The 57671-nt window shown below is 48.9% G+C and carries 54 protein-coding genes, 4 tRNA genes and 1 pseudogene (1 of these 59 running past the window's edge); 27 read left to right on the top strand and 32 right to left on the bottom strand.

What is annotated here, in order from left to right; all coding sequences use genetic code 11:
• Together HMPREF1508_RS01060 and HMPREF1508_RS10615 are read right to left on the bottom strand one after the other, a co-directional pair.
• On the bottom strand, window positions 1–1174 hold the 5' portion of the coding sequence (locus HMPREF1508_RS01060; protein ID WP_044958636.1) for an ATP-binding protein. The gene continues 80 nt to the left of window position 1, outside the view; only the first 1174 of its 1254 coding nucleotides appear in the window; its start codon is at window positions 1172–1174; the stop codon falls past the left edge of the window.
• 4 nt (window positions 1175–1178) lie between these two features.
• On the bottom strand, window positions 1179–1304 hold the full coding sequence (locus HMPREF1508_RS10615; protein WP_278244570.1) for a hypothetical protein: 126 nt from the start codon (window positions 1302–1304) through the stop codon (window positions 1179–1181).
• Window positions 1305–1592: 288 nt separating this feature from the next.
• On the opposite strand from HMPREF1508_RS10615, the gene HMPREF1508_RS01055 reads away from it, so the two are divergent.
• On the top strand, window positions 1593–2174 hold the full coding sequence (locus HMPREF1508_RS01055; protein WP_156923151.1) for a hypothetical protein: 582 nt from the start codon (window positions 1593–1595) through the stop codon (window positions 2172–2174).
• Here HMPREF1508_RS01055 and HMPREF1508_RS01050 read toward each other — a convergent pair.
• The 9 genes and pseudogenes from HMPREF1508_RS01050 to HMPREF1508_RS09555 form a co-directional block, all read right to left on the bottom strand.
• Window positions 2171–2395: a DUF951 domain-containing protein gene (locus HMPREF1508_RS01050; RefSeq protein WP_006906561.1), complete on the bottom strand. Its 225-nt coding sequence runs from the start codon at window positions 2393–2395 to the stop codon at window positions 2171–2173. The two genes, HMPREF1508_RS01055 and HMPREF1508_RS01050, sit on opposite strands and share 4 nt — an antisense overlap.
• A gap of 75 nt (window positions 2396–2470) precedes the next feature.
• A complete protein-coding gene (locus HMPREF1508_RS01045; protein ID WP_198015536.1) occupies window positions 2471–3301 on the bottom strand; it encodes an NAD-dependent deacylase in 831 nt (276 codons plus the stop codon).
• Between the two features lie 73 nt (window positions 3302–3374).
• Entirely contained in the window at window positions 3375–4223 is an 849-nt protein-coding gene (rsmI, locus tag HMPREF1508_RS01040; RefSeq protein ID WP_044958630.1) for a 16S rRNA (cytidine(1402)-2'-O)-methyltransferase, read from the bottom strand.
• On the bottom strand, window positions 4199–5053 hold the full coding sequence (locus tag HMPREF1508_RS01035; RefSeq protein ID WP_242834471.1) for a tRNA1(Val) (adenine(37)-N6)-methyltransferase: 855 nt from the start codon (window positions 5051–5053) through the stop codon (window positions 4199–4201). Before HMPREF1508_RS01035 ends, rsmI begins: the two co-directional genes overlap by 25 nt.
• A 585-nt stretch (window positions 5054–5638) precedes the next feature.
• A pseudogene (locus tag HMPREF1508_RS10775) lies at window positions 5639–6538 on the bottom strand (PSP1 domain-containing protein); the annotation flags it as partial.
• Window positions 6539–6541: 3 nt separating this feature from the next.
• Window positions 6542–7534 carry a DNA polymerase III subunit delta' gene (gene holB, locus HMPREF1508_RS01025; protein ID WP_044958629.1) on the bottom strand — a complete coding sequence of 331 codons (993 nt, stop codon included), beginning with the start codon at window positions 7532–7534 and terminating at the stop codon, window positions 6542–6544.
• Window positions 7498–8142, bottom strand: coding sequence for a guanylate kinase (locus HMPREF1508_RS01020; protein WP_044958627.1), 645 nt, complete (start codon window positions 8140–8142; stop codon window positions 7498–7500). The genes holB and HMPREF1508_RS01020 overlap by 37 nt, the downstream gene beginning before the upstream one ends.
• Before the next feature lie 267 nt (window positions 8143–8409).
• The gene (locus tag HMPREF1508_RS01015; protein ID WP_044958626.1) at window positions 8410–10002 is read right to left on the bottom strand and encodes an aminotransferase class I/II-fold pyridoxal phosphate-dependent enzyme; all 1593 of its coding nucleotides are present in this window, start codon (window positions 10000–10002) and stop codon (window positions 8410–8412) included.
• Window positions 9999–11519 (bottom strand): D-alanyl-D-alanine carboxypeptidase family protein, encoded by a 1521-nt coding sequence (locus HMPREF1508_RS09555; protein WP_242834470.1) that lies wholly within the window; start codon window positions 11517–11519, stop codon window positions 9999–10001. The genes HMPREF1508_RS01015 and HMPREF1508_RS09555 overlap by 4 nt, the downstream gene beginning before the upstream one ends.
• 239 nt (window positions 11520–11758) lie before the next feature.
• Here HMPREF1508_RS09555 and HMPREF1508_RS01005 point away from each other — a divergent pair.
• Window positions 11759–11831 (top strand) — tRNA-Lys (locus HMPREF1508_RS01005).
• 55 nt (window positions 11832–11886) lie between these two features.
• Here the strand turns inward: HMPREF1508_RS01005 and trmB are convergent.
• From trmB to HMPREF1508_RS10110, 5 genes are all read right to left on the bottom strand, one after another.
• Window positions 11887–12552: a tRNA (guanosine(46)-N7)-methyltransferase TrmB gene (gene trmB / locus HMPREF1508_RS01000; protein ID WP_044958625.1), complete on the bottom strand. Its 666-nt coding sequence runs from the start codon at window positions 12550–12552 to the stop codon at window positions 11887–11889.
• A gap of 95 nt (window positions 12553–12647) precedes the next feature.
• Entirely contained in the window at window positions 12648–13010 is a 363-nt protein-coding gene (locus HMPREF1508_RS00995; protein WP_044958624.1) for a VOC family protein, read from the bottom strand.
• A gap of 119 nt (window positions 13011–13129) precedes the next feature.
• A complete protein-coding gene (locus HMPREF1508_RS00990; protein ID WP_044958623.1) occupies window positions 13130–13891 on the bottom strand; it encodes a formate/nitrite transporter family protein in 762 nt (253 codons plus the stop codon).
• 305 nt (window positions 13892–14196) lie between these two features.
• A complete protein-coding gene (locus HMPREF1508_RS09825; protein ID WP_278244571.1) occupies window positions 14197–15153 on the bottom strand; it encodes a nucleotidyl transferase AbiEii/AbiGii toxin family protein in 957 nt (318 codons plus the stop codon).
• A gap of 57 nt (window positions 15154–15210) precedes the next feature.
• The gene (locus HMPREF1508_RS10110; RefSeq protein ID WP_044958622.1) at window positions 15211–15930 is read right to left on the bottom strand and encodes a DUF6577 family protein; all 720 of its coding nucleotides are present in this window, start codon (window positions 15928–15930) and stop codon (window positions 15211–15213) included.
• A 247-nt stretch (window positions 15931–16177) separates the two neighbouring features.
• On the opposite strand from HMPREF1508_RS10110, the gene HMPREF1508_RS10325 reads away from it, so the two are divergent.
• The 11 genes from HMPREF1508_RS10325 to HMPREF1508_RS00930 all read left to right on the top strand — a co-directional run bounded on the left by HMPREF1508_RS10325 (window position 16178) and on the right by HMPREF1508_RS00930 (window position 27702).
• On the top strand, window positions 16178–16480 hold the full coding sequence (locus HMPREF1508_RS10325) for a hypothetical protein (protein WP_198015533.1): 303 nt from the start codon (window positions 16178–16180) through the stop codon (window positions 16478–16480).
• Window positions 16464–16745: a TetR/AcrR family transcriptional regulator gene (locus HMPREF1508_RS10670; protein ID WP_330365228.1), complete on the top strand. Its 282-nt coding sequence runs from the start codon at window positions 16464–16466 to the stop codon at window positions 16743–16745. The genes HMPREF1508_RS10325 and HMPREF1508_RS10670 overlap by 17 nt, the downstream gene beginning before the upstream one ends.
• A gap of 41 nt (window positions 16746–16786) precedes the next feature.
• Entirely contained in the window at window positions 16787–17116 is a 330-nt protein-coding gene (locus HMPREF1508_RS10490) for a hypothetical protein (RefSeq protein ID WP_242834469.1), read from the top strand.
• Window positions 17113–17712 carry an MptD family putative ECF transporter S component gene (locus tag HMPREF1508_RS00970; RefSeq protein WP_044958621.1) on the top strand — a complete coding sequence of 200 codons (600 nt, stop codon included), beginning with the start codon at window positions 17113–17115 and terminating at the stop codon, window positions 17710–17712. The genes HMPREF1508_RS10490 and HMPREF1508_RS00970 overlap by 4 nt, the downstream gene beginning before the upstream one ends.
• Window positions 17709–18407 carry an energy-coupling factor transporter transmembrane component T family protein gene (locus tag HMPREF1508_RS00965; protein ID WP_198015532.1) on the top strand — a complete coding sequence of 233 codons (699 nt, stop codon included), beginning with the start codon at window positions 17709–17711 and terminating at the stop codon, window positions 18405–18407. The genes HMPREF1508_RS00970 and HMPREF1508_RS00965 overlap by 4 nt, the downstream gene beginning before the upstream one ends.
• Window positions 18392–19837: an ABC transporter ATP-binding protein gene (locus tag HMPREF1508_RS00960; protein WP_044958620.1), complete on the top strand. Its 1446-nt coding sequence runs from the start codon at window positions 18392–18394 to the stop codon at window positions 19835–19837. The genes HMPREF1508_RS00965 and HMPREF1508_RS00960 overlap by 16 nt, the downstream gene beginning before the upstream one ends.
• A gap of 397 nt (window positions 19838–20234) precedes the next feature.
• Complete coding sequence (gene istA, locus HMPREF1508_RS00950; protein WP_044958617.1) at window positions 20235–21824, top strand: IS21 family transposase; 1590 nt, start codon at window positions 20235–20237, stop codon at window positions 21822–21824.
• On the top strand, window positions 21814–22560 hold the full coding sequence (locus tag HMPREF1508_RS00945; protein WP_044958616.1) for an ATP-binding protein: 747 nt from the start codon (window positions 21814–21816) through the stop codon (window positions 22558–22560). Before istA ends, HMPREF1508_RS00945 begins: the two co-directional genes overlap by 11 nt.
• A 465-nt stretch (window positions 22561–23025) precedes the next feature.
• Complete coding sequence (locus tag HMPREF1508_RS00940) at window positions 23026–24231, top strand: ATP-binding protein (RefSeq protein ID WP_044958615.1); 1206 nt, start codon at window positions 23026–23028, stop codon at window positions 24229–24231.
• 131 nt (window positions 24232–24362) lie between these two features.
• Entirely contained in the window at window positions 24363–26129 is a 1767-nt protein-coding gene (locus tag HMPREF1508_RS00935; protein ID WP_044958614.1) for an ATP-dependent nuclease, read from the top strand.
• Entirely contained in the window at window positions 26110–27702 is a 1593-nt protein-coding gene (locus HMPREF1508_RS00930) for a UvrD-helicase domain-containing protein (RefSeq protein ID WP_044958612.1), read from the top strand. The genes HMPREF1508_RS00935 and HMPREF1508_RS00930 overlap by 20 nt, the downstream gene beginning before the upstream one ends.
• Before the next feature lie 101 nt (window positions 27703–27803).
• Here the strand turns inward: HMPREF1508_RS00930 and HMPREF1508_RS09820 are convergent, their stop codons facing one another.
• Complete coding sequence (locus tag HMPREF1508_RS09820; protein WP_084640151.1) at window positions 27804–28586, bottom strand: hypothetical protein; 783 nt, start codon at window positions 28584–28586, stop codon at window positions 27804–27806.
• On the opposite strand from HMPREF1508_RS09820, the gene HMPREF1508_RS09815 reads away from it, so the two are divergent.
• Together HMPREF1508_RS09815 and HMPREF1508_RS00925 are read left to right on the top strand one after the other, a co-directional pair.
• Window positions 28585–28938, top strand: a complete 354-nt coding sequence (locus HMPREF1508_RS09815; protein ID WP_084640149.1) for a TnpV protein — start codon at window positions 28585–28587, stop codon at window positions 28936–28938. The two genes, HMPREF1508_RS09820 and HMPREF1508_RS09815, sit on opposite strands and share 2 nt — an antisense overlap.
• A gap of 140 nt (window positions 28939–29078) precedes the next feature.
• Window positions 29079–31823, top strand: coding sequence for a tyrosine-type recombinase/integrase (locus HMPREF1508_RS00925; RefSeq protein WP_084640147.1), 2745 nt, complete (start codon window positions 29079–29081; stop codon window positions 31821–31823).
• A gap of 181 nt (window positions 31824–32004) precedes the next feature.
• Here the strand turns inward: HMPREF1508_RS00925 and HMPREF1508_RS00920 are convergent.
• The 8 genes from HMPREF1508_RS00920 to mnmG all read right to left on the bottom strand — a co-directional run bounded on the left by HMPREF1508_RS00920 (window position 32005) and on the right by mnmG (window position 38602).
• Window positions 32005–32081, bottom strand: a tRNA-Arg gene (locus tag HMPREF1508_RS00920).
• A 13-nt stretch (window positions 32082–32094) separates the two neighbouring features.
• Window positions 32095–32159 (bottom strand) — tRNA-Arg (locus HMPREF1508_RS10105).
• Between the two features lie 155 nt (window positions 32160–32314).
• Window positions 32315–32695, bottom strand: coding sequence for a hypothetical protein (locus HMPREF1508_RS00915; RefSeq protein WP_044958611.1), 381 nt, complete (start codon window positions 32693–32695; stop codon window positions 32315–32317).
• Complete coding sequence (locus HMPREF1508_RS00910) at window positions 32692–33192, bottom strand: DUF4446 family protein (protein WP_242834468.1); 501 nt, start codon at window positions 33190–33192, stop codon at window positions 32692–32694. Before HMPREF1508_RS00910 ends, HMPREF1508_RS00915 begins: the two co-directional genes overlap by 4 nt.
• A gap of 106 nt (window positions 33193–33298) precedes the next feature.
• Window positions 33299–34318, bottom strand: a complete 1020-nt coding sequence (locus tag HMPREF1508_RS00905; protein WP_044958608.1) for a ParB/RepB/Spo0J family partition protein — start codon at window positions 34316–34318, stop codon at window positions 33299–33301.
• Entirely contained in the window at window positions 34319–35089 is a 771-nt protein-coding gene (locus HMPREF1508_RS00900) for a ParA family protein (RefSeq protein WP_044958607.1), read from the bottom strand. It lies immediately after the preceding gene.
• 763 nt (window positions 35090–35852) lie between these two features.
• Entirely contained in the window at window positions 35853–36578 is a 726-nt protein-coding gene (gene rsmG / locus HMPREF1508_RS00895) for a 16S rRNA (guanine(527)-N(7))-methyltransferase RsmG (protein ID WP_044958605.1), read from the bottom strand.
• 131 nt (window positions 36579–36709) lie between these two features.
• Window positions 36710–38602 (bottom strand): tRNA uridine-5-carboxymethylaminomethyl(34) synthesis enzyme MnmG, encoded by a 1893-nt coding sequence (gene mnmG, locus HMPREF1508_RS00890; protein ID WP_044958604.1) that lies wholly within the window; start codon window positions 38600–38602, stop codon window positions 36710–36712.
• Window positions 38603–39016: 414 nt separating this feature from the next.
• Between mnmG and HMPREF1508_RS00885 the strand changes: the two genes are divergently transcribed.
• The 3 genes from HMPREF1508_RS00885 to HMPREF1508_RS00875 are packed head-to-tail and all read left to right on the top strand — an operon-like array spanning window position 39017 to window position 41065.
• Window positions 39017–39313, top strand: coding sequence for a hypothetical protein (locus HMPREF1508_RS00885; RefSeq protein ID WP_044958603.1), 297 nt, complete (start codon window positions 39017–39019; stop codon window positions 39311–39313).
• 50 nt (window positions 39314–39363) lie between these two features.
• Window positions 39364–40323, top strand: coding sequence for a MarR family transcriptional regulator (locus HMPREF1508_RS00880; protein WP_044958601.1), 960 nt, complete (start codon window positions 39364–39366; stop codon window positions 40321–40323).
• Complete coding sequence (locus HMPREF1508_RS00875) at window positions 40307–41065, top strand: hypothetical protein (RefSeq protein WP_044958600.1); 759 nt, start codon at window positions 40307–40309, stop codon at window positions 41063–41065. Before HMPREF1508_RS00880 ends, HMPREF1508_RS00875 begins: the two co-directional genes overlap by 17 nt.
• A gap of 54 nt (window positions 41066–41119) precedes the next feature.
• Here the strand turns inward: HMPREF1508_RS00875 and mnmE are convergent, their stop codons facing one another.
• The 7 genes from mnmE to HMPREF1508_RS10320 form a co-directional block, all read right to left on the bottom strand.
• Entirely contained in the window at window positions 41120–42568 is a 1449-nt protein-coding gene (mnmE, locus tag HMPREF1508_RS00870) for a tRNA uridine-5-carboxymethylaminomethyl(34) synthesis GTPase MnmE (RefSeq protein WP_044958599.1), read from the bottom strand.
• Window positions 42569–42753: 185 nt separating this feature from the next.
• Window positions 42754–43620, bottom strand: a complete 867-nt coding sequence (gene jag / locus HMPREF1508_RS00865; protein ID WP_044958598.1) for an RNA-binding cell elongation regulator Jag/EloR — start codon at window positions 43618–43620, stop codon at window positions 42754–42756.
• A 12-nt stretch (window positions 43621–43632) separates the two neighbouring features.
• Window positions 43633–44919, bottom strand: coding sequence for a YidC/Oxa1 family membrane protein insertase (locus HMPREF1508_RS00860; RefSeq protein ID WP_044958597.1), 1287 nt, complete (start codon window positions 44917–44919; stop codon window positions 43633–43635).
• Window positions 44920–45085: 166 nt separating this feature from the next.
• The gene (gene yidD / locus HMPREF1508_RS09810; protein WP_006906604.1) at window positions 45086–45361 is read right to left on the bottom strand and encodes a membrane protein insertion efficiency factor YidD; all 276 of its coding nucleotides are present in this window, start codon (window positions 45359–45361) and stop codon (window positions 45086–45088) included.
• Complete coding sequence (rnpA, locus tag HMPREF1508_RS00855; RefSeq protein ID WP_044958596.1) at window positions 45358–45708, bottom strand: ribonuclease P protein component; 351 nt, start codon at window positions 45706–45708, stop codon at window positions 45358–45360. Before rnpA ends, yidD begins: the two co-directional genes overlap by 4 nt.
• 72 nt (window positions 45709–45780) lie before the next feature.
• Window positions 45781–45924 (bottom strand): 50S ribosomal protein L34, encoded by a 144-nt coding sequence (gene rpmH / locus HMPREF1508_RS00850; protein WP_044958594.1) that lies wholly within the window; start codon window positions 45922–45924, stop codon window positions 45781–45783.
• Between the two features lie 13 nt (window positions 45925–45937).
• Complete coding sequence (locus HMPREF1508_RS10320; protein WP_198015530.1) at window positions 45938–46174, bottom strand: hypothetical protein; 237 nt, start codon at window positions 46172–46174, stop codon at window positions 45938–45940.
• 287 nt (window positions 46175–46461) lie between these two features.
• On the opposite strand from HMPREF1508_RS10320, the gene dnaA reads away from it, so the two are divergent.
• The 9 genes from dnaA (at window position 46462) to HMPREF1508_RS00805 (ending at window position 57489) form a co-directional block, all read left to right on the top strand.
• Window positions 46462–47832 (top strand): chromosomal replication initiator protein DnaA, encoded by a 1371-nt coding sequence (gene dnaA, locus HMPREF1508_RS00845; protein WP_044958592.1) that lies wholly within the window; start codon window positions 46462–46464, stop codon window positions 47830–47832.
• Between the two features lie 333 nt (window positions 47833–48165).
• A complete protein-coding gene (gene dnaN, locus HMPREF1508_RS00840; RefSeq protein WP_044958590.1) occupies window positions 48166–49272 on the top strand; it encodes a DNA polymerase III subunit beta in 1107 nt (368 codons plus the stop codon).
• Window positions 49273–49332: 60 nt separating this feature from the next.
• Window positions 49333–49548 (top strand): RNA-binding S4 domain-containing protein, encoded by a 216-nt coding sequence (locus HMPREF1508_RS00835; protein WP_006906609.1) that lies wholly within the window; start codon window positions 49333–49335, stop codon window positions 49546–49548.
• Window positions 49548–50645, top strand: coding sequence for a DNA replication/repair protein RecF (gene recF, locus HMPREF1508_RS00830; RefSeq protein ID WP_044958588.1), 1098 nt, complete (start codon window positions 49548–49550; stop codon window positions 50643–50645). The genes HMPREF1508_RS00835 and recF overlap by 1 nt, the downstream gene beginning before the upstream one ends.
• The gene (gene gyrB, locus HMPREF1508_RS00825) at window positions 50646–52574 is read left to right on the top strand and encodes a DNA topoisomerase (ATP-hydrolyzing) subunit B (RefSeq protein WP_006906611.1); all 1929 of its coding nucleotides are present in this window, start codon (window positions 50646–50648) and stop codon (window positions 52572–52574) included. It abuts the gene before it with no gap.
• Between the two features lie 20 nt (window positions 52575–52594).
• Complete coding sequence (gene gyrA / locus HMPREF1508_RS00820; RefSeq protein WP_044958666.1) at window positions 52595–55234, top strand: DNA gyrase subunit A; 2640 nt, start codon at window positions 52595–52597, stop codon at window positions 55232–55234.
• Window positions 55235–55547: 313 nt separating this feature from the next.
• Complete coding sequence (locus HMPREF1508_RS00815; protein ID WP_044958584.1) at window positions 55548–56393, top strand: fumarate hydratase; 846 nt, start codon at window positions 55548–55550, stop codon at window positions 56391–56393.
• A 277-nt stretch (window positions 56394–56670) separates the two neighbouring features.
• Window positions 56671–57264 (top strand): Fe-S-containing hydro-lyase, encoded by a 594-nt coding sequence (locus HMPREF1508_RS00810; RefSeq protein WP_044958582.1) that lies wholly within the window; start codon window positions 56671–56673, stop codon window positions 57262–57264.
• Between the two features lie 137 nt (window positions 57265–57401).
• Window positions 57402–57489, top strand: a tRNA-Ser gene (locus HMPREF1508_RS00805).
• Window positions 57490–57671 lie beyond the last annotated feature (182 nt).

The raw sequence follows: 57671 nt of genomic DNA, 5'->3' as shown, positions 1-57671 counted from the left end.
CCAGTACATCCTTCGTAATGATGATCTTCTTGAACCCGTCGCCGGTCAGAAGAAGGGAGCGCTGTTCCTGCTGTTTCTTTGCCGCATCCGGCATGGCGAACACCGATTGGATATAATACCGCTTTGACCCCTTATTGCAGACAAAATCAATTTCCAACTGTTTTCTGATATTCTTGCCGTTCTTGTCCTTTTCATTGATCGGTATGACGCCGACATCAACATTGAATCCTCTAACCTTAAGTTCATTGAAGATAATATTTTCCATGGCATGAGTTTCTTCCACCTGCCGGAAATTCAATCGTGCATTGCGCAGCCCCAGATCGGTGAAATAATACTTTGCCGGAGTATCTATATATTTCTTTCCCTTCACATCATAGCGGATCGCACTGTCGATCAGGAAAGAATCGCATAGATAGTCAATATAGCGTTTGATTGTAGTCTGACTGATGGTTTTATTCTTTACGCTTTTGTAGGTGGCCGACAGCTTACTGGGATTGGTCAGAGAGCCGATGGCAGAGGACAGGATATTCAGCAGTTCTTCCAGTTCTACTTTGTTACGTACTTTATTCCTTCCGATGATATCAGAGATATAGGTCTCCTTAAACAGGGATTTCAAGAAATCCGCTTTCTGATCCGACGTATTGAAAGAGAATATCAGCGGCAGACCTCCATAGATCACATAATCCCGCCATGCATCGTTTTTATCTCCGGGATATACGCTCATATACTCTGCGAAAGTCAACGGGTACATATGCACCTCATCGCCACGGCCTCTAAATTCGGTGATGATATCTTTGGATAGAAACTTTGCATTGCTGCCGGTCACATAGACATCCACATTCTTTTTTCGGACGAGACTGTTCAGAACAGATTCAAAGTCATCCAGCAGCTGTACTTCGTCCAGAAGAACATAATACATCTGTTCATCCTGAATCTTCTCCATCAGATACGGATACAATACTTCCGGATCGCGATACTTCCTATTCTCAAAGGAATCAAACGCCATTTCAATGATGTGATCCGCTCTCACCTTTTCTTCCTTCAGGTGATCGCTGAACAGATTAAACAGCAGGTAGGATTTCCCACATCTGCGCACACCCGTTACAACCTTAATCAGTCCATTGTTCTTTTTTGAAATCAGTTTTTCAAGATAAATATCTCTGCGTATTTCCATGATCTCACCTTGTTTCTATGATATAAAAATGCGTCAATCCGCATTTTTCTCCACTGCCATTATAGGCCGCCAGCAATTCATTGCCAATATTCTGTGAGAGATTTTTGCGTTTTGACGCATTTTTATCCATTAGAGTTCATTTTTCATGCCTGCTCACACTTCGAAGATGTATCTCCTATAGGGCAGGATGCGGGACTTTTCCCTCAAAAAATGCCAAAGACAGCTATCTCTTTTATTTTACACCCATCGAGTCATAGATTTTGGGGCTGTTATTTTGCGTCAAACTCAAATATTCTTTATCTATGAGATCAGAGCCGCTTGCACACGCTTATGGTATGTGATGGCTGGGATACCGGAAACGTTAGATATGTAAATCTAGACTATGCGTATTTTACTGATTACACGGGAACATGATTCCATGAATAAAAAAATTTTCTTTGCGATAACTGCGATTGGTTTTCTTGCGATCGCCTCTATTATTTTCATTTCATCAAAAAAGCAAAAGGCTTCTGTCCCTCAAGATCATAGAAGCGGTGACAACGGAGATCTCCTATGTAACAGAACCGCCGCTCTTCTTTCTGTGGATTTAAAGCAAAGGCAACTGCATGTCTGCTTGGATGAAAGCGAAGCAGATGACATCCTCTCCCCCGATCAGCATAATTGCACTCTTTCCTACACACAGCCGGGATCTGTCCTGGAAAAGCTTCAACCTGGGGATTGTATTCGATTTTCCTTTTTTTATAATGCAAGGGGCGAGAGTCCTATCCCTCTTCATTCCGTCCAGAAGCTTTTACATGACAGCGGACGAGTGATTCATATCTCCAACAATAAAACGCTGATCAAAATACAGACTTCAGAAAAAACTATCACTCTTCTATCCTCAAAAGACAATCAAGCTCTGGCAACCATTGAAGCAGGAGACGATGTCAGCTTTGAATACTGGTATTCATTTCACGGAGATGCTGTAGAATCTCTTGTATCCATCAAAAAGACCTCTTAAACTTCCGCCCTTCCCCGATCGGCAACAAGGGGCTTTCTCTGTTCCTTCACCTTCCGTATGTTTTTTTCCACCTTGTTTCTGGGCAGCATGAGCAAATGCCCGCATCCCAGACATTCCATGCGAATATCCGCCCCCACCCGCAGAAGCTTCCAGTCCTTGCTCCCGCAGGGATGGGGCTTTTTCATGGTGACAATGTCACCGACACGCAAATCCATGGGCATACATGCTCTCCTCATCTGTTTTTGCCAGAGCCATTGCTCGTCAAACTCGCGGCTATCTCCATCCCGCGAATCCGCTCAAAGCGCGCGGACCTCGGACGCTTTCGATACCCTGATCTTTCCCAGAATCTCCCCGATGGAGCCGTGGATCACCAGATCCGCCAGCTCGTCCTGTCCAGTGGCGTCCCGGTTGATCAGAACCAGATGATTCCCTCGATAATAGCGGATGAAACCAGCTGCCGGATATACCGTCAAAGAGGTTCCCCCGATGATGAGAAGGTCCGCCTCCTCGATCGCCTCCAGCGCGCCATTGATCACCGCTTGATCCAGGCCCTCCTCATAGAGAACCACATCCGGCTTGATGATTCCCCCGCAGACAGGGCAGTGAGGGACAGGCTTCTCAGCGTCCCTGTGCGCCAGCAGATATTCTCCATCGAAGAAATGTCCGCAGGACATACAGTGATTCCGGTGAATCGACCCGTGCAGTTCGAATACCTTCCTGCTGCCAGCCCGCTGATGCAGCCCGTCGATGTTCTGGGTGATGACAGCGGACAGCTTGCCTGCGGCCTCCAGCTCCGCCAGCTTCTTGTGAGCGGCGTTTGGCTCGATGACCCCAGACAACCGCTCTCCCCCGGCAGGTAATCCGGTCTGTCCGGACGATTTCGGAGCCGCAAGGCCGCCCACAAGCAGCTTATCAAAGTAGAAACGATAGAAGTCCTCCGGCTGACGCATGAAAAAGGAATGACTTAGGATCGTTTCCGGCGGATACTTGTAGTGCTCGTGATAGAGACCGTCCTGACTGCGGAAATCCTTGAGCCCGCTCTCTGTGCTGACTCCTGCTCCGCCGAAGAAGACGATCTTAGAGGCGCCGTCGATCAGCGCCTGCAAGCTCCTGATCTTCTCCTCCAGATTTTGCTCGCTCATATCGCACTCCTTCCCGAGACTTCCTGATATTTGTTTCTTCAGCCTCCGCGCCGGCCTGTCAAGTCTCCTTCAGCAGGGCCGCGTAGACCTCTCTCTTTGGAATTCCCCGATCCCTGGCCACTGCCTTCATGGCCTCCTTTCTGTCCAGTCCCTGATCCAGATAGATCTGCATATGGCTGTCCATATCCATCTCCTCCCAGCGGGCCCGATCCTCAGAATCCGTCTCCTCCCAGGATTTGCCCTCGATGACCAGAACATACTCGCCGCGGGGCTCCCTCTTGCGGTAATAGTCCAGGCTCTGCCCCAGGGTCATCCGCGCTTTCTCCTCGTGCTTCTTGGTCAGCTCCCTGGCAACGGTCAGCTTTCTCTCCGGGCCAAGGGCCTCTGCCAGGTCCGCCAGGGTCTGCCTGAGACGATGCGGAGCCTCGTAAATAACCATGGTTCTGGATTCGCTCCTCAGCTCCTCCAGGATTCTCTTCTTTTCCTTCTTATCTCTGGGAAGAAACGCCTCGAAGGCGAAGCGCCTGCAGGGCAGGCCGGAAGAAGTTACTGCCGTGATGACTGCCGCGGGACCGGGGATGGCATAGACCGAAATCCCCGCCTCATAGCACATGCGGGTCAGTTCCTCCCCCGGATCAGAGATCCCGGGCGTCCCCGCGTCCGTGATACAGGCGATGGTCGCGCCCGCGCGCATTTTCCCGATCAGGACCCTGGCCTTGTCGATCTTGTTGAACTCGTGATAGGCCGTCATGGGAGTGTGGATCTCGAAATGCCGCAGGAGCTTCATGGAATCGCGCGTATCCTCCGCCGCGATCAGGTCCGCCTCTTGTAAGACACGGACCGCCCGGTAGGTCATATCCTCAAGATTTCCGATGGGCGTTGCTACCAGATAGAGACATCCTGCCATTGCTCACTCCTCTTTCTACAAGACTGTCCCGGCAAATCCACAGCCTGCTCAGGCGCATGCGCACTGTGATCTGGCATGTGCGCATCAAAATAGAGCTTCTTCACCTCATCCGTGTATATGCCCTGCTCCCGATAGATCACCAGAGGCGGCTCCGCCTTAAGCCAGCTTCGTCCCCCTCTGACCCCCTCCAGCAGAACCATATTGGGCTCCCGGTCCGCGTAGGGATAAACCAGGCGCATGCGCTTTGGCTCCAGTCCATAATCGTGCATCAGAGTCATGATCTCCACCAGGCGAAAGGGCCTATGGACAAAATAAGAATGGCCGCCGGGCCTCAATAGCCTGGCCGTCTCCCGAACCACATCCTCCAGGGAACAGAGCAGCTCATGCCTGGCAATGGCCATGGGACCCGATGGATTGGTCAGACCATGCTTATTTGTCATATAGGGAGGATTGCAGGTGACCACATCAAAGGAGGCCGGGCCGAAGATCTCGTGGGCCCGCTTCAAATCTCCCTCCACAATCTCAATGCGGTCTTCCAGGCCGTTGAGACGGGCGCTTCTCCGGGCCATATCACAGGAATCCGCCTGAATCTCAAGCGCCTTGTATTCCGCCCTTCCATACCTGGCTTCCATCAGAATCGGAATGACACCGGTGCCGGTTCCAAGGTCCAGAACCCTGTCGCCCTCCTTATTATTGGCAAATGCCGCCAGAAGGACCGCATCCATCCCAAAGCAAAAGCGACTGGGGCTCTGAATGATCTGATAGCCTTTTCGATCCAGGCTGTCCGCCCGCTCGCCCTCATGAACAAGCTCCTGCTGCCAACGCTCCATCTTACTTCCTGTCTCTATTCTCTCTCCCGCGGCTTTGGCTACACTGGATCAGATCCTTCCGTAACCTCTGCATTTGCCTTCCGTCCCTGCATCCCCCGCGGCTTCGACTACACTATAGCAAATCCCTCAGCGGCCGCTTTTATCTTACTCTTCGTCTCCGCTCTCCTGCCTGCGCCTGTAAGCGCTCCTGGAATAGCCTCCGTTCGCGCTCGGTCTGTTCGTCCCTCCCGGATCGCGTGACCCCCGCGCGGATTCGTCATATCTCTTTGGACCCGCTCCGCCGGCCTGCTCTCTTTTCTGGCCTCCCCTGTCCGGATAGGCCTTTTCCTGTCCGCCGCGCCGGTCACCGCGGGAATATCCCCCATCGGGATTCTGGTTTCTCCGTCTGCCTGTCCCGGCGCCTTCCCGCATGCGATTGCTCTTCTCGGGGCGATTCCCCCTGCTCCGCCGGCCCTCTTTGGCATGGTTTTCCCGCCTGTCCTGGTCAGAAAAGTTCCTCTGCTCTCTGCTGTCGGATTCCTGCTTCTCCGAGCTCTCCTGCAAAGTTCTTTTTGCCTGTCTGTCTTCTGCCGAACCTCTTCCTGCCTGACTGCGGTTTCCCCTTTGCTCTCGATTCTCCCGGTCCTCGGTCCTGTCTCTATCAGCCCGGCTGCCCGGCTTCCTGCGCCCCCTGTGCGCCACAAAGGTCAGCTCCTCCGCCGGATACTCCGCGATGTCTTTCTCATCGGCATTTTCAACGACGACCCTGGCGGTCTGGCGGAGGACATTGATATTCTGAACATAGCCCTCCTGCCCGTCCGGAATCGTGACAATATCGCCGACACGGGGCATCTTGGCATTGAGATACTCGTAGGTATCCTCCTCGTTTTTCAGGCAGCACATAAGCCTGCCGCAGAGGCCGGAGATCTTGCCGGGATTTAAGGACAGACTCTGCTCCTTGGCCATCTTAATGGAGACCGGAACGAAGTCCGTCAGCCAGGATTTGCAGCAGAGTTCTCTGCCGCAGGGTCCGATCCCTCCCATAATGCGGGTCTCATCGCGGACGCCAATCTGGCGCAGCTCAATTCTGGTGTGAAAGACAGAGGCCAGATCCCGAACCAGGCTGCGGAAGTCCACTCTCTCTTCCGCCGTGAAATAGAAGAGCAGTTTGCTGTTTTCGAAGGTGTATTCCGCGTCTACCAGCTTCATTTCCAGCCCGTGCTCACGGATTTTCTTCTTGCAGATGGCAAAAGCCTCTTTCTCCTTCTCCCGGTTCTGCTCCTTCCGTGCCAGGTCATCTTCCGTCGCCTTGCGGATGATCTCTCTGACCGGATGCTGGATCTTGTCGTCAGGAATTTGCCGGGGATTCATGCGAATCTCCCCCAGTTCCCTGCCTCTGGCTGTCTCCACCAAGACCTGATCACCGATCTTTAAATCCCGGTCACCCGGGGAAAAATAATAGATCTTACCGGTGCCTCGAAAGCGCACACCTGTAATGCTTGCCATATTCTATCTCCGTTCTCCCCGCATGCGCTCCATGAGCTGCTGCAGAATTAAGTCTGTATTCACGTTCGCGGCATCCTTCCTTCGGCAGGATTCGACCCCCTCGAAGATCTCCTCCAAATGCCGGTAAGAAAGCCCGTCCGCCAGGCGTTTGACCTGATAGACCTGATCGGCGAAGATCAGTCTGTCGGCCTGTCCTGTCGCCTTATATAATAGCACATCGCGGTAGAAGACCATGAGCAGGTCCAGATAATCCGTCAGGGGCTCCTTCTTCTCTTCCATCTCACGAATCCAGGCGATCCGGTCCGCATAGGTCATCTCGGAAATATGCCGGATCAGAGAGAGGACCATCTCCTTGCGATCGGCAAATTCCTGGGACTGGGCCAGAGCAATGGCCTTTCCCATATTTCCCTGGGCGAAGGCCACACTCATATCCGCCTGATAGTCCGGTATCTCGTAGCGCTTCATGAGCTCCCCGCGCACGAGAGCATCCGGCACCGGCTTTGTCTCCAGCAGGATACAGCGGGAGCGAATGGTCGGAAGGAAGGCCTGGGCATTCGTCGTCAGCAGGAGAATAACCGCATAGGAGGGCGGCTCCTCGATCGTCTTCAAGAGAGCATTCTGCGCCTGCTCATTCATCTTCTCCGCCTCATCGACGATATAGACCTTGTAATCGCTGTTGTAGGGCCGGATAACGATGTCGCTGTTGATCTGGCTGCGAATATCATCCACGGAGATGGTAGCCGGCTTCTCATGGGTCAGGTAGATAATATCCGGCTGATTGTGACTCATGGTCTGCCGACAGTGATGGCAGTGCCCGCAGGCATCCGCCCCCTTCTCCTCGCAGAGCAGGGTCTGCGCGAAGGCCTCCGCCAGCATCCGCTTCCCGGATCCCTCCTCTCCGCTGATGATATAGGCATGAGAGACCTTCTGATTTTGCAGGGCATTCTGTAAATGCCCTTTCAGTTCTTCCTGTCCGATGATGTCCGCAAACCGCATAACTTCCTTCTCTCACTCCCCGCCGCCTGTCCCCGAATAAAAGCGGCGATCTGCCTTTTTGTCTCCTCCAGGTCAAGATTTTCAAAGCGATGACTGATCCCGGCCCGGCGCAATCTCTCCTCCGAGAAATCCTCCTGGTCCGCCAGAAATCGACGGCAGAGCTCCGCGTACCTGGGTTCTTCCTGTTGCCTCTCCCTGGCCAGAGCTCTGGCCAGCCGCTCCCCGTCGTCCAGCCAGACATAGATATCACTGACCGCTTTCTCTCCAAAGTAGGATCGTATCTTATGATAGGCCTCCGGCGTCGTAATCAGAAGATAATCATGGCTGATCAAGTCTATGCTGCCGTCATCTGCGGTGAAATAGCTCCACTCCCCGCACATGGTCTGATAACTGCGCCGCTCAATAACCCTGCCGGCATCGATCAGGTCCTGCATTCCTCTCTGATCAACGAAATGATAGTCGACGCCTTCTCTCTCCCCCTCCCGCATCGGACGCGTGGTATAGGGAATGACCGGCGTCAAATCAAGCGTCGGATCCTCCAGCAGCTTCTTATAAATACTGTCCTTACCTGAGGCGGACTTGCCCAGAATACAGAAAATCTCAGCCATAATTTCCTTCTACTCTCTCCCTTCGTCTTTCTTCCGCTTCCCCTCAGCCTCCTGCCACGGCTCCATGGCACTTCCTTCCGCAGATCCTCAGCCTTCCTGCCGCGGCTCCATAGGCCTTCCTCCCGCAGAGCCTCAGCCTCCCTGCTGCTTCCTCCTGGCCCTCCTGCTGCTACACTCTGAGGGTGACCGCCTCCTCGGCAGGATTGTGGAAGAATCTCTCATCTCAGGGCTCAGGTTTCCCATCTCTCAATCCCAAACTCTAATCTCTCAGGATCCCGGATTTTTCATTTCACTTCCGAGCTCTTCTCTCAGAACCCGGGCTTTTCCCTCTCTCAGGCCCTGCACCTTCAGCCCATCCTTCAGCGCTCTCTTGAGATAGAGGATGACGCACTCTGTGATCTCTTCTCCACTGTGAACCAGGGGGATCCCGGGCGGATAGAGGAGAATGGAGTCCCTGCTGACGCGGCCGGCGCACGCCTCCAGTTCCAGATCCTCCCACTTCTCCTCCAGGGCCTGCCAGGGCTCCAGAAGCTTCCTGCGCGGGCCATAGACAATCCCGTAATCTATGGCGCTGTCAACTCCGTCGGCACTGTCACTTTTCCCGGCGCTGTCATCTTTCCCGGCGACATCAACTCCGTCGGCACTGTCATTTTCTGCGGCGCTGTCATCTTTCCCGCCGCTGTCGACTCTGTCACCTCCTGACTGTTCCCCCAATGTCTTATCCTGCAAATTCTCCGGCATCGCGCCGGTCTCCCTCAAAATTCCATCGATCTCAAGCAGAGCCCTCTGCAGCCGCTGCAGCCCCTCGCTGGTATCCATAAGGGAGGTCATAGCCAGAGCATAATCAAAAGAGGCCATTTCCAATTCCAGCTGATAGTCCTTTCGCAGCCATTCCATCAGCTCCTGCCCCGTGAGATTGGTTCGCGCGCAGGAGATGACGATCTTGCCCGGATCATCCGTCCGCAGAATCTCAAGCGCCCGCAAGCTCTCACAGGCCCTGTAAAAGTCCTTCAGATCGCGGGCATTTGCCTGAAAATAAGCCTCCCCTTCCCGGCGCAGAAAGCGCAGGGCCGCCGCCGCCTGCCCCATGAGAATATAGGAGGGAGACGAGGTCTCCAGATAGTCGATCATATCCGACACCCGCTCCCGGTCAGCCCCCGAGCCATGCGGCAGGAGCAGGGCTGCCGTCATCGTGTAAAAGGGCAGGGTCTTGTGGAGACTGGTCACCAAAAGATCCGCCCCCTGATCCGCCATGGAGGGCGGAAAATAGGGGTGGAAACCGAAATGGGCTCCATGGGCGGCGTCCACCAGAAGCAGGGCTCCGTGGGCGTGCGCGACCCGCGCGATGGCAGACAGGTCTGACACCACCCCCTCATAGCTGGGCGAAGTGATCGCCACAAGCTTGACCTTCCGTCCCACCTCCTCCGCGGCGCACAAGGCCTCCTGAACGGACGCGGCCTCAATCGGCCCCTGAAGGCCGTTCGACAGGGCCCGGGGATAGACATATTCCACGGACAAGTGACCCAGAATCACCCCGTGGTAGATGCTCTTGTGACAATTTCTCGCCATGAGAAGACTATCGCCCGGCTTCAAATGGGCCAGAAGGCTGACCAGATTCCCCAGGGTGGATCCCCCCAGCAAAAGGCGGGCTTCCTCCACTCCGTAGAGCTCCGCCAGGTCTCGCTCGATATCCGCGATCATCCCGCTGGCATCGTGCAAATCATCGAAGCCCTCGATCTCTGTGATATCCATCAGATTCGGATCAAGGTTCCGGGGGAAGCGGCGTTTGTGGCCCGGCATATGAAAAGGGTAGGCCTGACTCTTTCCATAGGCAAGCAGGGCCTGATCCAGGGCTCTCATCGGCGCCCCCGATACTTGTGCACCCGGTTTCTACGTGCCCTTCTCCTTGCCCTTCTGCGCCTGTTCAGAATCAGGAGGGCAAGCGCCAGGAGGACCAGAATCAGAAGCACTGCCAGAAGGATCGGCAAAATTACGGTTCGAAAGCCCTTGCCGATCCCGTCAGAGAGGCCGCCAAAGAAATTCCCGATTGCCCTTCCAATTCTGGAGGCTCCAGACGCCTTGTCCTTCTGGTCAGAAGTATTTTGAGCCTTTAAGGACTGGCTTAGCAGGGATCGGCCTCCCAGGGACAGGGTCAGCTGATAAACCTCCTCTCCCCCCTTGTCCGAATTTCCCGCGTTTCCTGTGCCCGTACCCGCCTGTCCGCTGCTCTGATTTCCAGCGTTCCCTGCGTCTGCACCCGCCTGCCCGCTGCCCGCATTTGCCGAATTCGTTCCCTGTCCGTTTTTCTTCGGCTCAAGCTTAACGGCCAGATCCCGGACAGCGGCATCCTTTGGCAGAAGAAGGGTTCCCTTTGCCTGCCAGGACAGCCCCTGCCTGCCGGACGCTTTGATCGCCTCGTCCACCTTGGACTGCAGGGTCTCATCCTCAAGAGAGGCCTTGTGGAAATTCGCCAGCCCCCAGTCCATCAGGGCAATCGTGTCCTTGTAGCTGTCATTTCCTTCCGCGCACATGCTCACACAGACCAGCTTCCGGCCATCCCTCTCCACATAGGTGACCAGGGAATGCCTGGCCTCATCGGTATAGCCTGTCTTCCCTCCCTGACAGCCATCATAGAGGAACTTGCTTGTCTTGTTGGCGGAGAGCATGGCATGGGTATTGTTAAGGGGCGTGGGATCCGCGTGTTTGTTGGTTGGCGGGATCTCATAGCGCCTGGTCCCGACCATCTTGCGAAGGGTCTCGTTCTGATAGGCTTCTCTGGCAATCAGGGCCAGGTCATAGGCGCAGGTATAGTGCTGGTCATCGTGCAGGCCGCTGGAATTGACAAAATGCGTATTGACGCAGCCCAGCTCCTTCGCCCGGTCGTTCATGGCCTGAATGAACGTGTTGTAGTCTCCCCCCATATTAGCGCCCACATGCTCCGCGATCGCGTAGGCGCACTCATTGGCGGAGGCAAGCAGCACCCCGTAGAGAGTCTGCTCCATGCTCATCTGTTCCCCCACATCTCTGGCAATGTGGGAGCTGTTGGTCTCGTTCTTGAAAACCGCGTCCGAGGAAAAGGTGATGGTCTCGTCGAGATTACTGTGCTCCAGGGCCAGCAGAGCCGTCATCAGCTTGGTCGTCGAGGCCGGATAGCGGGCCGTCTGATCCTCCTTGCCATAAAGGATCTCTCCGCTGTCCAGATCCATGAGGATGGCGGACGCCGACTGAACCTCCGGCTCCTGGGGCCAGGCCGCAGATGCCGCCTTTTCCTCCGCATAAACGCCCTTTGGCAGGGCGAACTGTCCCGCGGCCAAAAGAAGAGCCGCTGCCAAAATCAAAATTTTCCTGCTGTATGTCGTCAGTCGATGTAGATTCACTGTCATCCTCCGCATCCCTGCAATGTTACTCCCTGAATCCCTGCGAAATCCATTGCTCCCTGAACCTCTGCAAAATTCATTTTCAGTATAGCGGTCTGCCCTTCGAACTGCTATTCGTCTCTTCGTCTGGACACGTTTTGTTCACAATTTGCCCGAAATTTAGTCTTGCATTCCAAATATCTCTCCCATATAATATTCTTTGTCGCTGAGACAGATGGATTCTTATATCCGTTTGCTATGGGTCATTAGCTCAGCTGGCAGAGCACCTGACTCTTAATCAGGGTGTCCAGGGTTCGAACCCCTGATGACCCACTGAAAAGTCCTTATCTTGCAGAGATGGCTGCGGGATTTGGGCTTTCTTTTTATCTCAGTCCCGGCGTCTGCGCAGAAGCATCTTGCAGATCGGATTCCCTTTAGAGGAAAACTTCTCCTCATACTCCGTCATCACATTGCCCGCGCTCATCTTCTCATCCCGGTGCAGGTCGTAGGTCTTCTCCGCGATTTGAAAGGCAGGCGAGGCCGCCGCCGTCTCCAGCGAATAATCAAAGAGCTCCCGGTTATCGGTCTTGAATTCAATGCGGCCCTCTTCTGCCAAAATCTGATCATAGCGGGCAAAAAAGCCCTCTGATGTCAAACGCCGATTCGCATGTCTGGTCTTGGGCCAGGGATCTGAGAAATTCAGGTAAATGCACTCGACTTCCCCCGGGGCAAAGATATCCGGCAGCTCCCGGGCGTCGATACAGAGAAAACGCAGATTCAAGGGCATTTGTCCCTCCCGCTCCAGGGCCTCCATCTTCTGCAGGGCCCGATAGAGAACGGAGGGATAGCGCTCGATCCCGACATAGTTGATCTCCGGGTGCAGGCGGGCCATATCTATGATAAAGCGGCCCTTTCCCATGCCGATTTCCAGCTCTATGGCCTGTCCGCGCTCGAAGAGCTCCTGCCAATGTCCCTTCTGTTTCTCTGGCTCATGCACCACAAGCTGGCTATGTGCGACGGCCTCATCCGCCGCCGCGATTCTGCGCAATCTCATCTCATTCCCTCGATCTCTTTTGGCCGCTTATGCCTCTTTCTTACGACCCGACCTTCCTTCGTCGATTCCGGCTGCCAAAGCGCCAACCGCAAGCGTCAGGATTCCCTCGAAAGCAGATGAATGGCAAAACCGTTGATCTCCTCTGTCAGGTAGATCAGACGCAGAGACCCGTCTTCATCATACTGGGCGGAATCCTGGTCAAAGGAATAGCCCTGTGCCTTTAGCTCCCGGATCGCCTGGTCCATATTTGGTGTATAAAAGCCCAGGTGCCCCTTGGTCCCCCGGCCCTTCTCCTTCATGAATTCAATTCTGTTGCCTGCGCCAAACCATGAGATCGGGGTCTCCTGCCCCTCCTCCATACCGAGTACATCGCGGATGAAGCCGCGCATGGCGTCCATCTCCTCCGCGGTCTCCGGATTGATTCCAACATGTACCAATGACAGCGCGATTGCCTTCATTTTCCGCCCCTCCTGGTAAGGCAAATTTTGTATTCCACGATAAAATCAATTCTGTGTTCTGTCCATAGGAATCTGCTCTTTTCTATATCGGAAAGCTCCGGACACAACTCGAGCAGGTTTCACTTGTCCCTTGATCCAATGAAGTAGGGGGCAGCGACAAAGAGGATGCCGCCAATCATATTTCCCAGCGTGACGACCAGGAGGTTGTAGCACCAGCCTCCCAGGCTGACGGCCTGACCGGCCGGATTCAAGAGAGCAGAGGTCAGCAGGGTCATGTTGGCCACACTGTGCTCAAAACCGGTCGTGATAAAGGCGAAGAGGCACCAGAAGCACATGAGGATCCTGGCGCTGTCACTCTTGACCCGAAAGCCACACCATACCGCCAGACAAACCAGGATATTACAGAGGATTCCGCGGCTTAAGAGAGGAATGAATCCGGCGGACATTTTTGCCAAAGCTCCCTTGGCGATAAATGCCGCCACCGCTTCCGTCTGCAGGCCGCTGGCGAAAAAGAGCAGAGCTAAGAGCATTGATCCCGCCAGATTGCCAAGCCAGCATACGACCCAGAGCTTGATGGTATCCGCCAGACTGACCTTACCTTCCATCACGCCCGAGGACATCACCATGGTATTCCCGGTAAAGAGCTCTCCACCCGCTATCACTACCAGACTCAAGGCAACTCCGAAGGAAAGTCCCATCACAAGCTTCGTGGCCGGGTTCCCGTTTAAAAGACCTCCGATGGTAAAGATGAGCAGGATTCCAAAGCCGATATAAGCGCCTGCCAACATGGACAAGAGAAAGTAACCCAGAGGATTCTTCTTTAACAAACTCAGCTTAACTGTCGCGGCATTGGTCATCGCCGCAAATTCTTCCTTATACATATGCGTTCCTCTTTCCTCAGGCTAATTTCCATCAGACTATTTTTTCAGGCTAGTTTTCATCAGGCTACTGTACGCCCTGTGCACCATTCTCTAACCACGGGCATCGTCCTTTTCTCCAGATAAGCGATCAATCGCCCCTGAATCTCTTTGTCGCAGGCGGATCGGTTTGCCCGAACTTCCCTTCCCTTTTCATTATACAGGAATTCCGGATATCCGTCCTCTGTCGCCAAAATCGGACCAGATTTAGCATACCCACAAAACCCAGATTTATCGCAGGTGAGTTCCTCCTTATTGCCCCTCTTGTTTTACCTCGTTCCGTCAGTATTTACACTCTCCGTGAAATATCCCGCTGGCTGAAGCAGCTGGAATGATTTTACCAGATAAGCATATGCCAATGGATCCACATTGCGGATATACCCAATCTTTTTAGCCCCTTTTATTGTCAGCCTGTCCTGACTGTATTGTCCCAGATCAGTAACCCTTGTGTATTCCTCTTGTCCTGTCAGAATGCATGCTGCCAGATACATCACCTCACAGGCCATCATCCCTGCATTTTCTCCATTGATCCTTCCCCGGAAAATATGCCCTTGTATAGAGTTGATGCCGTCAATGAAACCCTGATAATCATCCGATCGAATTCCACCACGCCCCATAATGCATAGACAGCTATCAATCGTGTCCAGCAAAACCTCCTCAACAGAGCTACTCAAGCTGCGGTATCCCATTTCGACCTGCGCGACATGGCGATACACATCGGCGACCGTTTGGAAGTCATCCATTTCTCCACTGAGTGTCCAACAATCAAACATCTGCTTGATGATCTCAAGTTCCTTATCTTTCCCAAAAGGTATTCCTATCGTGTGTGGTGCAAATGCCGTCAACTTATCGCCAAGGATACCGTTTTTGTCTGGCACCGTTACAATCATGTCCCTTCCCTCACTTAACAGCAAGTGGTTACGGATTGGTCTTTCTATCGTCTTCTTGTAAGGATTATGCTCAAACAGCACATCCAGCAGAATATGGATCTCCTTACCTGTCCGTGGTGATTGAAACAGAAAACGAAAATGACGTTTCTCAATGTTATTGCTTCCCTTTCGGACATGCTCCTCCACACTCAGGAAAGGAAATATCTTAGCTGCTTTCGCAATATAGTTATCTATATCTGTGCCAGGTTCAACGATGATATCAATATCTGTGCTTAATCTCCGAGGCTCATCTAAAAGAATAAGAAGAGCTGTGCCTCCCTTAAAAACAAAAGGCAGATTAACTGTCCGAATCGCCTCCAGAAGGCCAAATGCAAATATTGTCCGTTCCCTCTCTCATTCAAGCTCCGCCATAATCTGTTTAATCTCCGCAGCCCTGTTCCTTCTTCTTGCGTAACGGAGTATCTTTGGTCTTTCGACTCTATAGGTCTTCATTGCCTGTTCCACAACAGACGCATATTCTGCCACACTGTATGTACTGCGAATCAACTTATCGCAGTATATATCTACCAGCATTTTTTCCATCGTGATGATATGAGGGTGATTCGCAGACCGCGGTGCCTCTGATACCATGTCTGTTACAATGATGCAATTTGAAGCCCAATACAGATTAAAATCTTTCTTTGAAGGCTTATACATAACATTCATGTATCCGGCTTCCTGCAGAAAGCGAAACACAAAGACACTTGTATCCTTTTCAAGCTGAATAAATATTGTATTCTGGGCGACCAAATGATTTAGGAACTCATTTAAAAGAACTGTTTCAAAAATCGTAAATTTTATATATGGAAACTTCACAGTCACTTTATTCAGAAGCTCATTCGAAAGATCCGAATAGACAGGCTGATATTCCGGTAACACATCCCCTTCCTTAACCATATATTCGCCAAAGCCCGTTCGGGTGATTCCGCCAGATTTCAACATGCCGCCAACCGCCCACTGATAAGAACCATTATTTAACGACGGCTTAGCTTCCCTGAGCATAGAGACCAGTTGCTGTCGACTATACTTCACTTTCGGCTCCATATTTTGCGTTGTCTTGTCATACCAGGGCATTGATCTCACCTCCTGTCAGTAAATACTTCGACAGATTTTACGCTGAGATCTATTATAAATTGGAATACATCCTCAATCAATATATCTTGGCACTTTTTCCATTTTTTGCCAAAATATATTCTAAGAACATGTCATCGGCCTTTTCGCTTTTATCATCTTCAAGGCGGCGGTGATACAGGCAAATCCGGGTATGGCTTCCCCCTGGATGATGGCAATCACAAGCGATCCCAGTCCGGAGAAAATACCCTTGAGCACGACGATCTCACAGGTGCTTTTTGAGGAGATCCTGCTTTGTCAAAAGAAGGGTGCTCTCCCGCTCTTTCCTGTGAAACAGAGACAAAATGCCTGTGCCGATCCCGGCTCCAAGGTACAAGAGCGCAGCTATCTCTGGTCCTCCAAAAATTCGATTGGCTCGCGGTCTTTCGCCCGCATTGTGGCATGGACATGGACATGGACCGAAGTTGGGATAAAAAGAGGTATTGCTTTCGCAGCTTTTCTGTCGGCTTGTCGTCTGAAATTATCTGTTGACAACGATGTTAGGTTGTACTAACATCGTTATCGAGGATATCCTTGATAAAAGAGGAGGAAAATTTGTCTGGGAAAAGACTATCAAAAGACGCGAGGGAAAAACAAATTCAAAACGCGGCAAAAGAAATTTTTTGAAAAAAGGTTTTTTCAATACAACAATGGATGATGTCATTCTGTGCTCAGGCATGTCGGTCGGAGGAGTTTATCACTATTATAAAAATATATATGAGATTTTTATGACATCATGTCCCGGGGGCTTGACTATGGCGAGGAGAGAAGCCTTTTAAAGACAGGAGGAAAGCATACTTTAGAGACCTTTGTGACCTATATGCTGGATAAAATTTTTGACGACAACGAGTACAAAGATTTATTCACCATCCTTCTGGAGGGAATCGCAAGAGATCAAAAGCTGTTGGAAATATACAAAAAACTCAACATTAAGTATATTGACATACTGCATCGGGCCTTTAAAGACAGCGACATCCCGAATGATGTATTAGAGGATCCGTTTTTAATATTCTTCACGCACTCCTTGTTGATGGGCTACACCTCGTTTGGACCTTTAGGGGGAAAAGAAGCCTTTCAAAAGAACAGAGCTATCGTAAAAAGTATGATTTTACTCTATTTAAATGAATCTCAAGGGAGGAAAGACAAATGAAATTAAAAGACGTTATTATTGTCAGCTTACTTGGAGTTGTGGGTTTTGTAATTAGTATGATCTCAGGAGTGATCACGCAGGCCTTTGGAACATATGGCGTTTTTGTACATGTCTCCATCGGAAGCTTGTTATGCGCTCCCGTCTATTTTGTCATGTGCCATAAAATTCCCAAAAGAGGAACGGTTTTTATTTACTATCTGTTAGCGGGGATTATCTATTCCATTATGGGATTCATTCCCATGCTTCCAATTATGGCTTCAGCCGGCCTTTTTGGAGAATTATGCATCGGCAGCAGGAACAACTATACAAGCGATGACAGGATCAGTCTCTCCTATGTAATCTCTCAGGTGATTTACGCCCTTCACGGTTTTTTCTTTATCCTCTTCTTAGGCGTAGAGGGATTGGCAAAAACCTTCCCAAATTTATTTACGGCGGAAAAGGCCCAGATGGTAAAGGATACCTTCTTCAACGCAAAGAATATGGCAATCATATTGGCTGTGGAAATCATTGCGGCTGTTTTGGGAACACTGCTCGGCAAATATATTTACAATAAATTTTTTAACCGGGATATCAAAAAAGAAGGAATTCTGTCTTGAGCTTTACAGATCACACCAAAGAAAACCCAGGCGTCAAACCACTTTCAATCGGCATTCTCATGATGATTTATACAGGCATTGTGTTCTTCAGCACAATGCCTGTATATTGGATGATGCTGATTTTCAGTTTTGGATTGCTCATTCTCTTGAAAAGGAAAAAAGCAATCTCCCTGTTCTTATTTTATATTGCTCTCTTCGGACTGATTTTACTCATTTCAGGCCAACCCGCGATTTCAGGATGGATCGGATCGATCTATACCATGGGCCTTATTATTCTTAAGCTATTCCCTCTATGGATTTTAGCGGCTATCCTATCCGGCTTTCGCACATCGACAATCATATATTCCTTAAGGCGCCTTCATCTGCCGTATTCATTATGCATTGGGGTGGCTGTTTTTTTCCGTTTTATCCCGGAATACCGAGCCTATTTATCAGAAATAAAGGAGGGCTTAAAGGTCAGAAACATGGGCTTACATCTTTTAAGACCCATTCACAGTGTAGAAATTTATTTGGTTCCCCTGATTTACAAGGCCTTTGAAACAGGGGAGCTTCTATCCTGCGCTCTGATTACAAAGGGAATTGAATATGATTGTAAAAAAACCTCTTATGAAGATCTTTCTTTCGGCTGGATGGACTACGGCATTATCTTCATCGGATTTGTGTTTTTGGGGATTACGATATGGCAAAAAGTATAAAAGTTGATATCGAGAAATTTTCATACGGCGAAGAGACGATTTTACAGGATATCCATTTTTCTGTAGAAAAAGGAGAATTCATCGTTATTACTGGCCTGTCCGGCTGTGGGAAAACCAGCTTGCTGCGATTGTTAAACGGCCTGATTCCAAACCTGTACGACGGAGAGGTCAGCGGAACAATAAAGATATTGGATAGGTCGCTTTCTGACTATAAGAAAGGAGAAATCGCGAAATATGTCGGCAATGTCTTTCAAAATCCCAACGATCAATTTTTTTCGAGAGAAGTGGAAAATGAAGTGGCCCTTATTGGCGAGAATATGGGAATGGCGCGCCCGCTGCTGCGCGAAAGGGTGCGAGATGCCTTACAGGAGCTCAATATTATCGATTTAAAAGACAAAAATGTGAGGGAGCTCTCCGGAGGGCAAAAGCAAAAAGTAGCGATTGCTTCAACCCTTGTATTTGACAGTGAGATTATTTTTTTCGATGAGCCCTCGGCAAATCTTGACTATAAAGCAACAAATGACCTCGAAAAAATCTTAAGGCATTTGAAAGAGCAAGGTAAAACTGTAATTATCGCAGAACATAGATTGTCCTATTTGAGCCGGCTGTTGGACCGCCTGATCCTTTTGAAGGACGGCAAGCTCCGGGCGATTTTTACAGCTGAAGAGCTGACAGCTGATGTTGAACGAGAAAATAATCTGCGTTCTTTTCATCAACAGGATTTAAAAGCGACGATGGAGGCCCCCAATAATGATCCGATGATACACGTTGAAGACGTTTCTGTCTCTAATCACGAATACTGTTTGAAGGAGCCTGTTAATTTCACCTTAAACCAGGGGGAATGCATGGCGTTAATCGGTGAAAACGGGATCGGTAAGACAAGTCTTGCAAAAGAGCTGACAGGGCTGATTCCAATGCGAAAGGGGAATACATCCTATGGACAATCTGCTAGAAGCAGGTTATCTCATGTGGCAATCAGCCTGCAAAATTGCAGCAACATGTTTTTTTGCGAAACGGTTGAAAAGGAATTAATTCCGAGGGATAAAAGCAGAGATCAAAGGTATTTGGCAGAGGCCAAAAAATATCTGATTGAAATGGAACTATGGGATAAAAGACTCTTGAACCCCCATGACTTATCAGGCGGCGAAAAACAGAGATTGGCTCTTCTTATCGCTCTGCTTAAAGATTCTGAATTTGTTATTTTGGACGAGCCCACGGCCGGACTGGATTATCGCAGGATGACGCTTGTCGCAAACGCTATCAAAGAAAAAATCAAGAGCACCCCTGTCATGCTCATAACTCACGATATTGAACTTATGTTTCAGACCTGCAACACTGCCTATCTGCTTTCCAAAAATGGAAACAAAAAGATAGATGTCCCGGGGAATGAACGTATAATATTAGATTTCCTGAAGCAAAATACATTTTGAGACTTCCCAGAAGTCATTCCCTCGCATATAGTCGTATGAAGCATCCGTCATAAAACGTATGCTATTTTCTCTTGCCTTTTGATAAACGTCCGGTTCCGATGTTTTGAACGTCTTCAAGCCTATTGTCTTCCTCCTCAGAATCTGACAACAATCCATGTAGCAAAATGATACTCCAGGAATCGAAATCCGACAGGATAACCTCTGATTCTGAATATTCCGAGCTCAGGGTACCATCATTCCGCAGAATGATACCGTTCGTCCGCAACAGCGTACTTCTCTGATTATCGAATAAATTTCGCGGCATAGTACCGTTTTTCCGCGCATGCGTACTGCGGCAAATCCGGCGTAGAATCCAAGATGGGAAATAGTCCCGATTCTACGAAAGAAGGCCTTTATTATGGCCAAACGGATTCAGGTGCGGCTGATTATGCAGTTGCACGCAGACGGTATGTCACAGGATGACATCGCCACAAGCCGACACATGTCGAAAAGCTCTATCAGCAAGGTGCTGGCTGTCGCAAGGGAGAAGAACATTACGTATGCGGATATCAAGGACAAGGATGATACCGCTGTATACAAGATGTTTTTTCCGGATAATCTTCTAACGGAAGACATCTACGAGCTTCCGGATTACGATGCCGTCAGCGAAGAGCCCAAGCAGGTCGGTGTCACGATGATGAATCTCTGGAAAGAATACAAAGACAAATGCCGTGAACACGGAACCATAGCCGTCGGGAAAACGAAATTCTTCGACGATTATGCGAAATACCGCCAGACACATGATATTTCCAACCACCTCGAACATAAGCCCGGCGAGCGCTGTGAGGTTGACTGGAGTGGCCCCACAATGAAGGTTGTGAACCGGTACACCGGCGAAGCGATTACGGTCTATCTTTTTGTCAGCTGTCTCACGTACAGCCGTTATGCTTACGTAGAGGCGACGCTGAATATGAAGATGGATACCTGGCTCAGATGTCGTGTCCATATGTATGAGGCCTTTGGCGGTGTCCCTACGCGAACGATTTGTGACAACCTCAAGACCGGTGTCGTTAAACATCCTAAGGAAGGAGAAGTTATACTTACCGATGCCTACGAGATGCTGGGACTCCATTACATGACGGCGATCATGCCAGCTGCAGTCAGAAAACCGAAACAGAAGGCATCTGTAGAAAATACAGTTGGGAACATTGCAACCGCTGTAATCGCCTCACTTCGCCACCGCACGTATTATGATGTTTCTTCACTGCAGGAAGCTATCAGAGTGGCTGTGAAGCGTTATAATGACCAGTCATTCCAGAAACGTACAGGAAGCCGTTCTTCCATCCTTGAAGAGGAGAAAAGGTATCTCCGCCCGCTTCCAGCAGTTCCATATGAGGTATCGACACTTGTTCCGGATCGTAAGGTTTATCCGAACTGCCACGTTTCTCTCCTGAAAAACTGGTACTCAGTGCCGTATATCTACCGTGGCAAAAAGGTGGATGTCAGATATACAGAGACAACTGTTGAAATCTTCTTTGACCATCAGCGGATCGCCTCACACCCGAAGTTCCCCGATTATGTGACGAACAGGTATTCCACCCATGCGTCGGATATGCCGGATGAGTTTAACAAACCGGAAATGGATCAGGAACGCATGTGTGCATGGGCTTCTACCATCGGGCCGAACACCAGGGAGGTAATTGACCGGATCTTCCGCAGCGTAAAATTAAAAGAACAGGGCTATAATGCAGCTTTGTCCGTGCTTCATCTCAGCAGGCATTACTCGAATGACCGTTTCGAAGATGCGTGTCAGATTGCCCTCGCGAATACCACATCGCCCCGTTACAAATATCTTAAGGCGATTCTGGCGAGCAATCAAGGCCTCGTCCTCCGCGAGCGTAAAACCACTCAGAATAAGCCTGAAATCTCACAGACGGAGGACAATGCCTCAGGAGCTTATGTCCGCGGCGCCAGTTATTACGGAGGAGGTGCTCACGATGATCAGTGATGAATCCAGACGTAAACTCCGCGAAATGCAGCTTGAACAGATGGTCGAAGCGCTCGATAACCAGGAGGCAAACCGGGAGACTTATCTAAGCATGAGCTTTGATGCCCGTCTGAATCTTCTGATTGACGAATGCTACACCGCGAAGAATAATGACCGCGTCAAAAGGCTGCTCCGTTGTGCAAAGCTGAGGTATCCCAATGCAGACATCAATACGATGTACTATGAGGGGCGCGACCTGAACCGGAACACCGTACTTGGTCTTGGCACATGTGGCTTTATTACCAGCCGCACCAACCTCATCATAAACGGTTTTACAGGTTCCGGAAAGACTCATCTGGCTTGTGCAATAGGGAAGGAATCCTGTAGGCATCTGCACCGGACACGATATTTCCGTATGCCAGAAATGCTCGAGATGCTGAACCTGGCAATGGAAACTGGCCACAGCATTACCAGTACTGTCACGAAACTTTCGAACTATCACCTTCTCATCATAGATGAATGGCTCCTCGATATCCCTTCTGAACAGGAGGACAAATATCTCCTGGAGATCTTCGAAAGACGTTACGATCAATGGCCGACCATCTTTTGTTCGCAGTACAAAACGAGCGAATGGCATCCCCGCCTCGGCGATGGTGTCGTTGCGGATGCCATCATGGATAGAATCGTCCATAATGCAATGACTATTAACTCAGGGACGATGAATATGCGGGAATTCCTTGCCGCACATCCAATCTGACCCTGCGGTATCATTTGGCGGAAAGGCGGTACCCTTGTCGCGGTCAAAAGACCGCTCGCCCGGATTAGCGGTCTTTTGACCGCGGAATATTCACTGATTCTGGTATATCAATCTCCATGCAGGCAAATCGTTCGCCTTTCCAGCCGTTTTCCCCTCGTTCCCTGCGAAGATCAAGTTTCTTACGCTCTCCCTCCCACATATACCAAGCCCAGACAGGATAGGAAACGCCTTTTGCGCCATCTCTTTATATTCCTTCACAAACAGATCAAGCGGTCACTTTAACTTTTATCCAAACTTAGTCATCCTTATTTTTCTTTGTCGAAACTTTTCAATGTAAATGCAACACACTGTTGCATTTACATTGAAAAGTTTCGATCGGTTTTCAGTGTTTGCAAAATACACTTTTCGAACTTGACAATTTAACGCGCGTATGGCAAGCTCATTTTGCAAAAGGAGGTATGAGTGATGCATGCCCTTATCAATCGCCCGGTCTATATGGAACAGCTTATCAGCTTCCGGGAAAAACAAATTATAAAAGTGGTGACAGGAATCCGTCGCTGCGGAAAATCAACGCTGTTTGATTTGTACTGTGAGTATCTGCGAAAGGATGGCGTCGGGGACGATCAGATCATCCGTATCAATCTTGAAGATCCTGATTATTTCGATATACAGGACTATATGCAGTTATATAACTTGATTAAGGATCGTCTGGTCTCTGACAAAATGAACTATATCTTCATTGATGAAGTACAGACAGTTCCAAACTTTCAGAAGGCTGTGGATGGTCTTTTTATCAAGCCAAACTGCGATGTATATATCACAGGCTCGAACGCCTATATGCTGTCCGGCGAGCTGGCAACCCTTCTCTCCGGCCGCTATGTTGAGATCAAGATGCTGCCGCTTTCCTTTAAGGAATACATTTCCGCATTGGAAGATGATACGGACTTGCAAATGAAGTACCAGCGCTATATTCAGAATGGATCGTTCCCCTATATTCTGCAATTATCCCGCCGCCGAGACATCAATGCGTATCTGGAAGGAATCTATACTTCCATCGTCTTGAAAGACATTGTTGCAAGGCATCGTATATCCGATGCAGGGATGCTTGATAGTGTAATCCGATTTATGTTTGATAACATTGGCAATCTGTGTTCCGCAACCAATATTGCGAACACCATGACCTCCAAGGGACGCAAGATTTCAGCGCCTACGGTGGAAAACTATCTTTCCGCTCTTGTTGACAGCTTTGTTCTCTACAAAGCAGGCAGGTATGATGTGAAGGGAAAACAGCACCTTGCTACCGGCAGCAAGTATTATCTCTCCGACATTGGTTTGCGCTACTACCTGCTTGGCAGCAAGCGGGCCGATTTGGGGCATATTCTGGAAAATGTCGTATATCTGGAGCTGCTGCGCCGGGGTTATGAAATATACATTGGGAAAGTTGGTTCGGCAGAGGTTGATTTTATCGCAATAGGTGACGAGGGTGAAGAATACTATCAGGTGGCGTACACTGTAAATGACGCCGATGGAAAAACCCTCGCGCGTGAGCTTGCGCCATTAGAAAGTATCAAGGATCACAATCCGAAACACCTAATTACCATGGATTTCGTTCCGCTGACTTCCCACAACGGGATCAAGCAGATCAACGCTTTAGAATGGCTGCTGCACTAACTTTATAATAAGCGACCTCGAAGCAAGTAAGGATGATTTGTTTGATTCTTATTGAAATCGCGCTTTGACGATTACTACATGTTCCATACACTTTAGACACTAAGACAACAAAGGATGGTTGGAAAACGGTAATGAGATTAGAAAAACTGAGAATTAAAGGATTTCGCAATTTCAATGATACAGAAGTAGTGTTTCAAGAGAAGTCCCTTATCATTGGTGCTAACGATGTGGGAAAAACAAATCTCTTATATGCATTAAGACTCTTATTTGACAAAACAATCAGCGAGCACGATTTGGAATTGTCCGATAGTGACTATAATGCATATTCTGGTACGGATGCTATTGAAATAACCGCGTTCTTCTGCGAAGTTACTGAGGAGTGCTTATTAAGTACTTTTGGCGGTGCAGTTAAGGATGGTAAAGTGGTTATTAGATACTCAAATCATAAAGGCGGTACGTATAAGATTTGGGCCGGTTACGACACTACAACTCTTTCTGAACTTCAGACTAGGCAATACATTAAAAGACTGAATATGCAGTATGTTGATACAAATCGAAATCTGTTTTCTTTCCTAAATCATGAGAGAATCAGAATGCTGCAAATGGCAAAAGAGAAGTTATCTGCTGAGGATGTCGCTTCAGACACTCAAAAGATACAGCAAATACAAGATGGTTTGAATGCAATTAACAATGATATTAGTTCTTTGCATTATATTTCCACTTCTCTGGAACAAGTGAATAGCGAATTAGGAAAGTTATCGGTACATAACGAAGACCAGACTGTTCGCTTTATAGCAGGAGAGAGTAAGGCTGATAAGCTACTCGACAATCTGATCTTAGCATATTCTACGGGTGATACTCCTTTGTCTATAGGTGGAGATGGGAGAAACAACCAAATTTTTCTTGCAACATGGATTGCAAAACAACATATTCAGGAAAGCATTGATCATGTAACTTTTTATGCGATTGAAGAACCTGAAGCACATTTGCACCCGCACCAACAGCGCAAATTATCTGCGTATATTCAAGAAAACTTTGATGCTCAGGTTTTCGTAACTACACATTCACCGCATATTGCATCAAGATTCGATCCTGCCAGTATCGTAAGGCTGTATGCCGAGAACAAGTACACTTTTGCTGCTTGCGGTGGATGCAGTCACATACTGAAAACCGTATTTGATAACTTCGGATATAGACTGAATTCTTTATCAGCAGAAGCCTTCTTCTCTGACGGTGTTTTTCTGGTTGAAGGGACTTCGGAAGTGTTGCTGTATACGGCTTTAGCGAAAGAGATAGACCTTGAGTTGGATCGACATAACATATCTGTTCTCTCAGTCGAGGGAATAGGCTTTAAGCCATATGTGGCAGTATTCAATGCGCTGAATATTCCGTGGGTGCTGCGAACCGATAACGATATTTTCTCAAAGCCGAAGAATGCTCCAACAAAAAAATACTTTGCCGGCATATCACGAATAATGGGGATTATTGAGGGTATCGGTGACAACAGTACCGGATTACTCAATTATTGGGAGTCTCATTCTCAAGAGAATGAGTGGGATAAAGATAAGGAACCCCCTGAATCTGCTGCGAAGTTAAATGTTTATATAAGGGCATTAGCGGAGCATTTGGGCATTTTCCTGTCTGAAACTGACCTGGAAAATGATCTTGCAAATAGCACTTTGGCTGGTGCACTTGTAACGCATTATGGGAAAAGTGAACATTCAGCTCTCGTAAGTTCGATGCAAAAGAAAAAAGCTGAAAACATGCTTGAATTCATAAACAGCAATTATAAGAATCTCTCTGTTCTCAAAGGAAGTAAAATAGCAGCGCCTCTTGAAATGATAGTTAACACAGTTGTGGGAAAGGTGCGTCCTGGTGATGATAAGACAACCGACTGATGAGCAAAACAGAATAATCAGTCATACTGGCAATATTGTAGTTACTGCTAAGCCCGGATCGGGGAAAACATACACGATAGTCGAAAAGATCGCAGATATACTCCCTGGTTTGCCTGCGCACAAGGGAGTAATTGCTATATCGTTTACAAACAAAGCAAGTGACGAATTAAAGAAACGCTGTAAATATCGGTGTTCCGATACAAAACAATCCTTCTTTGGGACAATTGATAAATTTTATATCTCACAGGTTATCATTCCTTTTGCAAGTCATGTTACAGGCAAAACAACTGACTTTGAAATTATTGACACAGTTTCCGAAGAAAGCCGATTTGCTGCTCTTTCAAAGTGTGAGGGCGAGCTGTCTTCGACAAAAACTGCACTTTTGGTTGAGGGGTTGTGCGAAGGTAAGATTTTTCTAAAATACACCGGTGAAACAGCAATGTATCTGTTGGAAAATGTGCCAGGGGCGCTATATTATATTAAGGCAAGGTATTCCCATATTATCATTGACGAATATCAGGACTGTGGGGATATTCAAGATAAAATCTTTCTAAAGTTAGTTGAAAATGGTTTGATTGGAATTGCTGTTGGTGACATTAATCAGGCGATATACGGATTTACAAACCGATTTCCTAAATATTTGATTGCCTTAATTGGGCGAACCGATTTTACACATTTTGAGTTGACCAGAAATCACAGGTGCCATCCTGGGATTTCTGAATACTCGCTATGTCTTTTTAATGCATCAAAAACAATACCAGAAGACAAGAGAGTTTTTCTAGTTCGTGTTGCGGGGGATGAACGTAATATTGCAGCAGCAATAGATGCTCGTATTGATGCAATAAAAGAAAAGTACGACGTTTCCAATAATAATCAAATAGCTGTTCTATGCAGAAGCAATAGCACTGTTTCTATAACAAGCAATGCCTTGCGGACGCCGCATAAAATATTTGAAGAGACCGTGCTTGATAGAGACAACTCTGAATCCGGACGGTTTTTTCGGGAGCTTCTCTCTTCTTGTTTCGACAAAAATACGTTTGCTGTTGACTATGCTGAACAGCTATTCTCTGAAGAATTTGAGCCAACAAAGTATAGATCAGCTCTTCTATTGTGCCAGAGAGTTTTCACATATCCCCTTGACACTTTCTACGAAGCAGAAAGTGACATCAAAGAGCTCGCTAAATTGGTTTGTGCACAAAAGATAACCGCAGCTTCGGTGAATAATCTTCAATCAGTTATAAGAGATACCCAACAACTAAAGAATTATATTCCTGCGTTGGACGATGAGATTAACCTGATGACGCTACATAAATCTAAGGGGCTGGAATTCAATATTGTCTTTCACATGGACCTGTACAAATGGATAATGCCAAATGAATACGGCGATGAAACGTCCATTCTTCAAGATTTAAATCTTCACTATGTTGGAATAACAAGAGCAAAAGACGTGTGTTATATTATGAATGGGAGTAGGCGTTATAGGAAAAGACAAAATGATTTTATTTCCGCTGAGCCATCCCCTTTTCTTAACAGACCCGGACTCGTAGAAAGAAGATACGATGTTTGTTGGTAATAAATAACTACAACTTGCATAAACATACTTAGAAATAAAGTGTTCTTGAAATGCGTCTCTTCGGAGGCGCTTTTCATTTGTCAAAAATCAAAAAAGGAGGTTCACACATGCCAAGCAAACTTCAACTCTATTCTCAGATGGCCGATGACGCCGCGCGGCAGATCGCCGGCAGCTATCGAAGCTGGACCTGCTTTCTGGAGATGGCGGCACGGCTCTACAAGTATCCGTTCAATGAACAGCTCATGATCTATGCCCAGCGTCCCGATGCCGTTGCCTGTGCGGAATACGATTTCTGGAATGACCGCATGCGGCGCTATGTTCGCCGTGGCTCCAAAGGAATTGCCCTGATCGACTCCAGCGGCGACAATCCACGCCTGCGGTACGTCTTTGATGTGTCCGACACCAGGGGCCGGGAAAACTCGATCCCCGTGTGGCGCTGGCGCTACCGGGAGGAATATGCCGATACGGTATCTGCGGCATTGGAACGTGCCTACGACGTTTCCGGTGAAAACGGCCTTGCAACGCAACTTGAACAGATCGCTTCCCGACTTGCAGGTGAGTATTGGGACACCAATGCGAGGGACATCATCGACATCATTGATGATTCTTTTCTCGAAGAGTATGATGATTTCAACATCGGAGCGGCATTTCGGAACGCCGCGACGGTCAGCATCACCTACTCCCTCCTGTCTCGCTGTGAGTTGGGACCGGGAGATTATTTTGAACATGAGGACTTTCTGAGTATTTTCGATTTCAATACGCCTGCCACGGTTTGTGCCCTGGGCACGGCGGTCAGTGAGATCAACCAGCAGGTTCTCCGTGAAATTGAAGCAACCATACGAAACTATGAGCGCGCCCGCCGCGCAGAAAGGATGGAAAGCCATGAGCGAACCGACTTACACGAAGAACGGGGACTATCAGATTCCCGACCTGAGCCTAACGGAGCAGCCGCAAATGTCCCTGGGCAAGTACGGAAGGATGCGGAAGAATTATCTGAAGGAGCAGCGCCCGGTACTCTGGAACCGGATGCTCCTGTCCGAGACACTTTATCCCCATCTGAGGGAGATCAACGAGACAGCGAACCGGAGGCTGGAGCAGCTCATGCCGGAGCTGATGAAGCAGAATGGAGTGACGGAGGAGCTGAAGGCCAGCGACCCGATGAAGTGGACGGGCCTGATGAACAACCTGAAGGCACAGGCAGAGGAAACGATCCTTACGGAGCTGGTGTTCAGCTAAGCCTGTTTCCCGCAGAAGCAGAACAGATCGCACAAATCGAACGAGCGGAGAGCTTTGATGAAAAGCCCTTCGCTTTTTCTTTTGCCGATGAGGACATCGACAATCTGCTCCGTTTCGGAAGCAATGCAGACAATGCCCGCATGGTAATTGCCGCAGAGTTTTCCAAGGATAAGCCAGTGCCTGAAAAGGCAGCGTTCCTACGGCGAACCTATCGCGGCGGCTATGGGCTGAATACCGACTCCGGAAAACTGGCTGTCTGGTATGCCGATGACGGTCTGCACCTTTCTAACGGGCCTGCGGCGCGGTACAACAAAGCTGCACAGGTAATCTCCTGGGAGGATGCCGCTACACGAATTGACGCCATGCTGACGGATGGCAGCTTTATGACCAACGTGGAGCTTGCAGAAACGCCCGGTTTTGAGCATTCCCAGCTCGCACAGTCCTTGTGGTATCTCTTTCATGACATGAGCGAACAGGCCCGTGACGCCGGTTATCTGCCTTCCATGGCAGAACTGAGCGGAGGCGGTTATCCGGATGAGATCGCACGGCTGTCCGAAAGACTTGAGAACGAGGATTTCCGCAACGGTCTAACAGCGGAATTTGAATCTTTTACGGAAGCCTATTCACAGGATCGGGAGCTCCTTCGGTTTCACTATCATAAGCCGGATGAAATGCTCAGTGCTCTGCGAGACTTAAATCTCCCAAGGCGGGAGCTCTCCGCAAGCATGGTGACGCTTCCGGAAATATCCGCCTTTATTACGGAAGATGAAATCGACGCCGCAATTTCCGGCGGCAGCAGCTTTGCCGGAGGCAAGCAGCGTATCTATGACTTCTTCCTTGCTCCTCATACCACGAAAGAGAAAGCCGATTTCCTGAAAAAAGAATACGGCACAGGCGGCAGGAGCCATACACTCTCCGGATCGTCTGGGAGTGATGAATCCCACGAAGCCCGTGGAGAGCGGTTTCGCAAGACAAACTGCGCACCGGTGGAACTTTCCTGGCAGAAGGTGGCCAAACGGATCGAAGCCCTGATCTCGGATGGCCATTACCTGACGCCGGAGAAACAGTCTGCTTACGACGCCATTTTGGAGGCCAGGGAGGAACCGGAGACAACGATTGAGGATTATCTTCCCTACAACGATGTGAAAGCAGCCTACCCGGACAACATCGTGCTTTATCAGGTTGGGGACTTCTTTGAGATTTATGGAGAGGATGCCCGTACAGCGTCTGATTTGCTGGAGATCACCCTCACCTCCAAGACGCTCCCGAACATTGGCCGGGTTGCTATGTGCGGCTTTCCTGTCAGCGAACAGGAAAGATATATCGCAGATCTCCGTGACCGGTACGATGTGACGGTATCTGCGCTGGATGAGGACACTCCCTCCGGCCGCAGGACCTACACAGTCCTTTCTATTGACCACGAGGCGGCGCAGGCCATTGACGCCCATGAAGCGGAGTTTGGCGCAGACGGTTGGCGCGCATTCGGAGGCCGTGGACCGTTAGACCCCCAAAACGAGGGGGTGGACGGCCTGGGTATCCCCGAAAGGGACGGAGCTTCCGGAAACGGAGTCACGACGCCTGTTTCAGTGCGCAAGGAGGCGCTGAGGCGCAAGGCGGAGGTTGAGAACCAACAGAATAACGGGACGTCCATTCCCCCAAACTGCCAGAAGGTCTCTGAGTTCCTGTACGATTTTGTTTGTACCTATGGGGAGAAAAAATGGGGCGTCTCCATGTATGACGGCCAGACGGCATTGATTGCCAATTACATCAACCCAATTATTGGCGACATGGATATTCAGGAGATTACCCCGCGGGTGGTTGACAAGTACATCCAGACGCTTCAAAAGACCCCCTGTGTGTCAACCAAGACCAGGAAGGCCAAAGATACCTTTGTGTCTGACAAGACGATTGAAAAGATCATCAAGCTGCTGCGCTGCGCCTTTAAGCAGGCTGTTCGCTGGGAGCTAATCGGCAGGAATCCCTTTGACAACACGGTTCTTCCCAGGACCGAGTATGCCAAGCGGGACATATGGGATGCGGAAACGATCCGGAAGGCGTTGGACAACTGCCACGACGGAAAGCTCTATGTGGCCATGAATCTGGCGTTTGCCTGCTCCATGCGGATGGGTGAAATCCTCGGCCTGGCATGGAGAAATGTTCACATTGAGGATGAGAACATCGCACGGGATAATGCCTACGTCTATATTGAACAGGAGCTTACCCGTGCTTCCAAGAGGGCAATCGAGATGCTGGGAGGAAAAGACATCTACCACATCTTCACCCCGCTCATGCCTAACACCAGCACCTGTGTGATCCTGGAAAAGCCTAAGACGGACTCCAGTGTGAGAAAAATCTGGCTGCCTAAGACGCTGGCCTACATTCTCAGGGAATGGAGGAAGTCGCAGAACGAGCTGAAAGCCTTTCTGGGGGACGAATATCAGGACTTTGACCTTGTGATCGCCCTCCCGAACGGAAGGCCGTGTGAGGAAAGGATCATCAACAAGGAGTTTGCTCTCTTAAAGGAGAAAGCAGAGCTCCCCTATGTGGTCTTTCACTCCCTCCGGCATTCCAGCACTACCTACAAGCTGAAGCTCAACCACGGCGACCTGAAGGCCACACAGGGCGATACCGGACACGCGGAGATCGACATGATTACGAAGGGGTACGCGCACATTCTCGATGAAGATCGGAAGATTAACGCGCAGAAGTTTGAAAGTGCTTTCTACACCAACGCCAATCCTGATCTGCGCCATGTGACGGCTCCGCCGGAGCCGCAGGCCGTGCAGACGGTTGACCTTGCGGCGCTCATTGAGCAGCTTCAGCAAAACCCGGAGCTGGCGAATACCCTTGCTACGCTGATTGCGGGCTCAAAAGGCTCCAATTAGCAAATGAGCCAAAATTCTTAGCAAGCCTTCGATTTTCGTTCATCTCCAATTAGCAAAATATACATCGAAGCAAAAGTTTATTCATTGGCTGCCTCCGGGCGGCAGGGCAAGATGCATTGAGTCCATGAGAACAGCAAAAAAGCTGCAAACCCTTGTAAACAAAGGCTTGCAGCGGATTGTCTGGCGTCCCAGGCGCGACTCGAACGCGCGGCGTTTCGCTTAGGAGGCGAACCCTCTATCCAACTGAGGTACTGGGACATATTCAATTTTATGCGGCTTTTAGATTCGAACGACCTACCGCTTAGGAGGCGGTCGCTCTATCCAGCTGAGCTACGCGGACTTATGAGATTAGAACTTATCTTTACTTCATCAGATAAGAACTAGTCGATTATACCACAATTTTCTCTTCATAGGACAATATCTTTTTCAAAACAAGACAGGAACATCGTCCAAAACATCGTGGACGCTCAAGCAAGGCTCACGGCTAAGAATCACTTCCTGCTCTTGCGAAACTGAAGCTTCCAGCCCACAATCCATCCCAGGACAAGCAGATAATTTTCAATCGCACCGACTCCATTAACCAAACTTCTCTGATCAAGAAAGTGAACAAGATGATTTGTTCCTATCCCAATTCCACCCACGATAAGAGCCAGAAGAACTGTTTTTAAAAAGTAAGCGTCATATTTAAGATTTACAGCGATCAGGATAATCATCACTGCGATATCCCAAACGGCTATTTCTCTCTGCCATCCATAAGAGACACGATAAGCTGAATGACTTGCCATATCATCAGGGAAAAGCAGTTGCAGTACAACCGCCCCCGACATTGCAGCTATGACAAAGACAAACATGATTCTCAAAAACTTATTCATGCGCTTTTTTCACCTTCTTTGCCCAGCGCCTTACGAAGCGCCTCTGCCTCCTCTTTCCCCAAAGTTGTAATGGATCGGCCGTCAATGATCTCCTTAATATAGGAATAGCAGCCTTCGTGGCTGTGCACCACATTTATGATAAACCCGTTGTCCTCTCTAGTCAGCATTGCCAGGGAGAAACTGAGCTTGCCTCCCATCTGATCCAGGGCATTGTACTTGATCAGGCCGTATTTCTGGAATGTGACGGCAGCCTTGTCCGAGAGATTCTTGATATTGCGCTCATTGGCGGCATTGGCCTCGACCAGCTCATCCGCCTGGTCCATGCGAAAGACAAGGCTTTCTTCCAGGGATTTTGCATTCTTTCCCCTCATAAAAACATCATACTTCTTCTGCAGCTTATGGATCTTAACCAGACTGACCAGAACCAGAATCAGAAGGATCAGGGAAAAAAGAAACAGGCTCATCACAACAAAAGGATTGACGAAATACTCTAACATATATAACCTCAGCATTCTCACTGGAAATCCCCTCTGCATTCCATGCGAGGGGACAATACTTATAGAAACAGAAATTCGAAAAACATGGAGCTGCTGTTGATGCCTGTCACTGCTTCCGGAGTTGGATCAAATCCATAATTCTCTGCAGTTCATCCTGAGAGTAATATTCTATCTCCAGCTTGCCCTTCTGATGATCCCTGGGGCAAATCCGTACCTTAGTTCCCAGAGCGCTTTTCAGATTTTCCTCCATCGTCTGATAGACCGCCATCATTTGTTCCGTCAGCGCTTTCTGCGTCTCAGACTTTCTTGAAACCGGCTTCTGCAGACGGCGAACCTCTCTCTCCACATCGCGGACAGACATCTTCTGATCGAATGCCTTTTGTGCCAGATCAAATTGCAGATCCTTATTGCCCAGTCCCAGAATCGCTCTTGCATGCCCGGTCGAGATCATCTCATCAATGACCATTTGCTGTACCCTGGGATCCAGTTTGAGCAGGCGCATGGAATTGGTGACTGCTGTTCTGCTCTTGGAGACTCGCTCAGCCACCTGATCTTGTTTCAGATGAAACTCATCCAACAATCTCTTGTATGCCTCTGCCTCCTCAATCGGGTTCAGATCTTCACGCTGAATGTTCTCAATGAGCGCGATTTCTACAATTTCCTGTTCCGAAAGATCCCGAATAATAACCGGGACTTCCTTCAGGCCGGCAATCTTGGCAGCTCTCCAGCGCCTCTCTCCGGCAATGATTTCATAGTAATCGTCTCTCTCCTGGACGAGCAGAGGGGAAAGCACGCCGAACTGACAGATGGACTCCGCCAGCTCTTCTAACGAATCCTCATTAAACCGTTTCCTCGGTTGTTCTCGGTTCGGCTCCACCTTTTGAATATTGACAAGCTCTACTCCTTCTCCCGCCTGATTCTCTTTAGCCTTTCTGTTTGCGGCAGTTTTCGTCAGCTTCTCACTCTCAAGGTCGCTCTCTTGCTTTCGAACGCTGCGCTTTTTGACTGCACCGGGTTTGTTTGCCGCCTTACCGCCTGTCCGACTTGTCAGCTTCCCCTCGGCAACTGTCTTATTTGGAATTAAAGAGTCCAGGCCTCTTCCAAGACCACTTTTTTTTGCAGCCATCTAGATGTCCCTCCTCTCAATGACCTCCCTGGCCAGATTCCGGTATGATTCTGCTCCGGATGAACGACTGTCGTAGAGATGAATCGGCAGGCCGTGTGACGGCGCCTCCGCCAGGCGAACATTCCTGGGAATAATCGTGTTATATACTTTTGTATTGAGATTTTCGCGAACAGAGGCCACTACATCTGCTGACAGATTTGTTCTGGCGTCGTACATAGTGAACACCACCCCATCGATGGTCAGATCCGGGTTCAGCCGTTCCTGCACCAATTCAACCGTATGAATCAGCTGACTGATTCCCTCCAGGGCATAATATTCACACTGAATGGGAACGAGTACGCTGTCCGCCGTAGTCATGGCATTTACGGTCAGTATATTGAGGGAAGGCGGACAATCAATCAAGATATAGTCATAATCGTCCCTGATGTAATCTACCGTATTGCTGAGTATGTATTCCTTATCCTCGACTTCGAGCAGTTCGACTTCGGCTCCTGCCAAATTTACATTTGAAGGAAGTACGGTGAGATTTTCCACTCCCTCCACAGCCCGCATTGCCTGTCGAATTCCGCACTCATCAAGCAGTACTTCATAAATCGAATTCTCCAGATGATCCTTGTCAATTCCAAGTCCGCTTGTCGCATTCCCCTGTGGGTCGCAATCAATCAGAAGAATTTTCTTCCCTGCTTCTGCCAGGCAAGCCGCCAGATTAATCGCGGTTGTCGTTTTTCCGACGCCTCCCTTTTGGTTGGCAATCGCAATAATTCTGCCCATACAATCCCCTCGTCTTTCTTTGTATGTTTCACGTGAAACACATGTCTATTCTACAGCGAAGTTCTTTCCTACGAAAGTACAATATAATAATCGACATCCACTAAATGTAGCAAATTTTTCAAAATTGAACCTTAACACGATGTTTCACGTGAAACATCGTGTTAAGGTCTCCTTGTTCGAAAGCAATCTCGCAAATCTTATCTGTGTCCCAGAATGAGAGCACATCCCTTTTATCGTTGTCACAATATCATTTTGATTAGCATGCACTAATTATCTACTATCAACATCGCTCTTCCTAATCAATTTGATTTACTATATCAAACACCATGCCCTGTCATTCTTCTATGCTAATATCATACTTCTTGGATAGGCGTTTATGCGTCTATCCAATATCATACTTCTGCATGGGCATCATACTCTCCATCCATATATCATTCTTCTGTATGGATCTTATACTTTCATCCCCATATCATGCTTCTGTACGGATCTTATACTTTCATCCCTATATTATGCTTCTATACGGATGTTATGCTTTCATCCCTATACCCTTCCTCTGTATGGATTCACACTTCGCCCTTAGATCCACAGTGTCAATCTCTATTTCCGCATGATGCTTCTGTAAATTTTCAGCAAGCAACGGCCTTAGATATCACCGGTAGTTGGGCTAACAGGCACGCCGCCAGCGCTTGCGTTAATCCGAGCCTCGGGCATATGTTTCACGTGAAACATATAAGTGATATTGATTCCATTGTTTATACTTTCTCTATTTCTCCTTGAGTGGGTTTTTCGATGGTGTCCCGGCTTTTCTCGGATATGTTTTTGGCGTTTTTTTCGTTTTGCGAATCAAAACCAGAGATCTGGAAAAATCAGAGTTGGGAAGGGTAAACTGTTCTACCCGCTCGATTTTTCCTCCCAGCAACCGGATTCCAAACTTTCCCTCATTGAGTTCCTCCTCAATTTGTCCGGACTTATAGGCGATGAAATCACCCCCCTCCCTCACAAAAGGAAGGCAATACTCAGAGAGAGTAGAAATATTCGCGACGGCACGGGAGACGACATGATCATAGGATTCCCGATATTTCTTTTGCCTGCCCATTTCTTCGGCGCGCCCATGAATTGCTTCAATATTATTGAGTTCTAATCGGTCTATGACCTCCTGTAGAAAACGAATTCTCTTGTTCAGCGAATCCATCAGAGTTATCTTCAGGTCAGGGTATACAATCTTGAGCGGGATCCCCGGAAATCCGGCGCCGGTTCCCAAATCGAGCAGTTTTCCTTCTAATTTCGAACATATGTTTGATATCGAAAGAGAATCCAGAAAATGCTTGCTGACAACCTCCTGGTACTCTGTGATTGTTGTCAGATTCATCCGCCTGTTCCACTCAATCAGCATGTCATAGTAGGTCAGAAAGGACTGATATTGATGCTCACTCAGCTGATAACCCAGGCAATTCAGCCCTTCCGTAAATTTACTGATATCGTATTCCATATATTCCCCTCTTTACATAATGACATGACTTCTGCCGACTTAGATTTGGATTAATCTAGCAATTCAAACTTTTATTCTCATGCTGTTTTTAAATCTATATCCGATCGGGTCTATCCTCCAGCCAAGTGATATCAGCTCTCTCGATATTTCCCCTGCCTGATATAGACCATTAATACAGAGATGTCCGCCGGCGAAACTCCGGATATCCGGGAAGCCTGGCCGATATTTTTAGGCCGGATTCTGGATAGCTTCTGTCTGGCCTCAATTCGTAGGTTATCGACTTTTTCATAATCGAGTTCGTCCGGAATCAACTTCTCCTCTAATTTCTTAAAACGCTTTACCTGTTTGATCTGTCGGTCAATATAGCCCTGATACTTAACTCCAATATTGATCTGTTGGCAGACATCCTCCGCAAGCGGGGGACGGTCCGGGTCCAGATCTGCCAGCTTCTGATAGGAGAGCTCCGGTCTGCGAATCAGCTCCTCCAGGGAAGCGGATCCATCCTCCGGGATAGGAGAAGAGTCCCATGATCGAAGAAGGTCATTGTTCTGTCGGCTTCCTCCCAGGCGGATTCCCTTGATCCGCTCCCTCTCCCTGCCAATCGCCAGCTTCTTGGCCCGTACCCTTTGATAGCGGTCTTCTGAGATCAATCCGACCTGATAGCCGAGCGGCGTCAGGCGAAGGTCTGCATTGTCCTGACGGAGCAAAAGACGATACTCCGCGCGAGACGTCATCATCCGATAGGGTTCGAAGGATTCCTTGGTCACCAGATCATCAATCAAAACACCGATATAGGAAGAAGACCGATCCAGGATCAGCGCTTCTTTTCCCTGAATCTTCATCGCCGCGTTGATTCCAGCAATCAATCCCTGAGCGGCCGCCTCCTCATAGCCGGAGGAACCGTTGAACTGCCCGCCCGCAAACAGACCCGGAACTTCCTTACATTCCAGAGAGGCATCCAGCTGATTGGCATCGATGCAGTCGTATTCAATGGCATAGGCATTTCTTGTAATCTTCGCGTGTTCCAGCCCCGGGATCGTGTGATAGAAGTCGTACTGCACATCCTCCGGCATGGAGGAAGAGGCCCCGGAAATGTACATTTCACTGGTATCCAATCCCTCGGGCTCTACAAAGAGCTGATGGCGCGATTTATCCGGAAACTTGACCACCTTGTCTTCAATGGAGGGACAGTAGCGGGGACCGATTCCCTCGATCAGACCGGAATAGATGGGAGACCTGTCAATATTCTCCCGCAGGATCTGGTGTCCCCTTTCATTGGTATATGTCAGATAGCAGGTAACCTGTTCCTTCTGCACGCTTGCCGGATCGGTCGTGAAAGAAAAGGGCTCCACCGGACTGTCTCCATACTGGGGCTGCATCCGGCTGAAATCAATGGAGGACCGCTCAATACGGGCCGGTGTTCCTGTCTTGAAGCGTCGCAGCTTAATGCCTAGCTTCTCCAGAGAAGCCGTCAGATGATTGGCAGATCGGAGTCCGCCGGGACCGGTATATTCAATAACATCTCCATAGAGACAGCGAGCCTTAAGATAGGTCCCGGTTGCCAGAATTACCGCCTGGGATCGGTAGCTTGCGCCGGAAAAAGTTCTGCAGCCTGCCGCGCGTCCATTTTCTGTCAGAATCTCAGTGACCTCAGCCTGTCGCAGGGTTAAATGGTCTGTGGCCTGCAGGGTCTTCCTCATCTCAACAGAGTAACGGTATTTGTCTGCCTGACAACGCAGGGAGTGAACGGCAGGTCCCTTGGAAGCATTGAGCATTTTGGACTGAAGGAAGGTCTTGTCAATATTGATCCCCATCTGACCTCCCAGGGCATCAATTTCACGAACCAAATGTCCCTTGGATGACCCTCCAATATGGGGATTACAGGGCATCATAGCCACAGAGTCCATACTGACTGTGAAAATGATGGTCTCCAATCCCAGTCTGGCACAAGCTAAAGCGGCCTCACAGCCGGCATGACCAGCCCCAACCACTATGACATCATAATTTTCTGAAACGTGACTCATGCGAATTTCCTTCTCGCTTTTTTCTCTCTTGTTTCGCGCATTTCTCTACTGATTTTCTCGTTTATTTTTTCATGTATTCCTCGTATCCTCAGAGAAAAACCATGAATACAGCTATTCAAACCGAATCTGAATCAGTTATTATATCCACAGGACAAACCAAGGGATGCCTTCTTTCAAACCGGATCCGAATCATTTCTCATATCCACAGAGCAAACCAAGGGGATGTATTCATTCGACTTGGATTCGAACAACTTCTCATCTACACGGAAAAGACCTGTAAAATATACCCACTGAAGCCGGATTAAATCCAAAGTCCAATTGTAAAATCGAGTTGAACATTAGCATAAAAAGCCCACAAAATACCTCTTTGATAGAATGTAAGTGACAATACTTTATTCACAAGGGGAACTCCCTATGGACCACTTATATTCTACTACAACAGGACATCGGAGGGGCACAGCATCTTATATTGTGTACCGGATTTTGATCGGTCAATTTTCTAGAAAAACTTCGTTGATTTCCGAAAAGGATAAGAACAGCGAAATCAGGCACCAGCTGTTGCATTTTGTTTTCCCAGGGAGTGTTGCGCTTAACCTGAAAATCCTGCTTTCTCAAAAATACGCTTTTAACAACATTAGATTTAACCATATGAACGGTATTGGTTTTGATTTTATTAACAACACTAATTTTAACTCGATTGTTGTATTATAACATATAAAAAGTTATAATACATAAAATTGGTTATAAAATGGAGATGACGAATGGGTTACATTAATAAGGTTCTGGGAATAAAAGTCCTTTATAAAAATGCTGATCTGGGGCATTATCCGAATTTTATCAGCACAAGATATCGCTTACAACTGGCATCTTTGGACGGTCAAAAAGTGATCCTTCTCTATCCTAAAACAGAATTAGAGCAGATTGAAACATTAAAAAAACATCTTGATCGTATACGAACCAATGAAAACCTGCCGATTGTGTTAATTCTAAATGAACTTACTTTTCGCCAGAAAGAATATTTGATTCGAGAAAAAATACCATTTGTTGTGGAGGGAAAACAGATTTATTTACCCTTTATGGCATTGTATTTACAAGAGCGCTGTGACGCTGAAAAGCAATCTCGTGAGAAAATTTTGCCATCTGCACAGCTGCTTTTCCTCCATTTTCTTTATCTTGGTGGGCAAGAATTGCCTATGAGTCAAGCTGCAAAAAATCTGAACCTGACACCGATGTCGATCTCCAGAGCGTCGAAGCAGCTTGTGGAAATGAAGCTTTTAAACGTCAGAAAATCAGGGATTCAGAAGATTTTGTTCTCTAACGAGACGCCGAAATTGCTGTTTCAAAAATCAAAAGGATACCTGTTGAATCCTGTAAAACGAACCGTTTACGTCCCAAATGAATTGGTTGGCGCAGAACTTTTGAAGAGCGGGTATTCGGCACTGGCGGAATACTCCATGTTAAATATGCCAAATGTCCCGTACTTTGCTTCAGATACAATTTCTAAATGGCAGAAAAACGCAGCGAACACTCTTCAAGATTCGAAAACCCAGGTTGCAGTAGAACTGTGGAGATATGATCCGAAGAAATTGTCAAATAACAAAACAGTTGATGTCCTTTCGCTGGCATTATCTTTGGAGGATAATCCGAACGAGCGTGTGGAAGAGGCGGTGGAAGAAATACTAAATAATTTTTGGAGGGAAATAGATGGTCACAGGGCTTGAGATCTTCAAAGAATGGTTCAGAGGAAATGAAGAACAGTATGTCATAATCGGCGGAACTGCGTGCGATATCCTGATGACGGAAGAGGGCCTGGATTTCAGAGCAACAAAAGATATTGATCTGGTTTTGATCATAGAGGCAGTTGATGCGGAATTTGGAAGAAAGTTTTGGGACTTTGTAAAGCAGGCTGGATATGAATATTGCAATAGAAGTTCTGGAACACCAGAATTTTATCGCTTTCGCCACCCAACCTCCAGCCAATATCCGACAATGATTGAACTATTCACGCGAAAACTGGACGCGATTCCGCTTTCGGAGGATGCAGTATTGACTCCGCTGCCAATGGATGAAGATATATCCAGTCTTTCAGCCATCCTTTTGGATGATAACTACTATAATTTCCTGAAAATGGGAAAAATCACTGTTGACGGAATTACTGTTTTGGACTCTTCCTATCTGATCCCGTTCAAGGCGAAGGCTTGGATGGACTTGACGGACCGCAAGACAGCTGGGAATCATATTGACGAAAAAAATATCCGAAAACACAAAAATGATGTGTTCCGGCTGACAGAATTGCTTGATCCAACAGCGCAAATTGTGACACCGCACGGCGTCTATGCGGATATACAGGAATTTGTCCGCAGGATGAAGGGAGAGAACGTTGATGTGAAACAGTTAGGATTGGCAGGAAGAACAAAAGAAAAAATTCTGGATGAAATCAAAGCTATGTATGTGGAAAAATAATCAGCGCTTGCTGAAGACACTGGCAAAGTCGCTATTCTCATCGACCTTTTTGTATTACTTACCCATGCAGAATTTAGAGAATATCTCGTCCGCCAGGTCATCCTCCAGCGTCTCCCCCGTGATCAGACCCAGCTGTTCATAGCAATTCATCAGGTCCACAGTCAGAAAATCTTCCGTTATCCCATGATCAATTCCCTCAAGCACAAGATCCAAAGCCTTTCTGGCCTCCTGCAGGGCATATGTATGGCGGGCATTTGTGATGAGAATCTCCTGATTCTCCCGGACCTGACCTGTGAAAAACATTCTCTCAATGGCAGAAGCCAGGAGATCCAGCCCCTCCTCTCTGCGGACAGAGACAGACAGGATGCGATCGGGATTCAGCTGTGGCAGTACCTGCTGAATCTGCTCCGCCGACAGAATCGAAGTCAGATCCATCTTATTGAGCAAGATAATGCTGTGTTCCAGATAACCGTGAGAGGAGAGCTGATTCAGCATTTCGCAATCCTCATTCTCCAAGGGCAGAGAAGCGTCCATGACGAAGATAATTATATCCGCCTCCTCCATGGATTTTCTGGCCTTCTCTACACCGATCTGCTCAATCCGATCCTCCGATTCGCGAATCCCCGCTGTGTCAACCAGACGCAAAGCCAGGTTGCCCAGGCGGACTTTCTCCTCCAGCGTATCTCTGGTCGTCCCCGGAATGTCTGTGACAATAGCCCGATCCCGGCCAGCAAGCGCATTGAGCAGAGAAGACTTGCCCGCGTTCGGTCTTCCGACAATCGCGGTTAAAATCCCATCTCTGAGATAGGATCCCTCCTTGCTGGAAGCCAGAAGTTTCTCCAGGGCCGCAGATAAATCCTCTACCTGATTCCTGAGCTTATCGCTGTACCCGTCCAGATCATAGTGTTCCGGATCATCCAGAGCCGACTCAATAAAAGCGATCTCATAGAGAAGCTTTTCCCTCATGTCCCTGATACGGCAGGAGAGAGCGCCGGACAGCTGCTCCATGGAATTGCGAATGGCAAGCTCGCTTTGCGCGTGGATTAAGTCCATGACAGACTCCGCCTGTGCCATATCGATGCGTCCGTTGAGGAATGCCCGTTTCGTAAATTCCCCGGGCTCCGCAGGCCTGGCGCCACGAGAGAAGAGGAGCTGCAATATCTTCTGAAGGATCAGAATCCCTCCATGACAGTTGATTTCCACCAGATCTTCCCTGGTATAGGTCCTGGGAGCGCGAAAAACAGAGACGAGAACTTCATCGATAAGGCAGACCTGTCCGGTATTCTTCGCCCCTTCTCCCTCAGAAATCCCCTCTGTTTTCCCCTTGTCCTCAATAATATGTCCATAGGAGATCGTGTGACTCTCCATTTCTGCCAGCACTTTCTTCCCCCGAAAGACAGAATCCGCAATGGCAATCGCGTCCGGACCGGAAATTCTTATAATGCCAATACCGGCGTTGGACATCGCTGTCGCGACCGCAGCAATGGTATCCCCTTGAAACATATTCTCTCCTTGGAAAAATTTGTACCATTATAGCATGAAAAAGGCACCGGTCTCCATGGAAGCGCCCTGCCCCAGGATCCGATACCTTTCTCTTAACTTTTGAAATCCTGGAGTTGGCACTCCATTCATCCTCTGCTGACATGAATGAAAAGAGGATGACATATTTTCCTAAACCAGGACGGTTCTCACAGAGATGATTCAGCGTGTCCGTCCTTTGGACTGATAACCACATGGCGATAGGGTTCCTCTCCCTCGCTGTGCGTATCCACCCCTTGAATCCCCTGCAGAGCCGAGTGAATGATCCTTCTCTCATAGGGATTCATTGCCTCAAGCTCCTCCGCCCTGCCAGACCGCTTCACGCGAAAGGCCACATTTTTGGCCAGGTTTTCAAGTGTTGCCATACGGCGGGCCCGATAGTCCTCCGTATCGATCTTCACCCTGCTGTAGACGGAGGACTTGCGGTTTACAGCCAGGTTGGTCAGATACTGGAGAGAATCCAGCGTCTGACCCCTCTTACCGATGATCACTCCCATCTCAGGACCCGACAGATTAATATTCAGAGTATTCTCGCTGACGTCAAATTGATATTCCGCCTTGACATCCATTTTCATTGCCGCAAAAAGATCTGTTAAAAAAGCAGACGCAATTGCCTGGATCTCTTGCGGATCCGCTGTCTTTCTGCTGTGGTCCGCCTTCTTTGCGCTGCCGCGATCAGAAGCTGGAGTCGCAATTTTCTCATCCTCCTTCTCAGCCTGGTCCTCGCTATACTCGTCGACCTGAGAAGAAGTCGTCTCCTCTGCGTCCGGCTGATCCTTTTCCTTGAGAATTGAGAACTCCGCCTCAGCCTCTTTCGCGACCTCCCTGGTCACCTCTTCCTGGTCCTGATCGATTTTGGCCCGGATGACAGCATTCTTACTGCCCAGACCAAAAAGTCCTGCGGACCCTTTTTCAACAACGGTGTAGGAAATCTTTTCACTGGTCACACCCAATTTAACAGATGCCGCAGTCAGCGCATCACTAATGGTTTTGCCGGTAAATGTCATATACTCCATATGGCGCCTCCATTATTCGGACTCTTTATCCTTCTGATTATTATTAAACTTCTGAACTCGATTGGCCTTGGCCGCCAGGGAATTCTTACCGGCCCTGGCCCGATTCTCAGCCGCCTGATTTAAAGCGTTTTGCTTCTCGGAGGAAATGCCTGCCTTGGAAGAGAGGCTTCTTCTCGCGTTGGTCGTAGCCGCGTTTCTGATCTGATCCCTGCGGGCCCCGCGCTTGGCCGCCTTGGCCTCGGCCTTCTCCTTATTCTTTTCAATGATCTGCTGCAGATCCATCTTCTCAAAGTGCTTATTGAGGAAGTACTGCTGAATGACACGGACAACGGAACCGATGATCCAGTAGAGAACAAAGCCGACCGGAAGAGTGAATCCGATAACCAGTGATACCAGCGGCATCATGGTATTCATCATCTTCATCTGCTGTTCCATCTGGTCGCTGCCGGCTCCCGCGGCAGTAGGCATCAATTTCATCGAGAGAAACTGGAAGAAATATGAGGCGATCGGAATCAGAAGGGCTACAATCACCAGTCCCCAGTCCTTCTGATCGGCGAAAAATCCCTGTTTGATCAGATTCCAGGGAGTTTCTGAGATGTTCAGATTAAAAAAGTAGTTTACCCCCATCATCGCGCTGTGTGTAGAATCAATGGCGGAAGTCAGAGTCGGGAAGGAAGTGTGCAGAGCGGACCAGCCGGAATCACCCAGCTTGTAGAGAACATCGATGATATAATTGCTCATCGCTGTCGGATCTGTCGTCTGGAAGTTGACCTGTACCGTATTGATCTTTGCGTTCTTGTAAATGGTCTGCATGACATCTGCATAGCCATCTACGCCCATGATCTGACTTGCCAGACCGGAGAATACGCCCTTGACATTGTCAATGTAGGCCGGAATATTGTAGATGACACGGTAGAGACCAAAGAGGATGGGGAGCTGAATAATCATCTGCAGGCAGGAACCCATAGGACTGATCCCGTATTTATCATAAAGAGCCTGCTGCTCCTCCTGTTGGGCCATCATGCTGGCCTGATCTCTTTTGCCCTTGTATTTCTTCTGAATTGCCTTGGTCTCAGGCGCGATTTTCTGCTGTAGGATGGAGAACTTTTGCTGACGCACGGTCAGAGGCAGAAGCGCCATATATATGATGATTGTGAAAACAACAATCGTCACCCAGATGTCCTTGATTCCAAAGACATTGCTCAAACCGATATAGACCCCGTTCATGATCCATCCCAGAACCCTAGCAATTGGTCCAAGAATCTGGCCCTGATAGGCGGTCAAATACATTGAAGCCATAAACCCTCCAATTCAATGTTTCATCCTGTATGATCTGATGTTTTCTCATATCGCACTCAGCATGTGCGTTGCTTTATGATTCAACTCCAAGCTTATTTTCTCATATCAAACTTATTTTCTCATATCAAATATGAAAAATGAGCGATACGCCTGCCGGGAGTCTTTATTATCCTTTATTATTCTTCTTCGGAAAAGAAATCAGCTTGTAACGCCGTCTGATCTCTTCCCTGTCCCGTGGTACCGGATCAATTCCTCCGTGAGAGAAAGGATTGCATCGCAAAACACGATAGGCTGCCAGGAGCCCCCCGACCAGGGCCCCGTGCCGTGAAATTGCCTCATAGCCATAAGCAGAACAAGTCGGACTATATGGACAGCGGCTTCTCTTCATCGGTGATATGTACTTCTGATAAATTCGAATCAATCGAAGCAGAAGTTCTCTCATACCTGATCTGCCTCCGTAATCAGCTTCTGAAGGCGCGCGATATGTAAGAACGCGGATTCCATCTGATGAAAGTCAGCATCCCCGGCCTGCTTACGCGCGACAACTACCATGTCCCAGCCGATCTGAAAGGAAGCTTCATGCAGTCGATAGGCTTCTCTGATCAATCTCGTCAAATGATGTCGAACCACACTGTTTCCAACCTTTCTGGAAACAGAGATTCCCAGGCGATTTCGTCCCAGGTCATTGGCCCTTACATACAAAACAAGGAGACGGTTCGCCCTGGAATTGTGCTCTTTATAGACCTTCTGAAAATCAGCGTTCTTCTTTAGCGATTCGCTAAAAATCATAAAAGCTCCCATAAAGTAGAAAAGACCACATGAAGATGTGGTCCTGCATTCATAACATATATTGATCTATGATCAAGCTGAAAGCGACTTTCTACCCTTAACTCTTCTTGCTGCGAGAACCTTACGTCCGCCTGCAGTGCTCATTCTCTGACGGAAACCATGAACTTTCGCTCTCTGTCTGGTCTTCGGCTGGAATGTCATCTTACCCTTATGCATTCAGACACCTCCTTCACTCAAAATATGATAAAACATCATTACAAATATAAGGGCCTTTCCTCAAAATGTCAAGAAAAAGTGGATTTCCTGTTGTTTCACTGTGGATCAACAGTGCTTCATCGCTAAAGATCCGCAAACCCCCACAGGAAGATGAAGAAACCTCTGTTGATAAGTGCATATTCTCCTGAATCAATATTGTGGATAAGTTTAGCCTTATTTCTATTCTTTTTTTCTTCTTCTGACGGGCCAAACAAGCCCATATGGCCTGTTTTTTCCTTTTCTTCTATTTTTTTCCAAAACTGTCATTTCATTGAAAAATGAGCCGTTTTGGAGTAAAATAACTAGGTAGTATGCCCTGGATCAACCAGGATCTTTGATAAGGATCTGCCAGACCTTTTATGAGGATCCGTTACAGGGAAAAATAAAGAATTGAATCAGTTTCTTCCTATTATAATAGGTTATATCGGATGAATTCTATCCGTCCTCTGTAAGGATATATGATTCTCTGATGGAATCGAAGAAGTGGGGTAAGACCGAATGGATCTGTTGACCAAGGAATGGGCACACATTCTTAAAACAGTAAAACAAGAATACAATATCACAGACATTTCTTTCAAAACCTGGCTGGCCCCCCTGGAGATTTTCTCTGTTCAGAAGGATACTCTGGTCATTCTCTTTCCAACAGACGAATCCAACCAGATGAGTCTGAACTACATCAGCAAGAAATATGAGCTCCCCCTCAAAGTCACAATTGCGGAGATCACCGGAAAGGAATATCACTTACAGTTTATTCTCCCGGGGCAGGCAACAAACTTAAAACCCAGTGACGTTGTCAGCCAGGGACACCGTCCGGCGGATCGTGAGAATTTTCTCTCCTCACACCTCAACCCCCGCTATACCTTCGATACCTTCGTTGTCGGGGCCAATAACCGCTTTGCGCAGACAGCTTCTCTGGCCGTTGCGGAATCTCCGGGACAGGCCTACAACCCCCTCTTTATTTACGGAGGTCCCGGGCTGGGCAAGACCCATCTCATGCATGCCATCGGCAATTTTATTCTACAGGACAGTCCTTCCAAGAAGGTTCTCTATGTCACTTCCGAGGATTTTTTAAATGAGGTCATCGAGTCTATCCGCAATAACTCCTCCGGTTCAATGTCCCGTTTCCGTGACAAGTACCGGACGGTGGATATTCTCCTGATCGACGATATTCAGTTCATCATAGGCAAGGAGTCCACGCAGGAGGAATTCTTCCACACCTTCAACGCCCTGCATTCCGCCGGCAAGCAGATCGTTCTGACCTCGGATCGACCTCCCAAGGAAATGGAGACCTTGGATACCCGGATTCGCTCTCGCTTTGAATGGGGACTGATGGCTGATGTCGGCTCTCCCGACTATGAGACCCGTATGGCCATCCTGCGAAGACGCTGCGAGATGGATCGTTTCTCCCTGCCCGATGAGATTCTGGATTACATTGCTTCCAATATCAAATCAAACATCCGTGAGCTGGAGGGAGCTCTCAACAAGCTGATCGCCTACTCCAACCTGGAGAAGACGACAATTACAATGGAGATTGCCAGTCGGGAGCTGCAGAATATCATCTCTCCGGATACCCCCCGGGAGATCACGCCTCAGCTGATTATTGAAATGGTCTCTGAACACTATCAGATCTCTGTTGACCAGATGATCTCCAAGAACCGGTCTTCGGCTGTGGCCAAGCCCAGACAGATTGCCATGTACCTCTGCAAGGACATGACTTCCTCTCCTCTGGAAGCGATCGGTTCCCTTCTGGGAGGACGAGACCACTCTACCATTATCCACGGCGCCAACAAGATCGCCGATGAATATAATTCCGATGAGGAGCTCCACAAACAGATTGACGCCATCCGCAAGAAGCTGAATCCCAGTTGATTCTCTCACTGCGCGAAGATTCGATCGCCGTAAACAGGCAACCTGTCCACAGAAATTGTGTATAAAACACAAACACTTCTGTGGAAGGAAATGGACTAAGGCTATTTTCTTCTAGTCCATCCACAGAAGCTTCGATTTATTCCGATTTGGATCCCCGGTCTGTCCACAGGAGCAGATCCTCTCCATTGCCTTTAAAATAGGGAATGCGCGACATAGTCACATATCCACAGCCCCTATTATGAATACTTAATTTTTTAATTATATATATAAAAACGACAATTCAGAAAAAAGAGTTATTCACTGTATTCATCGTCGCCAGGAAAGGAGTTTTTTATGAAGATCACATGTTCCCAAGCAGAACTGGTCAAGGGAGTCAATATCGTCACGAAGGCAGTTCCCACCAGAACAACGATGCCGATTCTCCAGTGCATCCTAATTGATGCCTCTGCAAATCAGATTAAGCTGATGGCCAATGACATGGAAATCGGAATCGAGACAATCATTGAGGGAAGAATCGAGGAGAGGGGGATTATCGCTCTCGACGCCTCCATTTTTTCCAATATTGTAAAGAAGCTGCCGGACAGTCAGGTGGTGATTACAACGGGCGAATCCTTTCAGGCCAATATTTCATGCGAGAAGGCCAACTTTAATATCAATGGGATGGATGGTGAGAACTTTGCCTACCTTCCTGTCATTCCCAGAAATGAGCCGGTGGTGATCTCTGAGTTCACGCTGAAGGAGGTCATCCGTCAGACCATCTTCTCGATTGCCGACAATGAAAACAACAAGCTTATGACCGGAGAGCTCTTTGAAATTCGCGGCAGCCGTATGAGAGTCGTATCTCTGGACGGACACCGCATTTCCATCCGCAATATTGAACTTAAATCTGAGTGTCCGGATTATAAGGTGGTTGTTCCCGGCAAGACGTTAAACGAGATATCCAAGATCATTCCGGGATCCTATGAGGAGAATGTGATGATTTATATCACGGAGAATCACATCATCTTCGAGTTCGGTCAGACAACCGTGGTATCGCGTCTGATTGACGGAGAGTACTTCAAAATCGAGCAGATGCTCTCCTCTGATTATGAGACGAAAATCCGTATTTCCAAGAGAGAACTGCTCGAGTGTATCGACCGCGCTACCCTGCTGGTCAATCCGGGAGATAAGAAGCCGATCATTATGAATGTGACGGATGGAAATATGGAGCTTAACATCCAGTCCTTCATCGGTTCCATGAATGAGAATATAGCCATTGACAAAGAGGGCAGAGATATTCTGATCGGATTTAACCCCAAATTTTTCATAGACGCCCTGCGAAATATCGACGACGAGGAGATCACGATTTATATGGTAAATCCCAAGGCTCCCTGTTTTATCAAGGATGATGATAATAAGTTCCTCTATCTGATTTTGCCCGTGAACTTTAACGCGGCCTGAGCATGTATTGGTGACAGGAGAAATGATGGCGATGGCGGAACAGGAGAGTAAGGAGTAAAAATGCAGGAAGTTGCTCTTCGCGAGGGTGAAGACTTTATCAAATTAGGTCAGATGATGAAGAAGGCCGGCATTGTCAGTTCAGGACTGGACGCCAAGTTTCTCATTCAGGACGGTCAGGTTCAAGTGAACGGTCAGGTCGACAGCAGGCGTGGCCGCAAGCTTTATGAGGGAGATCAGGTAACCTTTGAGGGCCGGACCTTTGTGGTTGTCAAGTGATGTATATCCAGTCAATTGAACTGTCCAATTACAGGAATTACAGGTCGCTTGAGATGGAGTTTGACAGGGGGACAAACATCCTCTTTGGAGATAACGCCCAGGGAAAGACAAATATCTTAGAGTCCATCTATCTCAGCGGAACTAGCAGATCCCATCGAACCGCCAGGGATCGGGAGTTGATTCGCTTTGGACAAGAGGAAGCGCATATCCGCACAAATGTGCGCAAGAATGATCTATCCTACTGCGTCGATATTCATATCCGCCAGGCCAAGAGCAAGGGGATTGCCATCAACGGCGTGCCGGTCAAAAAGGCGAGCGACCTCTTCGGGCTTCTGGGAATTATTTTCTTTTCACCGGAGGACTTGAACATCGTAAAAAACGGTCCGGCGGAGCGCAGGCATTTTATCAACGCGGAGCTGTCTCAAATTGACCGGATCTATCTGTCGGATTTGAGTAATTACAACAAAGCGCTCAATCAGCGTAACAGTCTTCTCAAGGGAATTCTTGATCATCCTGAACTGAGAGAAACTCTGGATGTCTGGGATGGGCAATTGGTCAATTATGGCAAGAGGCTGATCGCCCGCAGGCGGGAATTTATTGCAGATTTGATTCCGATTGTCCGGGGAATCCACCGAAAACTCTCGGGGGGGATCGAAGATCTGCTGCTCGCCTATGAGCCGAATATCGACGATACCTTCTTTGAGGATGAGCTCTTTCGCGCAAGGGACAGGGATATGCGGATGGGAACGACGACGGTAGGTCCTCACCGGGATGATCTGAAGCTCTCGATTGCTTCCGTCGATATCCGCAGGTTTGGGTCTCAGGGGCAGCAGAGGACCTGCGCCCTCTCTCTGAAGCTGGCCGAGATTCAAATGATGGAGACCAAAAGAGGGGAAAAGCCCATCCTGCTCTTAGACGATGTTCTCTCCGAGTTGGACTCAAATCGGCAGAATTATCTTCTGGAGTCGATCAATGATATACAGACCATCATCAGCTGTACCGGCTTGGATGAGTTTGTGAAAAATAAATTCTCTGTCCACCGGGTCTATGAGATTTCGAACGGGCAGGCATTTCTTCGCGAGAAGATTGCAAATTGAATGGAGGAAGAAATGGCACAGCAGGAATACGGAGCAGATCAGATCCAGATTCTGGAGGGATTGGAAGCGGTCCGAAAGCGGCCGGGTATGTATATTGGTTCCACTTCGGCGCAAGGACTTCATCATCTGGTCTATGAGATTGTGGATAACTCTGTGGATGAGGCCCTGGCAGGCTACTGTCATCACATCCGCGTCACGATTAACAGGGGAAACTCGGTGACTGTGGTCGATGATGGGCGGGGTATTCCCACCGGGATTAATCACAAGGCCGGTATTCCGGCAGTGGAAGTCGTATTTACCATTCTTCATGCGGGCGGCAAATTCGGCGGCGGCGGATATAAGGTTTCCGGCGGCTTGCACGGGGTGGGAGCCTCTGTGGTCAACGCGCTTTCTCTTTGGCTTGAGGTCGAGATTCGCCGCGACGGAAAAATCTGGCGGCAGCGCTATGAGAGAGGGAAGACGATGGGTTCTCTCAAGGTGGTCGGATCCTGTGATCCCTCGGAGACGGGAACCAAGGTCACCTTTCTTCCGGATGACAGGATTTTTGAGACGACCGAATTCGATTACGGCGTCTTGCGGAGGAGATTGAGAGAGACTGCCTTCTTGACCAAGGGCCTGCGGATTTCTCTTCGAGATGAGAGAGAAGAAGAGGTCCGCGAGGACTCCTTTTACTACGAGGGCGGGATCAAGGAGTTCGTCAGCTATCTGAACCGCGGGGACAAGCCCCTTTATCGGGACGTCATTTACTGTGAGGGAACCAGCAACGGGGTCTACGTCGAGGTTGCCATGCAGCACAACGACGCCTATAAGGAGGCCTGCTATTCCTTCGTCAATAATATTATTACGCCGGAGGGAGGCACCCAGGTTACCGGCTTTAAGGCGGCGGTGACCAATGTATTCAACTCCTATGCCCACGAGAATAAACTGATCAAGGATACGGAGAAGCTTGACAGCGATGATATCCGCGAGGGGCTGACATCGGTGATCAGTATCAAGATTGAGGATCCCCAGTTTGAGGGACAGACCAAGCAAAAGCTGGGCAACTCTGAGGCCAGGGGCGCGGTACAGGCTGTCGTGACCGAGCAGTTGACCTATTTTCTGGAGCAGAATCCACAGGCGGCCCGTCTGATTGTGGAAAAGTCCCAGCTGGCGCAGAGGGCCAGGGAAGCCGCGAGAAAGGCCCGCGATTTGACCAGGCGCAAATCTCCCCTGGACGGGGCGGCTCTGCCCGGTAAGCTGGCCGACTGCTCTTCTAAGGATCCTGCCGAGTGCGAGATTTTTATTGTCGAGGGAGATTCTGCGGGAGGCTCCGCCAAGGAGGCCAGAAACCGCAGAACCCAGGCGATCCTTCCCTTGAGGGGCAAGATATTGAATGTCGAGAAGGCCAGGGAAGACCGGATTTACGGCAACGCGGAGATCAAGGCCATGATCACGGCATTCGGGACAGGAATTCACGATGAATTCGACATTGAAAAGCTCCGCTATCACAAGATCATCATTATGACCGATGCGGATGTGGACGGAGCCCATATCGCGACGCTGATGCTGACCTTCCTCTACCGCTTTATGCCGGAGTTGATCCGCCAGGGCAATGTCTATCTGGCAACCCCTCCCCTCTACAAGATTGAGAAGAATCGCAAGGAGTGGTATGCCTATTCCGATGAAGAGCAGAACAATATTCTGAATCGGATCGGCAGGGACAATTCGATTAAGATTCAGCGCTATAAGGGACTGGGAGAGATGGACGCACAGCAGCTCTGGGAGACGACCATGGATCCGGATACCCGTATTTTAAAGAGGGTGCAGGTGATTGACGACGATGAGGCGGAAATCAATCTGACCTTCTCCACCCTCATGGGTGAGGAAGTCGAGCCCCGCCGTGAGTTCATTGAGGAGAACGCGAAGTACGCGACCCTGGATATTCAGTAAGGAGGAATACAATGGCAGAAATGGGAGATGATATCTTCGACCAGACCGTCCGATCTGATACGATTCAGGAGGTCGACCTGAAATCAACGATGGAGACCTCTTACATCGACTACGCCATGTCCGTCATTGCGGCCAGAGCGCTTCCCGATGTCAGGGACGGGTTAAAACCGGTGCAGAGGCGTGTTCTCTACTCCATGATCGAGCTGAATAACACACCCGATAAGCCGCATCGAAAATGCGCCCGTATTGTCGGCGATACCATGGGTAAATATCACCCGCACGGGGATTCCTCCATCTACGGAGCCCTGGTCAATATGGCCCAGCCCTGGTCCATGCGCAATATCTTAGTGGACGGACATGGTAACTTTGGATCGATTGACGGCGACGGGGCCGCGGCCATGCGGTACACAGAGGCCCGTCTGTCCAAGATATCCATGGCCATGATGGCGGATATCAATAAAGATACCGTGGACTTTATTCCCAACTTTGATGAGACGGAGAAGGAGCCGGTCGTACTGCCTGCCCGCCTTCCGAATCTCCTGGTCAACGGGACAACCGGCATCGCGGTCGGTATGGCGACCAATATTCCCCCCCACAATTTGAGGGAAGTCATTGCCGCCTGCGTCAAGATCATTGACAATCGGGTGGAAGAGGACCGGAGCACGGACATTTCCGAGATCCTGGGAATCGTCAAGGGACCGGATTTTCCCACCGGGGGCATCATCCTCGGCAGGGCCGGCATTGAGGAGGCTTATCGGACCGGCAGGGGAAAGATCAAGGTTCGCGCGGTAGCTGATATTGAGCCGATGGACAACGGCAAGCACAGGATCATCGTGTCTGAGATCCCCTATGGGGTCAACAAGGCCCGCATGATCGAGAAGATCGCCGACATGGTCAAGGACAAGCGCCTGGACGGGATCACCGCCCTTCGGGACGAGACATCCCGCGAGGGAATGCGGGTCGTGATTGAGCTTCGCAAGGATATCAATCCCAATGTCATGCTCAATAAGCTCTATAAGCAGACCCAGCTGCAGGATTCCTACGGGGTTATCATGCTGGCTCTGGTCGGCAATCAGCCCAGGATCATGTCCTTAAAGGAGGTTTTAGATCACTACATTCTCCACCAGGAGGATGTAGTTACCCGCCGGACCAGGTTTGATTTAAACAAGGCCCAGGAGAGAGACCATATCTTACAGGGTCTGCTTACGGCCCTGGACAATATCGACGAGGTCATCAAAATCATCCGGTCCTCGAAATCCGTCGCTATTGCAAAAGAACAGCTGATGGGGCGGTTTGCCCTGTCCGAGGCCCAGGCCCAGGCTATCGTTGATATGCGTCTTCGCGCCCTGACAGGTTTGGAAAGGGAGAAGCTGGAGGCGGAGCACAGGGAACTGATGGAGAAAATAGCCTATTTTAAGGGGATTCTGGCCGACCATAAGAAGCTTTTGACCGTGGTGAAGGAGGAAATGCAGGAGATCGCCGACAAGTATGGTGATGACCGCCGCACACAGATCGGTTTTGACGATGATGATATCAGCGCCGAGGACCTGATCCCGGTTACGCATCCCATCATCACCTTCACCAAGTTTGGCTATATCAAGCGCATGTCCGCTGACAATTTCCGGGCCCAGCACCGCGGGGGCAAGGGAATCAAGGGAATGGAGACCATCAAGGATGACTACATAGTGGAGTTGATTCAGACCAGGTCTCACAATTTCCTGTATTTCTTTACCAACAAGGGAAGAGTCTATCGTCTCAAGGCCTACGAGATACCGGAGGCCTCCAGGACTGCCCGGGGAACGGCGATTGTCAACCTCCTGCAGCTGATGCCGGATGAGACCATTACATCTATGATTCCCGTTGTTCCGGGGGAGGACGAGGATAAGTATCTCTTCATGGCGACCCAGAGGGGAATCGTCAAAAAGACCAGACTCAGGGAATATGAGAATATCCGCAAGTCCGGTCTGGCCGCTATCAACCTGCGCGACGAGGACCGTCTGATTGAAGTCAAGCTGACCGACGACACAGACGAAGTCATGCTTTTCACCCGCTTCGGCCAGTGCGTCCGCTTCCATGAGTCGGATGTCAGAGGCACGGGAAGAAGTACCATGGGTGTGATCGGAATCAATCTGTCCGACCAGGACTGCGTTATCGCCATGCAGTTGGCCAGCCAGGGAGAATCCCTGGTACTGGTATCTCAGCGGGGTCTTGGAAAATGTACGCTGACAGAGGAGTTCCCCTCGCATCACAGGGGTGGCAAAGGCGTGAAGTGCTATAAGATCACCGAGAAGACCGGAGATCTGGTCGGCGTTAAGTCAGTCGATAAGGACAACCAGCTCATGCTGATTAATCGGGCCGGCACCATCATCCGGATTAATATCGCGGATACAGCCCTCTTAGGCCGGATTACGTCCGGGGTCAAGCTAATTGATCTCAAGGGAGACGACGAGGTGGCAAGCATTTCCGTTGTACAGAGGGAGGATCTCCCCTTAGAGGATGAGGATACTTCTGAGAGTATGGGAGATGGCCTGTCAGTCGACAGCGATCAGGAGAGAGAGAATCAGGAATCGGCGGATGCGGATCATTCCCTGGAGGATCTTCTGGTCAGAGCAGAAGAAGATCAGAGCGCGCGGGAAGATGATTCTGAAGAGGAAGAATAAAGAAGGCGCCAATCGTTTTGACAGACGCCCTTTTCGGTAATAATCCGAAAAGGGTAGATATCACATGGAACGGCCGCACAATGGACGGCCGAATAAGGTCCCTTGCTGAGATAGGAAACCGCAAAGCAAAGGAGAGCAGAAGCAGGTCTTTTGCTCTCCCTTTTGTTTAGAGAATGCTCGAAGATGTAAATTTCATAGTTTATGATAATAGAATGATGGATGAGAGAGCCTTCTGCAGGAAAAGACATTTGATAGAATCGTTGTAAAATAGGCCTGTGAAGGTCGATGTTGTCGCAGCAGCTATGGAGTGCTTATGATCAGGGAAATACCAGTTCATCAGATCAGCCGGAATATTTGTCAAATGTGCATAGAAGCCAATATCAGTCTCAGTTCGGATATGCAGAAGGGACTTGCCCGGGCAGGGAAAGAGGAGATCTCTCCTCTGGGCAAAAAGGTCCTGGAACAGCTGGAGGAGAATCTTGAAATTGCGGGTCAGGAGCAAATTCCCATCTGCCAGGATACCGGCATGGCGGTGGTCTTTCTGGAGGTCGGACAGGATGTACATCTGATCGACGGGGATTTAAGAGAGGCAGTCGACGAAGGTGTTCGGAGGGGATATAGGGAGGGATACCTGCGCAAGTCGGTTGTGAGAGATCCCATTTTAAGGGAGAATACAGGGGATAATACGCCGGCGGTCCTCTATGTAAAGCTGGTTCCGGGAGATCAGATTAAAATTACGCTTGCCCCAAAGGGTTTCGGGTCTGAGAACATGAGCCGAATCTTTATGCTCAAGCCGGCAGATGGCCTGGACGGGGTCAGAGAGGCGATTTTAGCGGCTGTTCGCGAGGCAGGGCCTAATGCCTGCCCTCCCATGGTTGTGGGCGTTGGCATAGGGGGGACATTTGAAAAATGTGCCCTCATGGCAAAGGAAGCGCTGACCAGAGATTTGGATTCATCTTCAGAAATTCCCTGGGTGGCCGATCTTGAGAGAGAAATGCTGGCGAAGATCAATGGACTGGGAATCGGCCCCGGCGGACTGGGCGGCCGCGTCACAGCAATGGGAGTTAATATCAATACCTATCCGACCCATATCGCGGGTTTGCCGGTGGCAGTCAATATCTGCTGTCATGTCAACCGGCGTGCGGTGCGGGTGATCTGAGTCGCAGGGATAGGGTACGGATCATCTGGTCTGCGGGCATGTAGTGCAGATGACCTAAGTCGCAGGGATAGGGTGCGGATCATCTGATCTGCGGGCATGCAGTGCAGGTAGTCTGTATCGCAGGCATGCGGTACAGGTGATCTGAGCCGAATGGGTATAAAAATCTGACGGGAATATTTGCTTCTGCGACGGGTTTCCTTGGAAGAGGATTTTCTCTCTTAGAAAGCGATTTTGACGAAGAAACAGGGACTTTATGATTTGAGAGGTCAGGAATAAGATGCAGGAAATAAAAATCAGGCTCCCGCTGCGAGATGAGGTCATAGAGAAGCTCAGAGCAGGAGACTATGTATACCTGAAGGGGGATCTCTATGTAGCGCGGGACGCGGCGCATAAAAGACTGATGGATTTGATAAAGGCAGGTAAGAAGCTCCCGATTTCCTTGGAGGGAGAAACGATTTACTACATGGGTCCCTCACCGGCCAGAAAGGGACAGATTATCGGATCCGCCGGACCGACAACTGCCAGCCGGATGGATAAGTACACACCAACTCTGTTGGATCTGGGTTTAAAGGGCATGGTTGGAAAGGGAAAGCGCAGCCAAGAAGTTTTGGACGCGATTGTCAGGGATCACGCGATCTATTTTGCAGCAGTCGGAGGAGCAGGAGCGCTCTTGTCCAAGTGCATCCGAAAATCAGAGATTGTCTGCTATGAGGATCTGGGAGCAGAGGCGATTCGCCGGATCACAGTAGAAGCTCTTCCCTTGGTGGTCCTTGTTGACTGCAAGGGCAATAATCTCTATGAAGCGGCAAGCCGAGAATACGCAGACGATTTCGGTGGTACAGGCGACGTTGGCAGCAAGTTTGGTATTTAGGGCATTTCCGGCAATTCAGCTTCTGTGCAGGTCCGGCAATTCAGGGATGGGGAGAAACACATTGACAAAGAGAACCAGCTCGATTAAACTGAGAAAGTCGTGAAAAGCGGCAGCATAACGATTCGAAAGAAGCGTCTGGAGAAGTACTCAAGAGGCTGAAGAGGCGCCCCTGCTAAGGGTGTAGGTCGGGAAACTGGCGCGAGGGTTCAAATCCCTCCTTCTCCGTTGAAGAGACAGGAAGTGCCTGTCTCTTTTTTATGACAAGAAAACATAGTTTTTTCACGATTTTTTCTTGACGCGGAATCGATGCCTTGGTATTATCTAAAAGCTGTCTCTTCAGAAGGCAGCAAGAACCTTGATAACTGAACAATGAAACAACCTTGAAAGATTCTAAGAGAATCAAAGCG

It is taken from the genome of Shuttleworthella sp. MSX8B, from assembly GCF_000524295.1.
Taxonomy (GTDB): domain Bacteria; phylum Bacillota; class Clostridia; order Lachnospirales; family Lachnospiraceae; genus Shuttleworthia; species Shuttleworthia satelles.
Note: the sequence above shows the minus strand (reverse complement) of the source record. Positions and strands in the feature narration are given on the sequence as shown.

Bases quoted from the DNA above. Each gene is read 5' to 3' on its own strand.
- mnmG (WP_044958604.1), bottom strand. From the start codon at position 38,602: ATGAGTCACGTTTCAGAAAATTATGATGTCATAGTGGTTGGGGCTGGT.
- HMPREF1508_RS00885 (WP_044958603.1), top strand. From the start codon at position 39,017: ATGGACCACTTATATTCTACTACAACAGGACATCGGAGGGGCACAGCA.
- HMPREF1508_RS10110 (WP_044958622.1), bottom strand. From the start codon at position 15,930: ATGCCCTGGTATGACAAGACAACGCAAAATATGGAGCCGAAAGTGAAG.
- HMPREF1508_RS00915 (WP_044958611.1), bottom strand. From the start codon at position 32,695: ATGAATAAGTTTTTGAGAATCATGTTTGTCTTTGTCATAGCTGCAATG.
- holB (WP_044958629.1), bottom strand. From the start codon at position 7,534: ATGCGGTTTGCGGACATCATCGGACAGGAAGAACTGAAAGGGCATTTA.
- HMPREF1508_RS00970 (WP_044958621.1), top strand. From the start codon at position 17,113: ATGAAATTAAAAGACGTTATTATTGTCAGCTTACTTGGAGTTGTGGGT.
- gyrA (WP_044958666.1), top strand. From the start codon at position 52,595: ATGGGAGATGATATCTTCGACCAGACCGTCCGATCTGATACGATTCAG.
- istA (WP_044958617.1), top strand. From the start codon at position 20,235: ATGGCCAAACGGATTCAGGTGCGGCTGATTATGCAGTTGCACGCAGAC.
- jag (WP_044958598.1), bottom strand. From the start codon at position 43,620: ATGGAGTATATGACATTTACCGGCAAAACCATTAGTGATGCGCTGACT.
- HMPREF1508_RS00835 (WP_006906609.1), top strand. From the start codon at position 49,333: ATGCAGGAAGTTGCTCTTCGCGAGGGTGAAGACTTTATCAAATTAGGT.
- recF (WP_044958588.1), top strand. From the start codon at position 49,548: ATGTATATCCAGTCAATTGAACTGTCCAATTACAGGAATTACAGGTCG.
- HMPREF1508_RS00930 (WP_044958612.1), top strand. From the start codon at position 26,110: ATGATAAGACAACCGACTGATGAGCAAAACAGAATAATCAGTCATACT.
- HMPREF1508_RS00860 (WP_044958597.1), bottom strand. From the start codon at position 44,919: ATGGCTTCAATGTATTTGACCGCCTATCAGGGCCAGATTCTTGGACCA.
- HMPREF1508_RS10490 (WP_242834469.1), top strand. From the start codon at position 16,787: ATGCTGGATAAAATTTTTGACGACAACGAGTACAAAGATTTATTCACC.
- HMPREF1508_RS01020 (WP_044958627.1), bottom strand. From the start codon at position 8,142: ATGGCTGAGATTTTCTGTATTCTGGGCAAGTCCGCCTCAGGTAAGGAC.
- HMPREF1508_RS00910 (WP_242834468.1), bottom strand. From the start codon at position 33,192: ATGTTAGAGTATTTCGTCAATCCTTTTGTTGTGATGAGCCTGTTTCTT.
- HMPREF1508_RS00960 (WP_044958620.1), top strand. From the start codon at position 18,392: ATGGCAAAAAGTATAAAAGTTGATATCGAGAAATTTTCATACGGCGAA.
- HMPREF1508_RS00990 (WP_044958623.1), bottom strand. From the start codon at position 13,891: ATGTATAAGGAAGAATTTGCGGCGATGACCAATGCCGCGACAGTTAAG.
- HMPREF1508_RS00925 (WP_084640147.1), top strand. From the start codon at position 29,079: ATGGTAATTGCCGCAGAGTTTTCCAAGGATAAGCCAGTGCCTGAAAAG.
- HMPREF1508_RS01055 (WP_156923151.1), top strand. From the start codon at position 1,593: ATGAATAAAAAAATTTTCTTTGCGATAACTGCGATTGGTTTTCTTGCG.
- trmB (WP_044958625.1), bottom strand. From the start codon at position 12,552: ATGAGATTGCGCAGAATCGCGGCGGCGGATGAGGCCGTCGCACATAGC.
- dnaN (WP_044958590.1), top strand. From the start codon at position 48,166: ATGAAGATCACATGTTCCCAAGCAGAACTGGTCAAGGGAGTCAATATC.
- HMPREF1508_RS00900 (WP_044958607.1), bottom strand. From the start codon at position 35,089: ATGGGCAGAATTATTGCGATTGCCAACCAAAAGGGAGGCGTCGGAAAA.
- HMPREF1508_RS00880 (WP_044958601.1), top strand. From the start codon at position 39,364: ATGGGTTACATTAATAAGGTTCTGGGAATAAAAGTCCTTTATAAAAAT.
- HMPREF1508_RS01035 (WP_242834471.1), bottom strand. From the start codon at position 5,053: ATGGAGCGTTGGCAGCAGGAGCTTGTTCATGAGGGCGAGCGGGCGGAC.
- mnmE (WP_044958599.1), bottom strand. From the start codon at position 42,568: ATGTTTCAAGGGGATACCATTGCTGCGGTCGCGACAGCGATGTCCAAC.
- HMPREF1508_RS00935 (WP_044958614.1), top strand. From the start codon at position 24,363: ATGAGATTAGAAAAACTGAGAATTAAAGGATTTCGCAATTTCAATGAT.
- HMPREF1508_RS01050 (WP_006906561.1), bottom strand. From the start codon at position 2,395: ATGCCCATGGATTTGCGTGTCGGTGACATTGTCACCATGAAAAAGCCC.
- dnaA (WP_044958592.1), top strand. From the start codon at position 46,462: ATGGATCTGTTGACCAAGGAATGGGCACACATTCTTAAAACAGTAAAA.
- HMPREF1508_RS00945 (WP_044958616.1), top strand. From the start codon at position 21,814: ATGATCAGTGATGAATCCAGACGTAAACTCCGCGAAATGCAGCTTGAA.
- rnpA (WP_044958596.1), bottom strand. From the start codon at position 45,708: ATGATTTTTAGCGAATCGCTAAAGAAGAACGCTGATTTTCAGAAGGTC.
- rsmG (WP_044958605.1), bottom strand. From the start codon at position 36,578: ATGGAATACGATATCAGTAAATTTACGGAAGGGCTGAATTGCCTGGGT.
- yidD (WP_006906604.1), bottom strand. From the start codon at position 45,361: ATGAGAGAACTTCTGCTTCGATTGATTCGAATTTATCAGAAGTACATA.
- HMPREF1508_RS00810 (WP_044958582.1), top strand. From the start codon at position 56,671: ATGCAGGAAATAAAAATCAGGCTCCCGCTGCGAGATGAGGTCATAGAG.
- rsmI (WP_044958630.1), bottom strand. From the start codon at position 4,223: ATGGCAGGATGTCTCTATCTGGTAGCAACGCCCATCGGAAATCTTGAG.
- HMPREF1508_RS00995 (WP_044958624.1), bottom strand. From the start codon at position 13,010: ATGAAGGCAATCGCGCTGTCATTGGTACATGTTGGAATCAATCCGGAG.
- HMPREF1508_RS09820 (WP_084640151.1), bottom strand. From the start codon at position 28,586: ATGGCTTTCCATCCTTTCTGCGCGGCGGGCGCGCTCATAGTTTCGTAT.
- HMPREF1508_RS00905 (WP_044958608.1), bottom strand. From the start codon at position 34,318: ATGGCTGCAAAAAAAAGTGGTCTTGGAAGAGGCCTGGACTCTTTAATT.
- HMPREF1508_RS00875 (WP_044958600.1), top strand. From the start codon at position 40,307: ATGGTCACAGGGCTTGAGATCTTCAAAGAATGGTTCAGAGGAAATGAA.
- HMPREF1508_RS00940 (WP_044958615.1), top strand. From the start codon at position 23,026: ATGCATGCCCTTATCAATCGCCCGGTCTATATGGAACAGCTTATCAGC.
- HMPREF1508_RS09815 (WP_084640149.1), top strand. From the start codon at position 28,585: ATGAGCGAACCGACTTACACGAAGAACGGGGACTATCAGATTCCCGAC.
- HMPREF1508_RS01015 (WP_044958626.1), bottom strand. From the start codon at position 10,002: ATGAGAGCCCTGGATCAGGCCCTGCTTGCCTATGGAAAGAGTCAGGCC.
- HMPREF1508_RS10615 (WP_278244570.1), bottom strand. From the start codon at position 1,304: ATGGATAAAAATGCGTCAAAACGCAAAAATCTCTCACAGAATATTGGC.
- HMPREF1508_RS00815 (WP_044958584.1), top strand. From the start codon at position 55,548: ATGATCAGGGAAATACCAGTTCATCAGATCAGCCGGAATATTTGTCAA.
- gyrB (WP_006906611.1), top strand. From the start codon at position 50,646: ATGGAGGAAGAAATGGCACAGCAGGAATACGGAGCAGATCAGATCCAG.
- HMPREF1508_RS10670 (WP_330365228.1), top strand. From the start codon at position 16,464: ATGTTAGGTTGTACTAACATCGTTATCGAGGATATCCTTGATAAAAGA.
- rpmH (WP_044958594.1), bottom strand. From the start codon at position 45,924: ATGCATAAGGGTAAGATGACATTCCAGCCGAAGACCAGACAGAGAGCG.